The sequence below is a fragment of the Pseudomonas sp. D4002 genome (assembly GCF_013385665.1).
Taxonomy (GTDB): domain Bacteria; phylum Pseudomonadota; class Gammaproteobacteria; order Pseudomonadales; family Pseudomonadaceae; genus Aquipseudomonas.
Map to the genome: position 1 here is coordinate 1 of NZ_JACAPN010000005.1, position 41432 is coordinate 41432.

The 41432-nt window shown below is 63.1% G+C and carries 42 protein-coding genes; 22 read left to right on the forward strand and 20 right to left on the reverse strand.

Features of this window, described 5'->3' with window-relative positions; translation table 11 throughout:
• Positions 1-78: 78 nt before the first annotated feature.
• Positions 79-843 (reverse strand): tetratricopeptide repeat protein, encoded by a 765-nt coding sequence (locus HX824_RS02130; protein WP_134326973.1) that lies wholly within the window; start codon positions 841-843, stop codon positions 79-81.
• Positions 844-891: 48 nt separating this feature from the next.
• On the opposite strand from HX824_RS02130, the gene HX824_RS02135 reads away from it, so the two are divergent.
• From HX824_RS02135 to HX824_RS02195, 13 genes are all read left to right on the forward strand, one after another.
• The gene (locus tag HX824_RS02135; RefSeq protein WP_177049808.1) at positions 892-1458 is read left to right on the forward strand and encodes a type III secretion protein; all 567 of its coding nucleotides are present in this window, start codon (positions 892-894) and stop codon (positions 1456-1458) included.
• A gap of 31 nt (positions 1459-1489) precedes the next feature.
• Entirely contained in the window at positions 1490-1720 is a 231-nt protein-coding gene (locus HX824_RS02140; protein ID WP_003208330.1) for a hypothetical protein, read from the forward strand.
• Positions 1721-1729: 9 nt separating this feature from the next.
• Entirely contained in the window at positions 1730-2167 is a 438-nt protein-coding gene (locus tag HX824_RS02145; RefSeq protein WP_003208328.1) for a hypothetical protein, read from the forward strand.
• 4 nt (positions 2168-2171) lie between these two features.
• On the forward strand, positions 2172-2954 hold the full coding sequence (gene sctJ / locus HX824_RS02150; protein WP_003208326.1) for a type III secretion system inner membrane ring lipoprotein SctJ: 783 nt from the start codon (positions 2172-2174) through the stop codon (positions 2952-2954).
• Positions 2951-3568, forward strand: coding sequence for a hypothetical protein (locus HX824_RS02155; protein ID WP_003208324.1), 618 nt, complete (start codon positions 2951-2953; stop codon positions 3566-3568). Before sctJ ends, HX824_RS02155 begins: the two co-directional genes overlap by 4 nt.
• Complete coding sequence (locus HX824_RS02160; RefSeq protein WP_177009714.1) at positions 3561-4139, forward strand: FliH/SctL family protein; 579 nt, start codon at positions 3561-3563, stop codon at positions 4137-4139. Before HX824_RS02155 ends, HX824_RS02160 begins: the two co-directional genes overlap by 8 nt.
• The gene (locus HX824_RS02165; protein ID WP_134326971.1) at positions 4136-5458 is read left to right on the forward strand and encodes a FliI/YscN family ATPase; all 1323 of its coding nucleotides are present in this window, start codon (positions 4136-4138) and stop codon (positions 5456-5458) included. The genes HX824_RS02160 and HX824_RS02165 overlap by 4 nt, the downstream gene beginning before the upstream one ends.
• Positions 5459-6016: 558 nt before the next feature.
• On the forward strand, positions 6017-6466 hold the full coding sequence (locus tag HX824_RS02170; RefSeq protein WP_102606212.1) for a hypothetical protein: 450 nt from the start codon (positions 6017-6019) through the stop codon (positions 6464-6466).
• Complete coding sequence (sctQ, locus tag HX824_RS02175) at positions 6463-7464, forward strand: type III secretion system cytoplasmic ring protein SctQ (protein WP_008433160.1); 1002 nt, start codon at positions 6463-6465, stop codon at positions 7462-7464. The genes HX824_RS02170 and sctQ overlap by 4 nt, the downstream gene beginning before the upstream one ends.
• Positions 7461-8114: a type III secretion system export apparatus subunit SctR gene (gene sctR / locus HX824_RS02180; RefSeq protein WP_003208316.1), complete on the forward strand. Its 654-nt coding sequence runs from the start codon at positions 7461-7463 to the stop codon at positions 8112-8114. The genes sctQ and sctR overlap by 4 nt, the downstream gene beginning before the upstream one ends.
• Before the next feature lie 10 nt (positions 8115-8124).
• Positions 8125-8394, forward strand: a complete 270-nt coding sequence (gene sctS / locus HX824_RS02185; RefSeq protein ID WP_003208314.1) for a type III secretion system export apparatus subunit SctS — start codon at positions 8125-8127, stop codon at positions 8392-8394.
• 6 nt (positions 8395-8400) lie between these two features.
• Positions 8401-9213, forward strand: coding sequence for a type III secretion system export apparatus subunit SctT (sctT, locus tag HX824_RS02190; protein WP_003208312.1), 813 nt, complete (start codon positions 8401-8403; stop codon positions 9211-9213).
• Between the two features lie 3 nt (positions 9214-9216).
• Entirely contained in the window at positions 9217-10263 is a 1047-nt protein-coding gene (locus tag HX824_RS02195) for an EscU/YscU/HrcU family type III secretion system export apparatus switch protein (RefSeq protein ID WP_177054079.1), read from the forward strand.
• A gap of 146 nt (positions 10264-10409) precedes the next feature.
• Here the strand turns inward: HX824_RS02195 and HX824_RS02200 are convergent, their stop codons facing one another.
• The 17 genes from HX824_RS02200 to HX824_RS02280 form a co-directional block, all read right to left on the reverse strand.
• Positions 10410-13880, reverse strand: a complete 3471-nt coding sequence (locus tag HX824_RS02200; RefSeq protein ID WP_134326969.1) for a hypothetical protein — start codon at positions 13878-13880, stop codon at positions 10410-10412.
• 106 nt (positions 13881-13986) lie between these two features.
• On the reverse strand, positions 13987-14718 hold the full coding sequence (locus HX824_RS02205; protein WP_177009717.1) for a UTRA domain-containing protein: 732 nt from the start codon (positions 14716-14718) through the stop codon (positions 13987-13989).
• Between the two features lie 82 nt (positions 14719-14800).
• Positions 14801-16174, reverse strand: a complete 1374-nt coding sequence (locus HX824_RS02210) for an LLM class flavin-dependent oxidoreductase (RefSeq protein ID WP_008433157.1) — start codon at positions 16172-16174, stop codon at positions 14801-14803.
• A 25-nt stretch (positions 16175-16199) separates the two neighbouring features.
• Positions 16200-17030: an amino acid ABC transporter permease gene (locus HX824_RS02215; RefSeq protein ID WP_177054080.1), complete on the reverse strand. Its 831-nt coding sequence runs from the start codon at positions 17028-17030 to the stop codon at positions 16200-16202.
• Positions 17027-17845: an ABC transporter substrate-binding protein gene (locus HX824_RS02220; protein ID WP_008433155.1), complete on the reverse strand. Its 819-nt coding sequence runs from the start codon at positions 17843-17845 to the stop codon at positions 17027-17029. Before HX824_RS02220 ends, HX824_RS02215 begins: the two co-directional genes overlap by 4 nt.
• Before the next feature lie 139 nt (positions 17846-17984).
• A complete protein-coding gene (gene pnuC, locus HX824_RS02225) occupies positions 17985-18566 on the reverse strand; it encodes a nicotinamide riboside transporter PnuC (RefSeq protein ID WP_008433153.1) in 582 nt (193 codons plus the stop codon).
• 15 nt (positions 18567-18581) lie between these two features.
• Positions 18582-19418: a 5'-nucleotidase, lipoprotein e(P4) family gene (locus HX824_RS02230; protein ID WP_003208300.1), complete on the reverse strand. Its 837-nt coding sequence runs from the start codon at positions 19416-19418 to the stop codon at positions 18582-18584.
• Positions 19419-19430: 12 nt separating this feature from the next.
• The gene (locus HX824_RS02235) at positions 19431-21578 is read right to left on the reverse strand and encodes a TonB-dependent siderophore receptor (RefSeq protein ID WP_177054081.1); all 2148 of its coding nucleotides are present in this window, start codon (positions 21576-21578) and stop codon (positions 19431-19433) included.
• A 126-nt stretch (positions 21579-21704) separates the two neighbouring features.
• A complete protein-coding gene (locus HX824_RS02240) occupies positions 21705-22577 on the reverse strand; it encodes a sulfurtransferase (RefSeq protein WP_177054082.1) in 873 nt (290 codons plus the stop codon).
• A complete protein-coding gene (locus HX824_RS02245) occupies positions 22574-23692 on the reverse strand; it encodes a phosphotransferase (protein ID WP_177054083.1) in 1119 nt (372 codons plus the stop codon). Before HX824_RS02245 ends, HX824_RS02240 begins: the two co-directional genes overlap by 4 nt.
• The gene (locus tag HX824_RS02250) at positions 23689-24609 is read right to left on the reverse strand and encodes an ABC transporter substrate-binding protein (RefSeq protein ID WP_177009725.1); all 921 of its coding nucleotides are present in this window, start codon (positions 24607-24609) and stop codon (positions 23689-23691) included. The genes HX824_RS02245 and HX824_RS02250 overlap by 4 nt, the downstream gene beginning before the upstream one ends.
• 147 nt (positions 24610-24756) lie before the next feature.
• The gene (locus tag HX824_RS02255) at positions 24757-25149 is read right to left on the reverse strand and encodes a Rid family hydrolase (protein ID WP_003208292.1); all 393 of its coding nucleotides are present in this window, start codon (positions 25147-25149) and stop codon (positions 24757-24759) included.
• A gap of 8 nt (positions 25150-25157) precedes the next feature.
• Positions 25158-26507 carry an MFS transporter gene (locus HX824_RS02260; RefSeq protein WP_008433139.1) on the reverse strand — a complete coding sequence of 450 codons (1350 nt, stop codon included), beginning with the start codon at positions 26505-26507 and terminating at the stop codon, positions 25158-25160.
• 91 nt (positions 26508-26598) lie between these two features.
• Positions 26599-27312 carry an SDR family NAD(P)-dependent oxidoreductase gene (locus HX824_RS02265; RefSeq protein ID WP_032899103.1) on the reverse strand — a complete coding sequence of 238 codons (714 nt, stop codon included), beginning with the start codon at positions 27310-27312 and terminating at the stop codon, positions 26599-26601.
• A 13-nt stretch (positions 27313-27325) separates the two neighbouring features.
• Positions 27326-28609, reverse strand: a complete 1284-nt coding sequence (locus HX824_RS02270) for an NAD(P)/FAD-dependent oxidoreductase (RefSeq protein ID WP_102369480.1) — start codon at positions 28607-28609, stop codon at positions 27326-27328.
• A gap of 111 nt (positions 28610-28720) precedes the next feature.
• Entirely contained in the window at positions 28721-29647 is a 927-nt protein-coding gene (locus HX824_RS02275; protein WP_003208286.1) for a LysR family transcriptional regulator, read from the reverse strand.
• A gap of 59 nt (positions 29648-29706) precedes the next feature.
• Complete coding sequence (locus tag HX824_RS02280; protein ID WP_087692545.1) at positions 29707-30912, reverse strand: DUF1835 domain-containing protein; 1206 nt, start codon at positions 30910-30912, stop codon at positions 29707-29709.
• Positions 30913-31105: 193 nt separating this feature from the next.
• Between HX824_RS02280 and HX824_RS02285 the strand changes: the two genes are divergently transcribed.
• The 3 genes from HX824_RS02285 (at position 31106) to fetB (ending at position 33253) form a co-directional block, all read left to right on the forward strand.
• The gene (locus HX824_RS02285) at positions 31106-31570 is read left to right on the forward strand and encodes a metallophosphoesterase family protein (RefSeq protein ID WP_003208282.1); all 465 of its coding nucleotides are present in this window, start codon (positions 31106-31108) and stop codon (positions 31568-31570) included.
• Positions 31571-31784: 214 nt separating this feature from the next.
• Positions 31785-32462 (forward strand): ATP-binding cassette domain-containing protein, encoded by a 678-nt coding sequence (locus tag HX824_RS02290; protein ID WP_003208280.1) that lies wholly within the window; start codon positions 31785-31787, stop codon positions 32460-32462.
• Positions 32459-33253 carry an iron export ABC transporter permease subunit FetB gene (fetB, locus tag HX824_RS02295; RefSeq protein ID WP_003208279.1) on the forward strand — a complete coding sequence of 265 codons (795 nt, stop codon included), beginning with the start codon at positions 32459-32461 and terminating at the stop codon, positions 33251-33253. The genes HX824_RS02290 and fetB overlap by 4 nt, the downstream gene beginning before the upstream one ends.
• Before the next feature lie 61 nt (positions 33254-33314).
• On the opposite strand, the gene HX824_RS02300 is transcribed toward fetB, so the two are convergent.
• Both HX824_RS02300 and HX824_RS02305 read right to left on the reverse strand, forming a co-directional pair.
• Positions 33315-34361: an L-idonate 5-dehydrogenase gene (locus HX824_RS02300; protein WP_177054084.1), complete on the reverse strand. Its 1047-nt coding sequence runs from the start codon at positions 34359-34361 to the stop codon at positions 33315-33317.
• A gap of 13 nt (positions 34362-34374) precedes the next feature.
• A complete protein-coding gene (locus HX824_RS02305) occupies positions 34375-35148 on the reverse strand; it encodes a glucose 1-dehydrogenase (RefSeq protein WP_087692542.1) in 774 nt (257 codons plus the stop codon).
• 191 nt (positions 35149-35339) lie between these two features.
• Here HX824_RS02305 and HX824_RS02310 point away from each other — a divergent pair, with 191 nt between their 5' ends.
• The 6 genes from HX824_RS02310 to HX824_RS02335 all read left to right on the forward strand — a co-directional run bounded on the left by HX824_RS02310 (position 35340) and on the right by HX824_RS02335 (position 41384).
• A complete protein-coding gene (locus HX824_RS02310; RefSeq protein ID WP_003208273.1) occupies positions 35340-36212 on the forward strand; it encodes a LysR family transcriptional regulator in 873 nt (290 codons plus the stop codon).
• Between the two features lie 125 nt (positions 36213-36337).
• The gene (locus HX824_RS02315) at positions 36338-36958 is read left to right on the forward strand and encodes a glutathione S-transferase family protein (RefSeq protein ID WP_003208271.1); all 621 of its coding nucleotides are present in this window, start codon (positions 36338-36340) and stop codon (positions 36956-36958) included.
• 167 nt (positions 36959-37125) lie between these two features.
• Positions 37126-38043: a LysR family transcriptional regulator gene (locus HX824_RS02320; RefSeq protein WP_003208270.1), complete on the forward strand. Its 918-nt coding sequence runs from the start codon at positions 37126-37128 to the stop codon at positions 38041-38043.
• Complete coding sequence (locus HX824_RS02325; RefSeq protein WP_177054085.1) at positions 38043-38942, forward strand: LysR family transcriptional regulator; 900 nt, start codon at positions 38043-38045, stop codon at positions 38940-38942. The genes HX824_RS02320 and HX824_RS02325 overlap by 1 nt, the downstream gene beginning before the upstream one ends.
• A 2-nt stretch (positions 38943-38944) precedes the next feature.
• Positions 38945-39910, forward strand: coding sequence for a pyridoxamine 5'-phosphate oxidase family protein (locus HX824_RS02330; protein WP_102605959.1), 966 nt, complete (start codon positions 38945-38947; stop codon positions 39908-39910).
• Positions 39911-40043: 133 nt separating this feature from the next.
• Complete coding sequence (locus tag HX824_RS02335) at positions 40044-41384, forward strand: sorbosone dehydrogenase family protein (protein WP_177054086.1); 1341 nt, start codon at positions 40044-40046, stop codon at positions 41382-41384.
• Positions 41385-41432 lie beyond the last annotated feature (48 nt).

The window sequence follows — 41432 nt, forward strand, 5'->3', positions numbered from 1 at the left end:
CCATCGTGGTTGACGGGGCCTGATAGATCAAAATCAAAAGCAGTGCAACAGCAACAGCAAGATCAAAAGCAGTTGGATTTAGTGCGTATCCACCAGCCCCAATTCCCGCGCTTGCGCAATCGGATCGCTGATGGCTTTGATGCGGTTGGCTTCCGTGATCAGGCGTGCGCGCTCAGCGGCCGGAATATCGTCCAGCGGCAAGCTGGCCACCCGTTGTTCGTAACCCGCCAACACCAGCACCAACAACTCATTACGCTGATGCCGTGGCAACGCGCGGGGCGATTGGGTGACGGGGGCGATGGTGTCCAAGGCCTGCTGCGCCTGGCCGCCAAGGGCGTAGGCCAGGGCCAGGTTGCAGCGGCTGTCGAGGTCGTCGGGTTGCAGGCTCAGGCTTTTGGCGAACGCGGTTTGTGCCGCGACGGCCTGGCCGTTCAACACCTGGGCAATGCCCAGTCGGGTGTAGGCGACCGGCGATTGGCTGGCCTCGGCGGCCTGGCCCAGGGCGGTCACGGCGCGTTGGCTTTTGCCAAGGCGCAGTTGCGCGGTGCCCAGTCCCAGCAGGGCGTCGGCGTTGTGGGCTTGAAGGCCGAGGGCCTGTTGGAAGGCGCGCTCGGCACCGACCGCGTCGTTGCCGTCGAGCCGTGCCTGGCCGAGTTTGAGCCACAAGTCGATGCTTGCGCCCGGTTGCTGGGCCGCACGTTCGTACAGCGCCGCCGCGCTGGCGTAGTCGCCGCGTTTGTTCAGGTCGTCGGCCAGCTTCAGCGAGCGGTCGGAATCGCTCGGCGCAGTATTGGAACAGGCAGCCAGCAACAGGCTGCCGGCAAGCAAAAAGTGTTTGGTCATCGTCACAACTCGTTGGGCGAAGGCGGACGTCATGTAAGCATATTTTCCATGGCGCTCCTATGTCTGTCGGTGCTGTTGGGTGCCTCGATCGCCCACGCCGACGAAGAGCCCGAATGGTTCGCCAAACCCTACGCCTATGTGCTGGTGGACCAGGACGTGCGCGCCGCCCTCGAAGAGTTCGGCCACAACCTCGATATCCCGCTGGTGCTCTCCGACAAGGTCCGCGGCAAGGCCCGCAGCACCGTGCGTGCAGCCACCGCCGGGGAGTTTTTGCAGACGCTGTGCAGCACCAATGGCCTGACCTGGTATTTCGACGGCAACCTGCTGTACCTCAATGCCAGCGATGAAATCACCACCAGGCTGTTCAAGGCCAACGCCCTGAACCTGGATCAGTTGCAGGCCTATCTGAACAACCTCGATGTGTTCGGCCAGCAGTTGTCGATGCGTAACGGCCCCGAGGGCGATGAAGTCTTCGTCTCCGGGCCGCCGCCGTACCTGGCGCTGGTCCAGCAGCATGTGGATCACCTGCAGCCCAAGGCCGCCGCGCCTATTGTGGCGCGCGAGCACGGCGTGCGGGTGTTTCGCGGCGCCCAGGTGAGCACTGAAACCCCTTGATTCACCCCAACCCCAGTAAAGGAGCATGACCATGTCCGTAACCGCCGTAGACAGCAACCTCGCCCCCGGTGGCGCCAGCCCTGAAGCCAAGTTCAACGCCGCGGTGGACAACGCCAAGAGCGCCGATAAACCGGAGATGACCGACGCCGAATTCACCGATGCCCTGATCACTCAGGCAGTCACCATCGGCGGCCAATTCATCATCATGCCCAAGGCGCAGGAAATGCTGAATGACGCCATGTCCGATGACGACGAAGAGTAGGGCGTACCCATGACCATCAGTCTCGCTGCCAGCGCCACGGCCTTGCCGCCGTCCGCCGGCGCGGGGCCCGCCGGGGCCTCGCAGAATCTGTTCGAGCACATGGCCAATACGGCCAAGGGCATGCCCGAGGGCGCCAGCCCCCATCAGATCGGCTCGGGGCTGATGGAGCGCCTGAACAGTTTTATCGACCGCTCCCGGACTTTTTCCGAGCGGGCCGATTTGCTCACCAATAACCCCTCGGCGCCGCCGCAAGTGGCCGCTGCGGATATCCGCACCTCGGGTGCCTCGCCCACCGCAGAACCGGGCAAGAAAGTCGCCGAGCAGCAGGTCGACCAGATCGTCCATTCACTGGGCAAGATGTTCGACTACTCCATCGAAACCCAGATGGTGGTGCGCGGTGCGACGCAGATTTCCGGTTCCGCCAACACGCTGCTCAAGGGTCAATAACGCCATGCCAAGCCCGAATCGTGCCCTGCGCCTGCTGCTGATCGGCGTGCTCGCCAGCCTCTTGCAGGCCTGCGACATGGACCTCTACACCAACCTCAGCGAGCGCGACGCCAACGCCATGGTCGCGGTGCTGCTGCGCGACGGCATCCCGGCGACGCGCAAGGTGCAGGACAACGGCCAGTTGAAAGTGGTGGTCGACGAACAGCGCTTCGCCGAGGCCATGACCCTGCTGGACAACGCCGGCCTGCCGCAGCAGAGCTTTTCCAACATGGGCGAGGTGTTCAAGGGCAATGGCCTGGTGTCGTCGCCGGTGCAGGAGCGGGCGCAGATGATCTATGCCTTGAGCGAAGAACTGTCCCACTCGGTGTCGCAGATCGACGGCATCGTCTCGGCGCGGGTGCACGTGGTGCTGCCGGACAATGACCTGCTCAAGCGGGTGATTTCGCCGTCGTCGGCCTCGGTGCTGGTGCGCTACGACCCGGGCACCGACATCAACACGCTGATTCCGCAGATCAAGACCCTGGTTGCCAACGGCATTTCCGGCCTGAGCTATGACGGTGTGTCGGTGACCGCGATCAAGGCCGCGGTGTCCATCAGCCAGAACCCGGCGCAACCGCGACTCGCGCGTTTCATGGGCCTGTGGCTGTTGGAAGACAACCTCAACCAGGCGCGGTTGCTGTTCGGTGGCTTGCTGCTGCTCGCCCTCGGCGCGGGTGGTGTGTTGGCCCGCCAGCAATGGGCGCGGCGCCAGGCCCAGGCGTTGTATGTGCTCAAGGAGGGTGAATGAGCCTGGTTGAGCGTTGGCAGGGGCTGATCGCCCAGCCGTTGCAGTTTGTGCGCGAGCAAAGCCTTGGCGAGTGTTTTGGCGAAGGCCTGCCGGTCGAGGTGCTGCAAGCCCTGCATGGGCAGCCGCGTTTTCGCTCGCGGCTGGAGCAACTGCTGGCCAGCCATTATCAGCTGGCGCCGCTGGCGCATCTGGTCACGCCGCCCGCCGCTGATTTGCCGGTGCTGCTGCTGAGCCCGGCGCAATTTGCGCGTCTGCCCAGGCTGTGTGGTGCGATCTGGCATGGCTCGACCCTGAGCCGGGAGATCCGCCGCGAAGTGGTCAATGAATTGCGCGAGGGCCTTGGCCAGGAAGCCTTTGCCCTTGCCCTCGCGCACCGGCAGTTGGGCGGCGCGGCCGACCTGCTGCGCGAGCCCGCCGAGTTGATCGACGCCATCGACCGCGATGGCCTCACCTGTGTCGCCGCCTGGCTGCAAGCCCAGCCTGCCGAGTTGCAAGGCTGGCTGCCCCTGCGGTTTGTCGCACCCAAGGGCTACAGCGGACGCTTGCCCCGCGACCTGGAGATCGTCCAGACCGTCGCCGCCCGGTTACTCGCCGAGGAGCTTGCCCATGAGTGAATTACCCAGCCGTCCGGCCGCGCGGATTTTGCGCGCCGATGAAGCGGCGTTATGGACCGATGGCTTTGCCTTTGTGCAAGCCGCCAGGGCGCACGCCGAGCAGATCAAGGCCGACAGCGACCAATGGCTGCACACCGCCCGCGCCGAAGGTTTTGAAAGTGCGCGCCGCGAAGGCGCCGAACAGGTTGCACAGTTGCTGCTGGAGACCCAGGCCCAGGTCCAGCATTACCTGGCCGGGCTTGAGGCGTCGCTGGCGGACCTGGCCCTGGGCATCGTGCGTGAAGTACTCGGCGAACTGGACGACACCGACCGCGTGGTGCGTTGTACACGCCAGGCCCTGAGCGCGTTTCGCCAGGGCCAGGCCTTGACGTTGTGGGTGCCGCCCGCCGACGTGAATGCCCTGCGCCCACAGTTGCTCAAGGACGGCATCGCCGTGGAGGCCGATGCGCAACTGGGCGCCGGCCAGGCCCGCCTGAGCAGCCCGGCGGGTTCGGTTGAGCTGGGGCTGGAGGCGCAACTGCAAAGCCTGCGCCGCAGCCTGTTGCCCTTTGCCGAAGAGGGCGTGGCATGAACCTCGATCAACTGCTGCCGCGCCTGACCGAGCGGCTGTCCCAGGCCCGCTTGCGTCCGATGCAGGGCACGGTGCTGAGCATTCGCGGGGTGTTGCTGCGGGCCAGCGTGGCGGGCGCGAGCATCGGTGAGCTATGCCACCTGCGCGACCCGGTCAGTGGTCGCAGCCTCAGCGCCGAAGTGATCGGTTTTGATGGCGACGAAGCGATCCTGTCGCCCATCGGTTCCATGGAAGGCCTGTCGACCCGCACGCAAATCACTGCCACCGGCGAAAGCCTGGGTGTGGCCGTGGGCGATGCGCAATTGGGGCGAGTGATCAGCCCCATGGGCGAGTTTCTCGACGGTGACGGTGTACCGCCAACCCTGAACCTGCAGACCTACCCCTTGCATGCCGAGCCACCGGCCCCGTTCTCCCGGCAATTGATCGTGCGCTCCATGGCGTTGGGCATCCGCTCCATCGACGGCTTGCTGACCCTCGCCCAGGGCCAGCGCATGGGCATCTTCGGCGAGCCCGGTGTGGGCAAATCCTCCTTGTTGGCGAGCATCATCCGCAACAGCGAGGCCGATGTGATTGTCATCGGTTTGATCGGCGAGCGGGGCAGGGAAGTGCGCGAACTGCTGGACGTGCAACTGGACGCCACGGCCCGCGCACGCACCGTTGCTGTCGTCGCCACCTCCGACCGCCCGGCCGCCGAGCGGGTGCGCGCGGCATTTGTCGCCACCACCCTGGCCGAGTACCACCGCGACCAGGGCCGCAATGTACTGCTGTTGATGGACAGCCTCACGCGGTTCGCCCGCGCCCAGCGCGAAATCGGCCTGGCCGTGGGTGAACCGCCGACCCGCCGCGGTTATCCGCCGTCGTTTTTTGCCACCTTGCCCAAGTTGCTCGAGCGCGCCGGCCCGGGCCCTGCCGGCAGCATCACCGCGCTGTACACCGTGCTCACCGAAGGCGACGCCGCCAGCGATCCGGTGGCGGAGGAAGCGCGTTCGATCCTCGACGGGCATATCGCCCTCAGCGCTGAACTGGCGCAGCGCAACTATTTCCCGGCGGTGGACGTGCTGCGCAGCCGCAGCCGCTTGATGGAGCAGGTCGCCGGTGATGAACACAAGCGCCTGGCGATGCGCATCCGTGAATTGATGGCGCGCTACGGCGAGATCGAAATGCTGATCCGCGTCGGCGAGTACTCCGCCGGCAGCGACCCCCTGGCCGACGAAGCGATCACCCGCCATGGGGCAATCGAAGCCTTCCTGCGCCAGAGCGCCGACGAACCCAGCAGCCCCGAACACACCTTGATCCGCATGCGCCAGGTGCTGGCATGAGCCCGAAAGCGCAGCAAGCTCCAGTGTGGGAGCTGTCGAGCTTCAGCGAGGCTGCGATGGCGTCAGCACAGCCAACATCAATGTTGCCTGACCCACCGCTATCGCAGCCTCGCCGGGGCTCGACAGCTCCCACACTTGATCTTCATGCACACCTTGATCCGCATGCGCCAGGTGCTGGCATGAGTCCGAAAGCGCAGCAAGCTCCAGTGTGGGAGCTGTCGAGCTTCAGCGAGGCTGCGATGGCGTCAGCACAGCCAACATCAATGTTGCCTGACCCACCGCTTTCGCAGCCTCGCCGGGGCTCGACAGCTCCCACATTTGATCTTCATGCACACCTTGATCCGCATGCGCCAGGTGCTGGCATGAGCCCGAAAACGCAGCAAGCTCCAGTGTGGGCGCTGTCGAGCTTCAGCGAGGCTGCGATGGCGTCAGCACAGCCGACATTGATGTTGCCTGACCCACCGCTATCGCAGCCTCGCCGGAGCTCGACAGCTCCCACATTCGATCTTCATGCACTCAGTGAGTGCGCTGTTGGTATGACGATGGAGAAAAGAACCGATGAAGACTGAACAACTGCGCACCCTGCAAACCCTGCGGGTGCTGCGCGAACAGCGGGCGGCGAGCCAGTTGGCGGCGCAACAGCAACGCTGCGCGCAAACCCGCGGCGCCTTGACCGACGCCAAGGAACAACTGCGCCTGCACCGTGAGGCCGTTGCCCATGAAGCCGGCGAGATTTACGCCTCCCTCACCGAAGGCCTGTCGGTGGCCAGTTGGCAGGCCGCCCAGGATCGCCTGCGGGGCTTGGCCGACGATGAGCAGGTGCTTGAAGGCGACGTCAGCCACGTGTCCAGTACCCTGCAAACCCAGGAGCGTGAGCGTGAGCTGTTTCGCCAGGAGCGCCTGAGCCGCCAGCGCCAGTCCGATGCCTGGCAAAGCCTGCTGGACGGGCGTGAAAGCAGCGAACGGGTGGCCGGCGAGCTGCGTGAAGAACAAGGACTCGGCACATGATCGTGGCCCTTGCCGACCCGTTGGCGCCCTGGCTTGAGCACTACGACCCGGCGCTGCTCACGCTGCATAACCAATTGCACCGCCGGCGGCATGCGTGGCAGGGCCGCTGCGCCGGGCAGGATCTGAGCGTCGCCTGGGCCGCCGATCCCCAGCCGCTGAAAACACCCCGGGATGTGTTGCTGTTGCTCGGCCAGTCACCGGTGCGCTTGCGACTCTCGGCTGCCGCCCTGGAACAAGTACTGGTGCCGCTGGCGTTGCAGTTCGACGCGCAAGTGCTGCCGGCATTGCCGCGTTCGCTGCTGCTGGAACTGGCCGTGCTGGACCTGATCGAGCGCCTCGAACCGTTGCTCGGCCACCCCGTGCAACTGCTCGAAACCAGTGACGACCTGCGGCCTTATGCAGTGCATCTGGCACTGACATTGACCTTCGGCAACAACCCGCCAATGGCCGCCCAACTGGACTTGAGTGAAAGCGCTGCAGTGCTGGTGGGCCAGTTGCTGGACCAGCACGGCCAGATCGACGCCGACCCGTTGCCGGCGTTGCGCCACACGCTGTCAGTAGTGGCCGGGCGGCAATGGTTGAGCCTCGGCGAGCTGCGCAGCCTGCAGCCCGGCGATGTGCTGATGCTCGAACCCGGCAGCGGCTGGCTGCTGGACCTTGAGGGCCGCCTGCAAGCCCGCTGCCAGCGCGACGGCTCGTCGCTGCAGGTGCAGGAACCTCTGAACACGCCCCTTTTGGACATGGAGAACACAATGACTGACGTCGATGCCGCCGCGGCCCTGGACGATTTGCCCCTCAAGCTGGTGTGCCAGGTCGGCAGCCTGGAACTGACCCTGGCGCAACTGCGGGAACTGGGGGCGGGCAGCCTGCTGCAACTGAATACGCCGACCGTGGATGGCGTCGACCTGATGGTCAACGGCCGTCGCGTCGGCCAGGGCCAACTGGTGAAAATCGGTGACGGCCTGGGCGTGCGCCTGCTGAGTTTCGCCACCCCATGACCGGTTATCAGCCGAACCTGATCGAGATCATCCTGGTGGTTGCCACCATCGGGTTGATCCCGTTGGCGGTGGTGACCCTCACCGGCTTCATGAAAATCTCGGTGGTGCTGTTCCTGATCCGCAACGCCCTGGGCGTGCAGCAGACGCCGCCGAACCTGGTGCTGTACGGCATCGCGCTGATTCTCTCGGTGTACGTCACCACGCCGTTGATTGGCGACATGTACCGCCAGGTAGAGGGCCGCGACCTGAATATCGAGCACGTCGAGCAACTCAAGGACCTCGGCGACGCCCTGCGCCCGCCGCTACAGGCGCACCTGGCACGGTTTGCCAACGAGTCCGAGCGCGGCTTTTTTGTGCAGGCCACCGAGACCATCTGGTCGCCGGAAGCCCGTGCCGACCTGCGGGATGACGACCTGGTGGTGCTGATCCCGGCGTTTGTCAGTTCGGAGCTGACCCGGGCCTTCGAGATCGGGTTCCTGCTGTACATCCCGTTCCTGGTGGTGGACTTGCTGGTGTCCAACGTGTTGATGGCGATGGGCATGTCGATGGTCTCGCCGAACCTGATCTCGATCCCGCTGAAAATCTTCCTGTTCGTGTCATTGAGCGGCTGGTCGCGCCTGATGCACGGTTTGATTCTGAGTTACGGCTGAGGCACGACCCATGGGCCAGGACGTTTTCCTGTCATTGATGAAACAGGCACTGATGACCGTGCTGATGCTCTCCGCGCCTGCGCTGGGGGTGGCGATCATCGTGGGTTTGAGCGTGGGCCTGTTCCAGGCGCTGACCCAGATCCAGGACCAGACCTTGCCCCAGGTAGTGAAGCTGGTGGCGGTGCTGCTGACCATCGTGTTCCTGGGGCCGGTGCTGGCGGGGCAAGTGGCGGAACTCGGCAGCCAGGTGCTGGATAACTTCCCGCTGTGGACGCGCTGACCGTCCATGGATGCCAGCCTTACCGCACAGTTTCTCGAAGTCGCCTACCCGGTGATCAGCTCGGCCTCGCTGGCGGCCTGCCGGGCCATGGGCGTGGTGGTGATCACCCCGGCGTTCAACCGCCTCGGGCTCACCGGGATGATTCGCGGCTGCGTGGCCGTGGCGATTTCGATCCCGATGTTCATGCCGGTGTTCGACGCCATGACCTCGATGCCCAACCACGGCAGCCTGTTTATCGCCGGGTTGCTGATCAAGGAATTCCTGATCGGCATCCTGATCGGCCTGTTGTTCGGCATTCCGTTCTGGGCGGCGGAAGTGGCGGGGGAGTTGATCGACCTGCAGCGCGGTTCGACCATGGCGCAACTGGTGGACCCGTTGTCCACCGGGGAGTCGAGTGTGATGTCCACCTTGCTGACGGTGATGTTGATCACGCTGTTCTTCATGTCCGGCGGTTTTATCCTGATGGTCGACGGTTATTACCACAGCTACCAGCTGTGGCCGGTGACCGCGTTTACCCCTGTGTTTGCCAGCTCGGCGTTGCTGGCGGTGCTGTCGATTCTCGACCAGATCATGCGCGTCGGAGTGCTGATGGTGTCGCCGCTGATCATCTCGCTGCTGGTCACTGATTTGATGCTGGCGTACCTGTCGCGGATGGCGCCGAACCTGCATATTTTCGACCTGTCGTTACCGGTGAAAAACCTGTTTTTCTCGATCCTGATGGTGATCTATATCGGCTTCCTGATTCCGTTGATGCTGGACCAGTTGGCGGAATTTCGCGGCACGGTGGAGCTGCTGAAAACCCTCGCGGGCATGGAGTAGCGCATGGGCGATACCAGCGAAGAGAAGTCCCAGCCGGCCACGGATAAAAAACTCAAGGACGCGCGAAAGAAAGGCCAGGTCGCCAAGAGCCAGGACTTGGTCTCGGGCATGGTCATCCTGTTCTGCACCCTGTGCATTTCCATCCTCGCGCCCCGGGCCCAGGCCCAGGTCACGGCGCTGATCGACCTGACTACGCAGATCTACATCGAACCCTTCGCCACGGTTTGGCCACGGGTGCTGGACCATGCCGAGCAACTGGTGATCGGCATTACCCTGCCGGTGATGGCGGTGACCACCGGGGTGGTGATCCTGACCAATATCATCACCATGCGTGGCTTTGTGTTTTCCGTGGAGCCGATCAAGCCGGAGTTCAAGCGTATCAACCCGGCGGAAGGCTTCAAGAGGCTGTTTGCCCTGCGCAACTTTGTGGAGTTCATCAAGGGCCTGATCAAGGTGCATGTGCTGGCTGTGGCGTTCTACGTGGTGGGGCGGCATGCGTTGCAGGCGTTGATGGAGTCGTCGCGGTGTGGCGCGGGGTGTATCGAGTCGACGTTTTTCCTGGTGCTCAAGCCGCTGGTGTTTACCGTACTCGCGGCCTTCATCCTGGTGGGCGGGGTGGATGTGTTGATGCAACGCTGGCTGTTCGGCCGCGACATGAAAATGACCCGCAGCGAGACCAAGCGCGAGCGCAAGGACATTGACGGCGACCCGTTGATCAAGAGCGAACGGCGACGCCAGCGCCAGGAGATGCAGGCGCTGGCCACCAAGCTGGGGTTGGGCCGGGCGTCGATGATGATCGGCACCACCGATGGCTGGGTGATAGGCGTGCGTTATGTGCGTGGTGAAACGCCGGTGCCGGTGGTGGTGTGCCGCGCTTCGCCGGAGGAAGCGTTGGGGATGTTGCAGGAGGCGTTTGATTTAGGGATACCGCAAGCGCCGGACAAGGGCTTGGCGGAAGCGATTGCGCGCAAGACGGTGCCGGGGGATCCGGTGCCGGATGCTTCGTTCCAGGCGGTGGCGGACTGGTTGGTGGCGGCGCGGTTGATCTGACGATCTTGAGCCGAACACCGATCAAAATGTGGGAGCGGGCTTGCTCGCGAAGGCGGTGTGTCAGTCACTGAAAATGTTGACTGACCCACCGCCTTCGCGAGCAAGCCCGCTCCCACATGGGTTCTGCCGGGTGTCAGGAAGTTCAGTTATGGCTTGTCCACATCATGGTACTCACCCCCATACCCATCCCCCACCCGCCAGATAATGTCGTGGTTCTCATTGGTCCATTCCGACGGTTTCAGCGAGTACTTGTAGTCCTCTGAGTTACGGTTATTCCCGTCCCCGATAAAGTCCGGGTGGTCCCGCCGATGGTCGCCCCCGCGGATACTCGACCGCGCATCCCACTCTTCCTTGCGGAAATCAAAAATGCTCTGGTCCTGCGGCGCATCCCGCTGGCCCCAGTCGGACAGGTAGGTCTGCAACCACACGTACGCTTCATCCCCGTTGGGCTTGAGCAGCCCGTCCTGCTTGAAGTCCTGGATCTGGTCCCAGTTCTGCATCGAGATCTTGTGCAGCTTGTGGGACTGCACCGTGCTCAAGATCGCCCCGACAAACGACAACGCGCCGGAGATCAAGAAACCCACCGGTCCCAGGAACGGAATGATCCGCCCGGTCACCCCCAGCGTGCCCAGCACGCCGCCGGCCGCGCCCACCAGGCTGCTGACACCACCGGCCATCGACAGTGAGCCCGAGGCGATTTTCACCGGGTCTTTCTCGCGCACACCATCACGCAAGGTAAACGCCGCCTGCACCACACTGATCACGCCGCCTGCCACGTCGGTGGCCATACCGATCACCTTGATCGCGCTGCTGGCGAACTTCGCGCCAAACCCGGCCCCGGCCACGCCGCCGCGGCTGGCGATGCCTTTTTCAATGCCCTCCTGGATCTTCGCCGCACCTTCGTCGCTCCAGCCGCCGCTGTTGAGGGCCTTGCCCACGTCCTTGCCGTCGTCCATGGCCTGGTCGACGATCTCGAAGTACTTTTTCTGCACCGCCTCGGCGTCCTTGGGCAGCGCGTGGTACCCCTCGCCAGGCTTGGCCCACAGGTCGGGCAGGGAACGGTCGAAGCCCATCAGCTTGTAGGCGTTGGTGCCGCGCAATTTGTCGTAGACCTTCAGGCCCAGCGTGGCGAAGTGCGAGCCGGTGCCGAGGAAACCGAGGAAGTCGTTGGCGATGCCCAGGCGCTTCATCGGCGTATCCGCCAGCTTGCCGCCTTGCCCGGCGAGTTGGTAGACGATACGGCCCATGCCGATTGCGCCGCCCACCGAGCCGAGTACGCCGTTGTCCTTGAGGAAGTTGAGGTTCTTCACGAACGAACTGCGGTTCTCTTCGCTGAGGCCCGGCATGATCTCCTTGCTCACGGCCTTGTCGATGTCGCTGAAGCTGATCACGCCGTTTTTCTGCCAGGTGTCGCCGAGGGAAATCATCGCCTTGCCGAAATCGGCGGCGGCGTTTTTGTCCTTGAGCAGTTGGTCGACGAACTTCGAATACACACCCAGCGCCTGGCGCGGCAGGCCGTCGGCACTGCCCTTGAGCATCGACAGGATTGCCATGGTGTTGTCGGTGGTGGCCAGGGCGGTGTTGTCGTCGGAGATCTTGGTGGGATCGTCCATCAGCTTTTCAACGGCATCGGTGTAGCCGTCGATCTGCAGGTTTTGCAGGAAGTTGTCGGCCTTGGCCGGGTCGATATCGGCCAGGGCGGTGTAGGCGGTCTGGATTTCCTGGGTGGCCAGTTCGGTCTTGCCGCTGTCCTGCAGGGACTTGATGTACTGGGTGAAGTTCTCCGAGGAGGTGCTGTCGATCAGGCGCTGCCTGGTCTCATCGACCTTCGCCTGGCCGCCGTCGACCTTGCCCAGGGCTGCGTCGTGGTTGGCCTTGATGTCGTGCTGGATGGTCGAGTCGCCGAGCAGGTCGTTGATGGTCTGGTCGATGGCCTTGGTGTCGAAGATGTTGTCGCGTACATCCCGCGAGGTCACGTCGATGGGCGTGGTGGCGATGCCCTGGTTGCCGAAGCCGTGCTCGGGAATGATCGACATGCCGTTGTCGGCCATGCTCCTGGCTTCCACCGCCCGCAGGAACTTGGCGCGCGGGTCGTCCTTGCCGATGCTGCCGTCCTTGACCCCGGCGCGGTAGCTGTCCACCAGGGTCTTCATCGACAGGTCCTGCACCGACAGCGGGTTGCCGCTGTCATCTTTCTCGGTGGTGGTCAGGTTGTCGACGGAGACGTCCTTGAGGGGCGGCAGGCCGTTGTCGGTGCGCAGCTTGTCGACGTCGGTGGTTTGCGCGGCGATGTCGCTGCGGTAGCTGGAAATCTGCTCGAACATCTGTGGATTGCTGTCTTCCGACACCACGATTTTCTCTTCGCTGCCCCCCGGCTTGTGCTGGGTGAAGGCGATCAGGCCCGGGCCATAATCACCGGCGCCGCCGACGCTCATGATGTCTTCGGTGGAGGCCAGGTAAGCGTCCGGTGCGGCGAGGGTGTAGCCGTCGCCCTTGGCCTTTTCGATGCCGGCCAGGGTTTGGCCCTTGCTGGTGTAGGCGGCGAAGGCTTCGGGGGTGATGTCCTTGGACACCACCAGCAGTTTACCGTCGGCCTGGTTGACCACCAGGATGCCGTCCATGGGCGCGTCGACCTTGCTGATGTCGCCCAGCTTCAGGCTGGCCTCGTCCTTGCGCAGCAGTTCCTGGCCGGGCAGGGACTGGGCGTTCTTGATGTAGTCGAAGGCCTGCGAGCCTTCGCTGGCATGCACGGCGTGGAGGAAGTTGTAGAAGGTGCCGCCCGCGTTGGGGTTGGGGTTGCTGAGGTCGGCGCCGGGCTGCGGCAGGTCGGCTTCGGACTTGCTGATCGCGTACTTGTGGCCCTGGTGTTCGAACAGGATCACTCCGGCGCTGCTGTCTTCGGACACCACTTTCAACTGGCTGAAATCGAGGTCGCCCGGCAGGCTGGTGACTTCTTCATAACCTTTGGATTTGCCGTCATTGAGGGCTTCCTTGGTCACCCCGGCCTGGGTGTAGGTGCTGAACGCCTGGGGCGTGAGCAATTCGGAAATGACCAGAGTCTTGCCGTTTTCAAGGCTGACCTTGAGGATGCCGTCTTCAGCCTTGCCCACGGATTTGATGTTGGCCAGGCGCACGCCGTCGCCGTCTTCGCGCAGCAGTTGCTGGTCGGGGTTCTTCAGGCTTTCGACGATGGCCTTGCCGGCCGGGGTGCCCTGGGTTTCGGCCAGGGTCTGGAGGAAGGTGTACAGCGGGGTACCTTCGTCGGGCCCGCCCTGGTTGACCGGGGCTACGGCATGGCCGAAGCGCAGGTTCTTCAATACGTCGAAGCCGTCCTGGGCGTTGGCCGCACCCTCGGCGCTGATCTTGTATTTGGCGCCGTCCTGTTCGAAGTAGATCACCCCGGCGTCCTTGTCTTCGGAAATGACCTTGAGCTTGTCGATGTCGAGTTTGGCCGGGAGGGCGGTGACTTCCTTGTAGTCCTCGGGCTTGACGGTTTTGTCGCCCGGCCCGGTGCTGGCAAGGATTTTGGCTTTGTTCAGGACGGCGTCGAAAACCCGCTCGGGAGCGTTGGGTTGATCGACGCGGGGCGACGCGGATTTTTCGGGGCGGGTGATCATCGGTTCAGTCCATGTGAGGGGCGCACGAGGACTCGATAGTAGGGGCTGCAAGCGAGTGAAAACGGGTTCGTTGGCAACAAGTCACAAGCTTTCACGGGTGTGAAATTCACGTCCCGGGGTAGCGCGTCTCCATCACGACGGACAATGCATCCGGACGCCAGAATTCCTGGTCGAACTCCACCGGCTGGTCATCCTCGCCGAAGTTCAAGCGTTCCAGATACACGCTGGTGGAACCGGTGGACAATTGCAGCAACTCCGCCTGCTCTTCATTCACCGTGCCAATGTGCATCTCCAGCTCACACCGCGACAGCACCCGGGAAAACCGCTCCCGCAGCAGTTGGGTCAGCGAGGTATTCAGGTCAGCCTCCAGCAGCCCAGGGCACCAGCTGGCCAGCAGCGCGTTGAACTCCAGCAACACCGGCCGTCGGTCGATCCAGCGCCGCCGTTGCAGGAAAAACATCGGCTCATCCGTCGACGCGAGGCCCATCCGCCTGGCCAGCCAGTCGCCCGCGGGGCGCAGCTCTGCGTGCAGGCATTCGGTGCGCGGCGTACGGCCTTGGGCACTTACGTAATCCATGAAGCCGCTGATGCGCGTCGGGTCATAGCGGATGCGCCGGGGGCTGACAAACCAGCCGCGACGGTTTTCCCGGTACACCAGGCCTTCGGCTTCCAGCTGCTGCAAGGCCTGGCGCAAGGTGACCCGGGTGCAGCCGAAGCGCTCGATCATCTCCCGTTCGGACGGGAATTTCTCATCCGCCTGCGGCACACCCGCCGCGATATCGTGGGCGATCTGTTCGCGAATGCGCTGGTAGTGCGGTGAAATCGGGTCGAAAGGCATCCTGGGGTTCCGTGTGCAGGCCGGGCGTGGGCGTGACTCTACCGTTCCTGTTGGCGCAGGTCACGCAGTGCCCACCAGCACCTTACTCAAAGCGGAACGAAGCCCCATGGGCCGAGGTTGGCAAGCGGTCACTGCCGTCGGCGCTGAGCCGCGAACGCAGGGTGCCGGTCTGCGGTGTGGTGCGATACAACCCACGTTTTTGCAGGGCCGGGATCACCAGTTCGACAAAGTCATTCAGCGAGCCGGGGCTGATCAACGGGTTGAGCATGTAGCCGCTGGTGCCGGAGATTCTGGCGTGTTCCTCGATTTTTTCCGCCACCTGCTCCGGCGTGCCCACCAGGATCAGGTCGCTGCCCCGCGTCACGTTGGCGAAGCGTTGCTTGACCTCGCCGGCGGTCAGCGGTTTACCGCTGCCATCGGGTTTCATCACGTAGGAGGTCATGCCTTCGGTGTGAGTGGACAGTGCTTCGCTGTCGGCGTAGCGGCTGATATCGATACCGGTGTCGCCAGCGTAGCTCACCAACTGCGCCTGCAGGTGATAGTTGCTTTGCAGGGTCTCGTATTTCTTTTGTGCTTCGATGGCGGTGGGGGCCGTGACGATGCGCAACACGGTCAGGGATTTGACGTCTTGCTGACTGCGCCCGCGGGCCTCGGCCTGGCGCCAGATATCTTCCAGCCCCTGGCGTATCTCCAGCGGGTTGGATTTGGCGATAAACACCAGCTCTGCATGTTTGGCCGCGAACTGCCGGCCACGGCCCGACCAACCCGCCTGGATCAGCAGCGGAGTGCGTTGCGGTGAGGGGGACGTGAGGTGCGGGCCGGCCACCCGGTAATGGTCGCCGGCATGCTGGATCGGTCGAACACGCGTGCCATCGGCATAGGTGCGTGCGAGTTTGTCGGCGAGCACCGCGTCATCGGCCCAGCTGCCTTCCCAGAGCTTGTACACCACGTCGAGAAACTCTTCGGCGCGTTCGTAGCGGTCGTCGTGCTTGATCATCTGCTCCAGGCCGAAGTTGCGTGCGGCGCTGGACAGGTAAGAGGTGACGATGTTCCAGCCGATACGCCCATCGGACAAATGGTCCAGGGTGCTGAAGCGCCGGGCGTGGGTGAATGGGTGTTCATAGGTGGTGCTGACCGTGACGCCAAAGGCGAGCTTTTCGGTCAGGGCCACCAGTGCGGGAATGATCGTCAGCGGGTCGTTGGCCGGCGCTTCCACCGCCCATTTCAACGCCGCCGCTTCGGACCCGCCAAACACATCGTAGAAGCCCAGCACATCGCCGAAGAACATCAGGTCGAGGTTGGCTTCATCTGCCGTGCGGGCCAGGTTCGACCAGTACTTGAGGGTGTTGATGCCCAGGCGTTCATCCGCCGGGTGGGTCCACAGGCTGGGCGCGCCGCCGCAGCCGACACTGGCTTGTTCGTACAGGCCGAATAACAACGGGGTTGGATCAGACATTGTGCTTCCTGCAGGTAAAAAGCGGTTATCGCCCGTGAAGGTAGGCCTTGCCGTAGTGCCGCTCCAGGCGTGCCTGGATCAGTTCCAGGCCAATGGAGAGCAGCCAGTAGATGACGGCAGCGGTGGTGAGCATTTCGATATAGCGGTATGAGGAGCGCCCGTAGGACTGCGCGAGGAACATCACTTCCCAGACGCCCATGACCGAGACCAGCGATGAGTCCTTGAGCATCGAAATGAACTGGCTGGTGGTCGGTGGAATGATGGTGCGCATCGCCTGGGGCAGCACGATCTGCCAGAACGTCACCGCCGGGCCCATACCCAGCGCCGCCGCTGCATTCCGCTGGCCCTGGGACACTCCGATGATGCCGGCGCGAAAGATCTCGCTCAGGTATGCCCCGTAGTTCAACGACAGTGCAATGATCCCGGCGCTGATGGCGCCCGGCACTACGCCCAACTGGGGCAGGCCGAGGTAGATCAGCAAAATCTGGATCAGCAGCGGCGTGCCGCGAAAGAACGAGGCGTAAAAACTGGCAATCCCGAACGCCACCGCGCTGTTCGACAAGCGCGCCAGGGCCGTCGCAAACCCCAGGGCCAGGGACAGCCAGATCGAGCAGAAACACAGGAACAGCGTCAGCGCCGCACCCTGCAGAAAGCCGTTGGGCGACAGGTGCAGGCCCACCAGGTTTTGCCACTTGGCCGCGACGATCGCAAACTTCAGGTCGAAGCTCATGAACAGCCCGGCGAACAGGCACAGCATCACGCCCCAGGTCAGCCACAGGCGCACCTGGAAGGGCAACCACTGGCGTTTGACGGGCGGCGGTTTCACCACAGAGGTCGGGGTGGGGAAAACGCTCATTGGGTGATGTCTGCGCCAATCCATTTCTGGGAGATCTTCGTCAGCGTGCCGTCGCTTTTAAGGTCGGCCAGCACTTGGGTCAGCCTCGCGTCCCATTGGGGGTCGCCTTTTTCGGTGGCGACCACGTTGGGCTCGCTGTAAAGCTGTTTGCCGACGACCTTGAAGCGTGGGTCATGCTTGATTCGCTCATTGGCGGTCACCAGGTTGGTGAGCATTGCGTCAAGGCGTTTGCCGGTGCCGAGCGCCAAGTCCTGGAAGGCCACGATTTCATTGTCGTAAGGCACGGCTTGAATCTGGCTGAACGGGTATTCGATTGGCGTGTTGGCGCCTTCGATCACCAGGTCTTTGTTCAGGTAGGCCTCGTAGGTCGAGGCGCTGCCCACGCCGACTTTTTTCCCGGAAAGGTCACTGGCCGAGTGGATGGAAGATTCATCGGCGTTGACCACGATGACCGCCGGTGAGGCGTAATACTCGACAGGAAAATTGAACACTTGCCCACGGGCGGCACTTGGGGTCATGGAGCAGATGCACACGTCATAACGCCCTTGCCAGCGGCCTGCTGCGATTACTTCCCAAGAGGGTGTTTCCAACTTCAGGGTGACGCCAAGTTTGTCGGCCACGGCCTTGGCCACGTCGACGTCGAAGCCATCCAGCTGGTTTTGTTCATTGAGAAAAGAGAAGGGCGGATAGTTCTCCATCAGCACGCCAACCAACTGTTTGGATTGCGTGATGCGATCCAGCGTTGCCCCGGCGAACACCGCCGGGCTGGCCACTAACAGGGCCAGGCCCAAGGTCACGACAGTACGTAAATTCATAAATATACCCATGGGATTTTTTATATTTAAACGCGATAAGGGCTTTATGTTTAATGATTTTATGTACTGTAATGCGTTGTTTTAGTTATATGTTTTCCCAGCTGTTGGCCTGGCAACAGTTGGGAAACAAACATCGTGTTCAAGCAACTGAAAGTTGCTGTTCCTGTTGGCGCAGGTCACGCTGCCACGACACCAACCCATACGCCGCCAGCACCACAAACCCGGCATACAGCGCAGCGGTCAGTTGCAGGTCCTTGTACACAAACAGGCCCACGTAGACCGTATCCAGCACGATCCACAGCCACCAGCTCACCACATACTTGCGCGCCGCCCACAGGCTGGCCACCAGGCTGAAAGCGGTGAGCAGCGAGTCCAGCCACGGCAGTGCGGCATCGGTGAAGTGGTGCATGGCGGCGCCCAGCAGCAGCGCACCGATCACCCCGGCGAGCAGGTGCCGCCATGCTTCCTGGACCGGCAGCCGTTCCACCCGCACCTTGCCCGCGTCGATGCGCCCGGTGCTCCAGCGCCACCAGCCGTAGCCCTGCAACACAGCGAAGACCAGTTGCAGGAGCATGTCGGAATACAGCTTCACGTCGAAGAAGATCCAGCCGTACAGCAACACCGCGACCACGCTGACCGGCCAGCACCAGCGCACCCGTCGGGCGGTGAGCCACACCCCGGCGATATTGAAGATCACAGCGACTATTTCCAGCGGCGTCATACGGTCCCCTCAGGGTCAGTTTTGCAGGTGCAGCGCTTGTTGCTTGAGCTGGCGCTTGCGTTCAAAGGGCAGTTTTTCCTGGTCGCCATACGGCGCGCTGTACCAGTTGCCGTAAGTCGGGTTGGGCAGCACGAACCAGCGCTGGCCGAGCCAGCCCAGGTAGGGTTCGGCGGCCTTGCGCTGGGCGTCCAGGGTGTTGTGTTCGGCCTGCACGAAATCCCCCAGGGAATCACCCGCCAGGATCAGCACGCGGGCGTGTTGGGCGACCCATTGGCGTCGGCAGTTCTTGCCGTAGCCGGCGTGTTCGCAGCCGCCAATGGGCGTGCCGGCAGCCAGTACCTGCTGCTCGCTGTCCACCGGAAAGCCCCGCAGGCGCAGGTTGTTGACGGTGGCCTGGACCTGGCTTTGCTCGCGGTTGGTGATGTAGTACACCGTGATGCCTTTGTGTTTGGCGGCCTGCAGGAACGTCACGGCGCCCGGCAGCGCCTGGGCCTTGGCCTGGTCGACCCAGGTGTTCCAGCGGTCGTAGGAGTAGACCTGGTTGTTGACGACGTCCCGGGCATTCAGCGGGATGTTGTCGAGCACGGTCTCGTCGATGTCGACGATCACCGCCGGCGGCAGCCCGGCCAGATTGCGCGGTGGCAAGGGCAGGGCGTCCCAGTCCGGGGTCTTGAGGGCCACGTCCAGTTGGCGAGTGGCGTTGGCGAACACCTGGCGGTAGATCAGCTCGTGCTCGATGGAGGTCTGGGTCCACAGCACCGCATCCAGCTGGTCGTTGGCGGGCGGTTGCTGCTGGCAGCCGACGAGGGCGGTGGAGAGCAGGCACACACTGGCAAAAATCAGATTACGCATGAACAGTCAGCCTCAAAAATTGACGGTGGCGGATAACCGCGCGGTGCGTGGCGCGCCCAGGAACAGGTAGCCATCGCCCGCCGATTCACCCACATCGCGCCAGTAGCGTTTGTCGAACAGGTTGTCGACGGTCAGGCGCAGCACAGTATCGTAATCACCGACTTTGGTGCTGTAGCGTCCGCCGACATCGAACACCGCATAGTCGTCGACCTTCACGCTGGCCTCGCGGTTCGCGTACTTGCTGCCGCTGTATTGCACGCCGCCGAGCAGGGCCAGGCCCTTGATCCCGGGAATGCTGTAGTCGCCGTGCAGGCTGGCGCGCAGCTTGGGTACGTTGATCGCCTGGTGGCCGTCGTAGTCGTCGGTGCCGCTGCCGCTCACCCGGGCGCGAATCGCCGCCACGCTGGCGGACACTTGCAGGTTGTCGGTCACCCGACCATTGGCCGAAAGCTCCAGGCCGACGTTCTTCTGCTGGCCCTGCTGTACGAAGGTGATGCTGCCGTCATCGCTGGGCCGGTTGTATTGCAGGTCCTGGGTGATCTGGAACAGCGCGGCGGTCAGGCTCAGGCGCTGGAAGTCACGCTTGATCCCCACTTCCAGCTGGCGCGAGGTGGTCGGCGGCAATACCTCATCGGCGTTGCTGCTGAACCATGCCGCGGTGCCGCCCAGGGACAGGCCCTTGCTGTAGCTGGCGTACAGGGTGGTGTCCGGGCGCGGCTTATAGATCAGCGCCACCTGGGGCAGGAATACGCTGCGCTGGGTATGGCGGGTGGTGTCGCCGGCCTGGTCGTAGGTTTCTTCGTCGAGGCGCACCTGGCGCCCGCCGAGAATGGTTTGCCACTGCTCGTTGAAGCTGATGCGGTCGCTGGCGAACAGCCCGTATTGGCGGCTGTCCAGGCGCCGGTAGGTATGGCCCAGCGGCCCCTCGTAGGGGTCAAGCACCGGCGGCTTTTCGTAGATATTGCCCTCGCCGATGTATTCGTTGACTGATTCACGCCGGTCCACCAGGCGGCGGAAGGCAGTGGTGCCGAAGGTCAGGTCATGCTTGAGAAAACCGGTGTCGAACTGGCCGTTGAGGGCGGCCTGGGCTTCTTCGTTGCTGCGGGTGTCGTCGGGGCTGCGGTAGTCCGAGATGTCGTAGTCACCCTCGGCGCTGAAGTGGTTGGGCACTGCGGTGTTGGCGCAACTGGCGGCGCCGTAGCAACCCCAGGCGAAGGTGCTGTAGTCGTCGATCACCACGCGGCTGCGGGAGGCGCTGAAGCTGGCTTTCCAGGCCTCGTTGAAGCGGTATTCGAACAGGCCGTCGAGGTTCAGCGACTTGATGCCCACCGGGTTCGACCAGCTCTGGTAGCCCAGCAGATCCCGTGGCGACACGTTGTGGGGCACGGTGGTGCCGCCGAGCAATTGGTATCCGGGCACCGAGCGTTGCTCGCGGTTCTGGTATTCGGCGTTCAGTTGCAGCAGGGCGTTGGGGCTGATGTTCCAGTCGAGGGCCAGGGAGGCAAAATCCCGCTGGCCGTCGGCGTGGTCGACGTAGGAACGGATGTCTTCGTGGGCCAGGTTGACCCGCACCCCCACCTGCTGCTCGGCACCGAGCCAGCCGCCGACGTCGGTGGCCAGGTAGCGCTCGCCGTGTTCGTTGGTGGAGACAGTCACCGAGCGCACGTTCTCCGGGCGCTTGCTTACGTAGTTGATCAAGCCGCCGGGTTCGGACACGCCGCTTTGCAGCCCGGACAAGCCCTTGAGCACTTCCACTTGCTGCTTGTTTTCCAGTGCGACGTTCTGTTCGCCGGTGATGGTGCGACCGTTGATCTTGTAGCTGCTGGCCGGGTTCAACGAGAAACCGCGCACCACGAAATTCTCGTAGTAACCCACCGGCGCATAGCTGTCGCCGACCGAGGCGTCGTTCTTCAATACTTCACTGAGCAGGCGGGCTTGCTGGTCTTTCAGGCGAGCCTCGGTGATCACCGCCACCGAGGCCGGGGTGTCCAGCAGCGGGGCGTTATCGAAGCCGGCGACAGCGGCCTTTTTCGCCTGGTAGTCGGTGGCCTGTTCACCGACTACGGTGACGGTGTCCAGGGTCGCGTCCTGGGCGTGGGCGGCCGTGGCGGCGAGGGTGATGCTCAGGGCGAGCAGGGTGTGACGGTACGGTGTTGCCATAAAAGGAGCGCTCCAAGGGCCTGCCCGCTGGCGCCTCGCGCTTTATTGGGCGCAAAGGGGCCCAGCGCTGCGCAACGGACGGGTTGCCAGTACGAAATTAAAAAGCCGGGGTCGCCGCAAAAGGCGTCAGGCCGGAGCTGCTCCGGTAGTCATTGGTAAGCGTGCGTCGGCGGCCCATTCCTGCAGCGAGCCGTCGTAGAGTGCGAGGTCCTGGCGACCCAGCAGGGTCAGGGCCAGGGCGTTGGCCGCCGCGGAAATTCCGCCGCCGCAGTACAGAATCAATGGACCGTCGCTGTGCAGCAGCGTGGGTCCGATAGCCACGGCCAGGGCGTCCTTGGGCAGGTAGCGACCGTGTGCATCAAACAGCGTGCGTGCCGGCAGGTTGTGGCTGCCGGGAATGTACCCGCGCCGGGCGTAGCGGGTGGCTGCGGTGCCGTCGAACAAGGCGCTGCCCAACGCGCAGACGAGTACGCCGGGTGCTTGGCCTGCGGCCACCGCCTCAACGCCTGCGCGGTCGATCCACAGTGGTGCGTAGGTGCTGATCGGCCAGGGTTCGACGACGGGTGTGTTTGCAGGCTGCCCGCTGTGCTGCGGTAACCCCGCCCGTTGCCAGGCGTTGAAACCACCGTCCAGCACGCCGGCGTGAATGCCCAGCCCGCGCAGCATCCACCACAGGCGTGCGGCCCAGAAACCGTCGGCGCGATCGTAGATCACCACGTTGCTGTCGGCGCCTGCACCCAGATTCGCCAGTGCCTGAATCAGGGCTTGTGGTGTTGGCAGGGCGAAGCTGTAGCTCGCTTGAACGTCGGCCAGATCGGTCAGCAAGTCGGCATGCCGTGCGCCGGGGATATGTGCGTGCAGCCAACCGGCATGACCGCTGGCGACCCGGTAATCACCGTCAAAACGCGGGGATGGCAGGACGACGGTGGCGTCCAGTATCACCAGCCCGGGCTCCCCGAGGTGGGCATGCAGCCAATCGGTATCGACCAGGATACTCATACGGATTTTCGCCGCAGGTGGTTGAGCAATCGTTGCCCCTGGGCACCGGCAAACCACTGCAGATGGCCCAGCAGGTAGGCGTGATAGGCCACGTCGGCACTGCGGGTGGAACCCACTACGCCTTGGTAGTACGCGATTTCGGACAGGGCAAAATCCACATGCACCAACGGCAGCAGGGCGCTCAGGGTGTGCAGGTCCTGGGCGCTCAATGGCCGGCCCCGGTGATAGCCGGTGAGCAATGCGTCGACGCTGTCGAGGTCCGCTGCTGCCAGGCCACCGCTGTCCAGGTCCAGCCAGGGCACGGCGTTGCGTTCGATGGCGGTCGCCAGGTCGTAGAGGGCGAAGGTGCGGTCGGCGAGGCCGAAGTCCAGCACGCTGGCGACGTTGCCGTCTGCATGCCACAGCAGGTTCGAGGCGTGCCAGTCGTTATGGGTCCAGAGCGCCGGTTGTTGGTGCAGCAAGGGTTGCAGGGGCGCGTGCCAGGGCAACAGCAGCTCGGTCAGCCGTGTGTGCCAATCCTTGTCGGCGAGGTACTCGGTCAGCGCCGGGGTATTGGCGATCGCGGCCAGTGGCGCGGGTTGTTCGATCACCCGGGCATTGGCCAGCAGCACTTCTGTTTGACGGCGGGGTGCGCTGTAGTGCTCGGCTGCGATGTGCAATCGAGCCAGCGCCACACCCGCCGCCTGCGCATGTTGAGTGCTTTGGAAGGGCGACCACGACAGCGCATCGCGGTACAGGTCAAGGCCCTCGGCGACATGGTGAATCTCGTAGGTCCATTCACCTTGCGTCGTGGCCGTTGCACCGTGGCGGTTCGGCACCACTGCGGCAACCGGTGCGCCGTGGCGATGCAGGTGGGCGATCAGGCGGTGTTCTTCTTCCAGCCATGCGGCTTGGCGCACGTGTCGGTGATGCCGTTTGACGAACAGGGTGGCGCTGCCGGTATTGATCAGCCCGGCAGCGGAGAACGGTCGCGGGCTGTGCCAATGCAAACTGCGCAGTTGACCCAGTTGCGGGTACTCGTGCAGCAACTGTTGGATATCTGCTTCGTGCAGCGCTGGCCAGTCGGCAGCTACCGGATCAAGCCCCAGGCCATGGGCGGTGCGTTGTGGATTCATGCCGTCGCCCCGGGCAGATAGGCGTTGCTGGTTGCCCCTTGCCACACCTGCGGATTGTCGAGCACCGCGTGCTCGTGCAGCCACTCGGCATAAGGTTTCAGCAGCGCCTGGCGTTGCTCGCCCCAACGACCGTCATGCAGCCAGGTCGGAGCGATTTTGTGCAGGGATGCGCTGAGCAATTCCGCCGGGAAATACGGTGTGGTGTGCTCATAGGCCGCCAGCGCGATGGCTGGCTCTTCGGCCACGGCGAGATAGCCACGGGCGGTGGCCGCGAGGAAATCACGCACCAACCCGGGCTGCTCGGCGAGGGTTTGTTCGTGGGCGCCCAACAGGTAGCTGTGATACGCCGGTGCGCCAATCTGATCCACCGGCAACACCACCCGGCGTTCCGCTTCGATGGGGCTGTGCATCAACGCTTCCCAGGCCCAGTAGCCGCCGAAACTGGCATCGGCGATGCCTTCGGCCAACTGTTCGGGCCGCAACTCACGTACGCCGCTGTCCACCAGGATCACGCCATCAGGGTCGCCACCGTCGTTGCTCACAAGGTGACGCACCATCGCCAAACCCCGTGGCGTGGGGTTGAGCGCCAGGCGCTTGCCCACCAGGTCTCGTGGGCGGCGGATGCCGGAGTCGGTCAGGGTTTGAATCGACTCAAGGCCCGCATGATTGATCGCCGCGATGCCTTGCAGGGCTTGCCCCTGGCCGCGCCGGACCAGCAGGCGGTTGCTGGGGAAAATGCCGAAGTCCGCCGCGCCGGTCAGCAGGTGCTCAAGGGTGTCGCCACGGTAGGGGTCGTGCACCACCAACTCCACATCCAGGCCCAGCTCGGCGAACCAGCCGCGTTCCCGCGCCAGGTACAAACCCGCCGAATTCGGCCAGGGATGAAAGTACTCCAGCATTACCTTTACCGACACCATCGCTTGCTTCTCCAGCCTGCAGTCTTTTGATGGGGGCGATTTATAAGGGAGCAATCTGGTATATACCAATATCGTTTATTGCTATGGATATAACCGGGACCAAAAAAAACCGCGGCCCAAGCCGCGGTTTTTTACTCATCGCCTGGGTCAATCGGCAACGATGGCGTACGTTTCGATTTCGACTTTCTGCCAGGGGCGCAGCATCGAATCCACCTGAATCAGGCTGCTGGCCGGGCGAATGGCGTCGAACACCTCGCTGTGTGCCTTGGCGACGGAGGCGGCATCGTTGATATCCCGCAGGTAGACCACGGTGCGCACTACGTCTTCAGGGCCCATGCCCGCCTCGGCCAACACCTTGTTGACGGTGACGAGAATGGCCTGGGCCTGTTCGTAAGCATTGCTGTGTTCGTAATCGGGTGAGGCGCAGGTGCCGGAGATGTGCAGGTGGTTGCCAACGCGAACGGCGCGGGAATAACCGAACACGTTTTCGTACTGACCGCCCGAGGAAATAGTTTGCCGCGCTGTGGTTTTACTGGTCATGGTGGTTCTCATGTTGGGAGGGGTTTACCGGTGGAGTCCTTGACGAACAGGATCGAAATCAGGCCGACCACGGCACCGCCGATCAGGTACCAGGCGGGAATCATCTGGTTGCCGGTGATCGATATCAGCCAGGTATTGATCAGCGGGGCCGTGCCTCCGAACAGCGAGACCGCGACGTTGTAGCTCAAGGCGAGGGCGCTGTAGCGCACGCGGGCCTTGAACAGCGAAGTCATGGTGGCCGGCATCGCTCCTTCAAAAAACAACTGGGCGAGGGTCAGGATCAGCAGGGCGGCCAGCAGCAACCCGACACTCTGGGTATGCAGCAGCATGAAGCAGGGGAACGCCATGACGATCAGCAGCACGCAGCCGGTAATGATCATCCGGTTCCGGCCCAGTCGGTCGGCCAGCAAGCCTGAAACCGGGATCAACACCAGCATGAACAGCGTCGCGGCCATCCCCAGGTTCCTGGCGAACGTATTGCTGTACCCGAGTACGTTTTCCAGATAACCCGGGATGTACCCGAGGATGATGTAGTAGGTCACGTTGAACACGGTGACCAGGCCCATGCATTGCAGGATTTTCGGCCATTCGTTGACCAGTAAGCTGAACAGGCTGGGTTCGGCGCCCGTCGCCTTTCGCAGTTTTTCGTTGGCCTGGATTTCCTTGAACACTGGTGTTTCTTCCAGGCCAAGGCGCAAGTAGAGGGCGATCAGGCCGAGCAGGCCGCCAATCGCAAAGGGCACGCGCCAGCCCCAATCCTGCATGGCTTGTTCGCCCAGGCCCAGGGTAAACAGGCTGACCACTGCACCGCCCAGCAGGAACCCGGAGATATTGCCGAATTCCAGCCAACTGGTGAAAAAGCTGCGTCGCTCGTCCGGCGAATGCTCGGCGATGAACGTGCAGGAACCGCCGTACTCGCCACCCGCCGACAGGCCCTGGAGCAGACGCATGAGAATCAACAGGACGGGCGCAAACAGGCCGATGCTCGCGTAACTCGGGATCAAGGCAATGGCGAAGGTTGCGACGGCCATCAGCGTGATGCTCAGCGACAGCGCCGTGCGCCGGCCAAACTTGTCGCCAATGGGACCGAACACCAGGCTGCCCAGTGGCCGAATCAGGAAGCCCGCCGCGAAGGTGGCGTAGATCGCCATCAACTGGGTGGTCGGGTTGTCGTTGTGGAAGAACGTCTTGCCGATGATGCCGGCGAGAGAGGAGTAGAGCGCAAAGTCGAACCATTCGACCATATTTCCCAGTGTCACGCCGACGACCGCTTTGGTCAGCCGTTTGCGTGAGGGTTCAGCCGATGCACGGTCGGCGGGAAACCCTTGATGAATCGAGGAAGCGTGAACTTCGCCCATGATATTGCCCTCTGGAATAATTGTAGTGAGGCAGCAGTCAATTGGGAGTGGCAGGCCCACGTCTGATGCGCGGGGCCTGCGGAGGCTGGGGTCATCGCATATACACGCCCCCGGCGATGCACAATGATTCGCCTGTTATGTAGGAGGGTTTGGCGCTCAGTTGCCAGACCCATTCGGCGATTTCTTCGACCCGCGCGGCGCGTTTCAAGGGGATCGATTCGATGGCGGCCTCGATGCGCCCGCCGGCACGGGTGCCTTCGGTATCCACCCAGCCCGGGGCCAGTGCGTTGACCACAATATTGTCGCCGGCCAGTTCGATGGCCAGGGAGCGGGTCATCGACACCACAGCAGCCTTGGAGGCGCTGTAGAGCAACTGGTTTTTCGACACGGTGAACGCATCCACCGAGGCGAAGAACACGATAGCGCCTCCGCCGGCGGCTTTCAGGTGACGGGTGCCGATACGTGCGATGTTCAGTGAGCCCAGCACGTTGATGTCGAATATCTTGCGGTACAGCGCTTCGCTGAAGCTATCCAGGGATGACGTGGGAAAGACCCCCGCCGCATTCACTACGGCTCGCAGCGGTGCCTTGCCGTCCAGGGCGGCATCGAGGGTACGGGCCAGTGTGGCTTCCTGGGTGATGTCGCCGACCACTGGCGAAAAAAAGGGGCTCGCCGGCTGTGTGCTGGGTGTTACGTCCACAGCGACGACGTGCCAGCCTTCAGCCTGAAAGCGCTGTGCGACGGCCTGGCCCATGCCCGAGGAAGTCCCGGTGACGATAACGCTGGAGTGCGGTGCAGTGTTCATAAGGGCTATCCGATCAGGCGTATTGAGGAAGAGGGGTGCCGGGTTGCAGAGCCAGTTCCAGCACATCCAGTTGGCGCTGGGTGTCCTGGTAGTTGCTCAGCCATTCGCGCTTGACGATATCGATGCGTGAGTCGGCCGGCTGCAACTGGGCAAACTTCGCCGCCAGGCCTTGCATGCCACGCTCGCGCAGGGTGAGAAAGCGCATCACTAGCCGGGTCTGCTCGCAATACACCGGCCATTGCGGGCCACGTGGGGCGCCCAGGCCGATGTAGAACAGGCCTTCCAGGTTGGTCGGCAAGGTCATCGCGGCGGTACGCAGCGGAACACCGTCGCGCCATTGCAGCAGGCGTTCATCGAGGAACGGCAGGCGCGTGTTGAAACCGGTAGCCCAGACGATGGTGTCGTAATCGACCTGGCTGCCATCGGTGAACGTGACAGTCTTGCCCTGGATGCTCTCGATACCCGGTGCGACCTTGATTCGGCCGTGCTGGATCCAGTACAGCAGCAAGGTGTTGACCACCGGCGGTTGCGCATCCAGGTCGTAGGTATCCGGTGCCGGTAGCCCGGGGTAATTCTTGTGGGTGCCGACGCTGGCCATGATCAGCATGTTCATGAGCATGTTCTGCTGTTCTGGCGGCAATTGCCCCAGCAGCGGCAGCTCGCCCCGGGGCAGGCCGAACAGGGTCTTGGGCTGGAACAGCTGGCCGCGTCGGATCGCAATGGTGGTGTCCAGGCGAGCCTGGGCGGCATCCACTGCGAGGTCGCATCCGGAGTTGCCAAACCCCACCACCAGCACCTTGCCTTGCACCTGCTGCACGTTGCGGTATTCGCCGGAGTGAATCGACACGCCGGTGAACCCCTTGCTTACTTGCGGGATCTTGCAATCCCACAGGTGACCGTTGGCCACCAGCACGCCGCTGTAGTGTTTGTGGGTGCCGTCTGCCAGGGTCACCTGCCAGCCCGCTTCGCCGTTCTCGTCCAGGGGCTTCAGGCTGCGCACTTCGGTGTTGAAGGTGATCTTTTCGCGCAGCCCGAAGGTGTCGGTGTAGGCGTTCATGTACGCCTTGACCTGATCGCGGCTCGGGTACACCGGATAGTCAGCGGGCATCGGGAACCCGTCAAAGAAGGAACTGCTCTTGGGGGTGATCAGGTGCAAGGCATCGTAGTCGCTGTTCCAGTGACCGCCGATGTTCGCGGACTTTTCGAAGCAGTCCACCTCGAAACCGGCGTCGGTCATGGTCTTCAGCGCCGCCAGCCCTGCGGCCCCGGCACCAATGATGCAGTAGTGATTGGACATGCTGGCTCCCCATTCAAGCGCCTGTTGTGGCGTCGCTGGCTGGAGTATCCCGCTCGGCAAGAGGTGGATGAATGGGCTAAGTCATGTGTTTCCTATAGGTGATCCCTATGGCTAGAGCGTCTCCAGGTGCGCATACAGGTTCTGGATGCGGCTCAAGTGGCTGCGCATCAGGTTGATCAGCACCCGGGTGGGCGGCGAAATAGGCGTGTCGTGGCGATGGATAAAGCCGAATACCTCGAAGATCGCCGGGCTGATCGGCACCCAGCCCAAGCGATCATTGAAGCCCAGCTGATGCAGGATCGGGCGCGTGGCAATCACATCGCCGAGCCCGCGCGCAGCCAGCTCGAAGCCGGTGATCTGGTGCTCCACTTCGATGATCGGGTCCAGCACCTCGCCGCCCTTGGACGCCAATTGCCCCAACAACCGGCGAATCGGATCGGCGGTGCGCCAGCGCGCCTCGGTGAGAATCAACGGTGCCACCGCCAGGTCGCTGATGGTTTTCGGGCCCTTGAGTCGCTCCGGGTCGGCACTGATATAGCCGACCTGGGCCGACCAGACCGGCTCGCTGACGGTCAGGTTCTGCTGCTTGATCGGCAGCATCACCAGCCCCGCTTCAATTTCGCCCTGGCTCACCAGCTCGGCGATTTCCGAGGAGTTGTAGCCGACGATCTTGATCCGCATATCCGGGTGCTGGGTGCGGAACTGCTCGATCAGGTCTGTGAGGAAATAGTGGTGGGCGGTGCCGAAGGTGCCAAAACTGGCCACGCCACCGGACAGTTCACGCACAGCCTGCACCGCTTCATAGCCCTGGCGTGCTGACGTCACCATGCCTTGTGCAAACGGCTGCAGGCGGCGTCCGGCTTCGGTGAGCATCAGTCGGCGATTGGTGCGGATGAACACGTGGGTACCCAGGTGCTCCTCCAGCCGCAGGATCTGCTCGGACAATGAGGGTTGGGAAATATGCAGGCTTTCCGCCGCCTTGGAGAACGTACCGTGCTCGATGGCGGCGAGAAAGTAGTTGAGCTGTTGTAAGGTCATCGCGCTGAACCGTTACCTGTTTGGCTCAACATGACACAGATCAAAGCTGTCGCGAAGAATCAATCACGCCACACGGGCATGCCATGTTCGTCAATTGTCCAGTGCGGGTGGCGCGGTCGCAGGCAGACGCCACCTACCCAGCGTTCTTCCGTTGCATGATCCGGCCAGTAGGCTGCGCCGTTCAGAACCTGGCGACCCAGCGCAGTCAGCGCCAACACCCGCTGCGGCCATTGCAATTGGGCCCCGGACTCGATCAACAGCGGATTCTCGCCATCGATCAACGGCCGCATCAGCGCATGAAACATCATGTCTCCCAGGTACGGCAGCGGTTCACGCTTGCCCATCAGCTCGGCGAACACCCGGCCAAACGGCACCGGCCCGGCTTCATCCACGTATTGCAGGGACAGGCGCTCGGTCAGGGACAAACCGTCCTGCACACCTGGTAACTCCTGCAACTGTCGGCGCAATGCCGGGGCCAGGAAGGGCAGGGAGGTGGAGCTACTCCGGGCCAGTTCCGCCAGCTTGATCGGCGAGCTGGCGCAATACGCCAGCCAGGCCTGTCGCGCCAGTTGCAGCATGTCCTCGTCGACCTGTCGGCGCTGCGGCCACAGCCACGCCAATACTTCAGGCGCCAGTTGGCCGATGCCGATAAAACGCTGCACGCCGGGGATACGATCGACTTCGATCAACTCCAGTTTTTCAGGCAGATGCTCAAGCCCAGCCAGCGCGCGAATCAGGAACAACTGATCGTACGCATCCGCCTCACACCACAACACGCTGTGGCCGGCGCTGCCCAGTTGTTCAAGATGGTGATATTCGTCCGCATGCCGGCGCGCCACTTCGGCCTCATCCATGGCAAACACCTGGCTGATATAGCGGCTGCGAACGGCCTGGTATTGCTCGGCAGGCAAGTCCTGCACCGGGCCCATGCACAATGGGTCAATCAGCATCCGGAAGCGGCCCTTGAACCCCGCCACGCCCAGGCTGTGGGCGATATCGTTGCCGCAGCGCCAGTGGGTGGTGCGGGCTTCATCGCTGGCGTCGAAACCTGGATGGCGGGCGGCAAAATCCACCGCATCGACGTGGGCCTTGAGCTTGGGCCAGCTGGGAAAACCGAGTTCCTTGGCGATCGACCATTGGGCATCGGATAAGGTCGGGGTTGCGGCGGCATCGGCGCTTTTCAGGCGCTGCAAAAGTTCCTTGGCGCGCTTGCGCTGCTGCTCAAGGTTGATACGGCCGTTAGTGGACGAGAATGATTGCGACATACGATCTCCTTGTACAAACCTTGTCCGCTTTAAGGTTGGGAGTCGTAGAAATGTGATATTCAGTCAAGGTCTTGGGCGCAGCCCTTTCCGCGGATGGTGGCGTAGATGGCGCCAGGCGGGAAATATAGGCAGTGCAATGATTGATTGCAAGCCGCCCGGTGGATCGCGCCGGGGTTTTGCACAGGAGACGTTCATGAAAGTTGGTGTGATTTCCGATACCCACGGCTTGCTCCGCGCCGAGGCCCTGGCGGCCCTGGAAGGGTGCGAGCAGATTGTTCACGCCGGGGACATCGGTAGCCCGGAGATCCTTGAGTTGCTGGCCTCGATTGCGCCATTGCATGTGGTGCGCGGCAATAACGACCTCGATGCCGCGTGGGCAGAGCATTTGGCTGACCGGCTGGATTTTGACTTGAACGGCTGGCGGGCGTTGCTGGTGCATGACATTGCCGATGTGCCGAAGGAGCTTGATCCGGGCATCCGGCTGGTGATCACTGGCCACTCTCACAAACCATTGATCGAGTGGCACGGCGAGCGGCTGTTTCTCAACCCTGGCAGTGCAGGGCGGCGACGTTTCAAGTTGCCGGTGACCCTGGCGTTGCTTGAGGTGCGCGAGAAATCCATCAAGCCGCGCCTGGTGTCGCTGGAGCCCAAGCGCTGAAGAACGCTGAGGCGAGGGGGCTTGCTGTGGCGAGGGAGCTTGCTCCCGCTGGGCTGCGCAGCAGCCCCAAGAAATTAACGGTGTTTTTTCAGGTGTATCGCAGTGGCTTTATTGGGGCCGCTTCGCCGCCCAGCGGGAGCAAGCTCCCTCGCCACGGGGGACGTGCCCTGTCTTACCATTTGCGTCTGAATCAGGAACAAGGATCATCAACGCCATGAGCGTATTAGTCGAAACCCGGGCGCTCACGCGGATGGACGAGCGCCGCCAGCTGCAACTGCTGCAGCCCACGAACTTCCAGCTGCACCGCGCCGACCGCCTATCCATCACCGGTTCATCCGGCTCCGGCAAAAGTGTATTCCTTCGGGCACTCGCCTTGCTCGACGCGCCGACCTCAGGGGATATCCTCTGGAACGGGCAGCCCATCGCCAACGCGCAAGTCCCGCAGTATCGCAGCCGCATCAGCTACCTTTCCCAACGCCCGGCGCTGATCGAAGGCACGGTGGAAGACAACTTGCGTTTCCCCTACAGCCTCAAGGCCTTGCATCACCTGAGTTTCGACCCGCAGGCGGTCAAGGCGCTGCTGGCCCACGCGGGCAAGGAATCGGGTTTTCTGGCAAAAAATGCCGGGGATTTATCCGGTGGTGAGTCCCAGGTGGTGTCACTGATCCGTACCCTGCAACTCAATCCCGATGTGCTGTTGCTGGACGAACCTACCGCCGCTCTCGACCCGGCATCGTCCGGGGAGGTCGAGGCGTTGATCAGTGCCTGGGCCGAAGCGGATAGCGCTCACGCTTATATCTGGGTGTCCCACGACCTTGAGCAGGCGCAACGCATGAGCACCACCCATTTGCATATGGACGCCGGCGTGCTGACGGGGGCCGTGCAGCCATGAATTATCACGACCTCACAGCACTGGACATGGCCATCGCCGCCTCGCTGATCCTGATCAACGGTGCGCTGTCGCTGTTGTTGCGGCTGGGGCTGGAGCGTCAGCTGTTCTGGGCGGCTGTGCGCACGGTGGTGCAGTTGTTGGCGATCGGTTACCTGCTGGGCTGGGTCTTTGAATTTGCCTACTGGTATGTGGTGCTGCCGCTGATGTGCCTGATGACTCTGATCGCCGGGCTCTCGGCTGCCGGGCGTGGGAAGCGGACCTATGCGGGGCAGCGGGCCGACAGTATTGTGTCGGTGTGGGGCAGTTCCTGGTTGGTGACGGCTGTTGGCCTGTTCGCGATTATCCGGATTCACCCGTGGTACGAGCCGCAGTATGCGATTCCGATCCTTGGGATGATTCTGGGTAATACGCTTACCGGGGTGTCTCTGGGGATTGAGCGTATGACTCAGGAGCTGACCTCCGGTCGCAATACCATCGAGATGATTCTGGCCCTCGGTGGTTCACGCTGGGAGGCGGCGCAGGATGCGATTCGCCAGGCTGTGCGGGCCGGGATGATTCCGACGCTGAACCAGATGACGGTGGTGGGGATTGTGAGCTTGCCGGGGATGATGACTGGCCAGGTGCTGGCCGGGGAAAGTCCGGTGGACGCGGTGCGTTATCAGATTGTGATTATGTTTTTGATCGCTGCGTCGTCGGCGTTGGGCACGGTAGGTGCGGTGTTGCTGACCTACCGTCGACTGTTTTCAGCCAGCCATCGTTTCCTGCGGTTCAGGCTCGAAGAGCGGGTGTAGCGCAGGCGCTATCGGATCCCCAAAATGCACCGCAACCCTGTGGGAGCTGTCGAGATCCGGTTCAATCACCCACACCAAAATCCAGCAACACCTTCATCGCCTGGCTCTTGTCCGCCGCCAGTTCAAACGCCTGCACCGCCTCGCTGAACGGCACGGTGTGGGAGATCACCGGACGCACATCAATCACCTGGCGATTGAGCAAATCCACCGCCTGGGCAAACTCCGAATGGAAGCGGAAGGTGCCCCGCAAGTCGATCTCCCTGCTCACCAGCATATTCAACGGCAGCGAGACCTCGCCACCCAGACCGACCGTCACCAGCACGCTGCGCGGGGTCATGCACTCCAGGCCGTTGCGCAGGGCCTGGACGCTGCCGGAGACTTCGAACATCACGTCGAAGTAGCCTTTTTCGGCGGTATACCGCTTCAACGCGTCGGCGTCTTCCGCCAGGTTATGAGTACGGCTGGCGCCCATTTTTTCGGCGCAGGCCAAGGGCCCGGCGGACAGGTCCACCGCAACAATTTCCCCCGCGCCCGCTGCCCGCAGGCTGCCGATCAACAGGTTGCCGATGGGCCCGCACCCGGTGACCAATACCCGTTTGCCGAACACCACCCCGGCACGCTGGATGGCATGCAAACCCACAGACAACGGTTCAGCCATTGCACCCTCGGCAAGGCTCACATGATCGGCCAGCAGATGCGCCTGGTGCGTTTCGATCACCAGGCTTTGTTGAAACGCACCCTGCACGTGAGGGAAGGGCATCGCGCTGCCGTAGAAACGCATGTTCAGGCAATGGTTCGGCAGCCCTTGATGGCAATAATGGCAACCCCCGCAAGGCCGCGACGGCGAGACCGACAAGCGTTGGCCAATCTTGAACGGCCCGTCTTCACGGCCTACCGCCTCGATCACCGCCGATACTTCGTGGCCGAGCACCATCGGCTCGCGCAACCGCACGGTGCCGAAGCCGCCGTGCTGGTAGTAATGCAGGTCCGAGCCGCAGATCCCGCCCCGGGCAATGCGCACCCGCAGTTGGTCGGGCGTCAGTGCCTGGGGTTCGGTTTGCGGTTCTACCCGCAGGTCTTTCGAGGCATGGCAGACAATCGCGTGCATGAAATTCTCCAGGTTACAGCGAGGCGGTGATGCCACCGTCCACGTACAGGATATGACCGTTGACGAAACTTGCCGCGTCGCTGGCAAGGAAAACCGCAGCGCCCGCCAGTTCGGCGACGTCACCCCAGCGCCGGCTCGGTGTGCGCTGCACCAGCCAGTCGCTGAATTCGGGGTTGGCCACCAGGTTGGCGTTCAGTTCGGTCTTGAAATAGCCGGGGCCGATGCCATTGACCGTCAGCCCGTGGGGGCCCCAGTCGATGGCCATGCCTTTGGTGAGCATTTTCAGCGCACCTTTGCTGGCGGCATACGGGGCGATGCCCGGGCGCCCCAGTTCGCTTTGCACCGAGCAGATATTGATGATGCGCCCCCGCTTGCGCGGGATCATCGCCCGGGCCACGGCCTGGCCGACCAGGAAGGCGCTGTCCAGGTTGGTGCTCATCAACTCGCGCCAGTGGGTTTCGCTGTAGTCCTCCAGCGGCCCGCGACGTTGCATGCCCGCGTTGTTGACGAGGATGTCCAGCGGGCCCAGGCGCTCTTCGATCTCCGCCACGGCGGCCAACACCGCCGCGCCGTCGGTGACATCGAACGCCTGGGTGTGCACCTCCAGGCCTTCCGCCGCCAGCAACGCGGCACTGTCACGCAAGGTGCTGCGGTTGCGCCCGTTGAGCACTACCCGTGCGCCAGCCTGGGCCAGGCCACGGGCGATGGCCAGGCCGATGCCGGCGCTGGAGCCGGTGATCAAGGCCAGGCGGCCATCGAGGCGGAAACTGTCTAAAACACGCTGCATGGGGCGATCTCCGAAGACTGAGACAGGTGATCAACACTATCAATCCGAGTGCGGGGCGCCGCTCTCATTGTTATACGTCAAACCCTGTCATATCGTGCATCACGGGCTTTACTTCAGCGCAGCCCGGGCCCGGCGTCCAATTTTCATTTGTGATGGGGTGATCAATAATCGTGATAACCGGAGCCAACCTGATGGAACTCAAGCACCTGCGCGCCTTTGTCGTGCTCGCCCAGGAACTGCATTTCGGCCGGGCGGCCGCGCAGTTGTCGATCGTGCAACCGGCGCTGAGCATGCAGATCAAACTGCTCGAAAGCGGCCTGGGCGTGCGCCTGCTCGACCGCAACCGGCACTCGGTCACACTGACGGAAGCCGGGCGGGTGTTTCTGCCGGAAGCCCTCGCCACCCTGCACCAGGCTGCCCGCGCCGCCGATGCCGCCCGGGCTTCGAACCGCGGGGAGATCGGCCGGGTGCGCCTGGGATTTGTCTCGTCGGTATTGCCGCAATTGCTGCCCGGGTTGATTCGTGCGGTGCACCAGCGCTACCCGCGAATTGAACTGGAGCTCAAGGACATGCCCGGCCCGGATCAGGCGGCTGCGTTGAAAAACGGCCAGCTGGATTTCGGCCTGATGCGTTTGCCGGCGGCCTATCCCGGCGTGCAGACCCTTGAGGTGCTGCAGGAAAGCTTCGTGGTCGCCTTGCCCGGCGAGCATCCGTTGGCGACCCAGGAAACCATTCAGCCGACGGACTTGCTCAAGGTGCCGGTGTTCATCCTGGCCCGGCGTTATGCACCGGGTTTCTACGATGAATTCGTGCAGGCGATGGGCGTGCCGCTGGAGATCGCCTCCGAACTCGGCGAGTTCACCACCATGCTGGCGCTGGTCTCGGCCGGGCTGGGTGTGGGTGTGTTGCCGCTGCAGGCGGCCCGGGCGCTGCCGGCCAATTGCGTGTCCAGGCACCTGGCGTTGGGGGCGTTCCGGGCCAGGACCGGCCTGGCGTGGACCGAGCTCGACAGCCCGGTGAAAACCACCCTGTTCAACCTGATCGACGAGTTGTTTGGCGATTGATTGTTTCATCCGGTGAAATGCTGGATTGTAAAAACTGGCTATTCTGCTGCGTGCCGTAGCGGTGGAACATAAGCGTTATCGACCCGATCACCGGGTCGAGTCCCTGGCACATCGCGGAGCCCGTCATGATCAAACTGTACCGTTACCCCTTGTCTGGCCATTCCCACCGGGTTGAGTTGATGCTGTCGCTGCTGGGCGTGCCCGCTGAGCGGGTGCACGTCGATCTGAAGCAAGGCGCGCACAAAACCCCTGAGTTCCTGGCCACCCTCAACAGCTTCGGCCAGGTGCCGGTGATCGATGATAACGGCGTGGTGCTGGCGGACTCCAACGCGATCCTGGTGTACCTCGCCGGCCAATATGGCACCGCCCAGTGGCTGCCGACCGAGCCTTTGGCCCAGGCCCGTGTGCAGCGTTGGCTCTCGGCTGCGGCAGGACCACTGCACACCGGGCCGGCTGCGGCGCGATTGATCACTGTGTTCGGTGCCGCGCTGGATGCCGAGGCGACCATCAGCCGCTCCCACGCATTCCTCAAAGTGGTAGAGCACCAGTTGGAGCAGAGCCGTTTTCTCACCGGTGACCTGCCGACAATTGCCGATATCGCGCACTACACCTACATCGCCCATGCGCCGGAGGGGAATGTCGCGCTGGACGACTATCCGCAGGTTCGCGCCTGGCTGGGCAGTATCGAGGCGCTGCCGGGTTTTATCGGTATGCAACGCACGGCTGTGGGCTTGGCCAAGGCTTGAAGATTTTTGTGGCGAGGGAGCTTGCTCCCGCTGGACCGGGTTGGCGCGCCAGTGCGCAGCGCTCCCAGGATTTTGGGGCCGCTACGCAGCCCGGCGGGAGCAAGCTCCCTCGCCACCACAGCTGCGAAGCCACTGGGCTGGTGTACTCCATTCGATTAAGGGGACTCATGGACCGTTTCCAGGAAATGCAGATTTTCCTCGCCGTCGCCGAAGAACAGGGCTTTGCCGCGGCGGCCCGGCGCCTGAATATCTCGCCCCCCAGCGTGACCCGCGCGATTGCCGCGATGGAGGCGCGTATTGGCACCCAGTTGCTTTCGCGCACCACCCGCAGCCTGCACCTGAGCGAGGCCGGCCAGCGTTACCTGGACGATTGCCGGCGCATCCTCGCGGAGTTGACTGAGGCCGAAGAAGCGGCAGCAGGCAGCTTCTCGATCCCGTGGGGGCACCTGACGGTCACCGCGCCGGTGTTGTTCGGCGAGTTGTTCGTCGCGCCAATCCTGGGGGAGTACCTGGACCTGTTTGCCCAGGTCAGCATCAACGCCTTGCTGGTGGACCGTGTGGTCAACATGACCGATGAAGGCGTCGATGTGGCCGTGCGCATCGGGCATTTGCAGGAACCCGGCCAGCAGGCGATCAAGGTCGGCGAGGTGCGTCGCGTAGTGTGCGCGGCGCCGGCTTACCTTGAGCGGCACCGGCCACTGCACCCCGGGCAACTGCGTGAGGCGAAGATTGTCACGTCGTCTTCCAGCCAGTTGGTCAGCGAATGGCAGTTCAGGGAAGGCGGCCAGCCGTTGAGCGTGGCCGTTGAGCCGCGCCTGGTAGTCACCGCCAACAACGCGGCGATCAACCTCGCGCGCCTGGGCTGGGGCGTCACACGGGTGTTGTCTTATCAGGTGGCCAGCGATGTGCGTGCAGGCGCACTGGAGATCATCCTGCAAGACTTCGAACCGCCGGCCTTGCCGATCCATGTGGTGTTCCAGAACAACGCCCGGGTACCGGCGAAGGTCAACACGTTCGTGGATTTTCTGGTCAGCCGGCTGGGGCAGGATGCTGCGCTCAACCCATCGATGCAGCGGCCGGCCTGATGGACCGTTATCGCGACATGCAGATCTTCCAGGCGCTGTCCCGGCAGCCGAGCCTGTCCGCGGCTGCCCGTTGCCTGGGCATCTCGGGGCCCACTGTGATCCGCGCGATTGACCGGCTGGAGACGCGCTTGCGGGTGCCATTGGTACAGCGCAGCACCCGGGGCATTCGCCTCACCGAAGCCGGGGCGACGTTCATGGCCGACTGTTCGCGGATCCTTGACGGCGTGAGCGCCGCCGAAGCATCTGCCCAGGGTGCGCACGCGCAGGCCGAGGGAAACCTGCGGGTGTTTTTTCCGTTGCTGTTCAGCCGTTATGTGATGGCGCCGCTGTTGGCCGGCTACCTGGAGCGCTATCCCGGAGTCCGCCTGTTTGCCCATTACCACGATCATTATCCGAACCTGAATGAAGACGGCCTGGACGTGGCAGTCCTGGTGGGGGAACTGCCCGGTTCATCCCTGATTGCCCGGCCCGTGGGCCATGTGCGCAACATCGTCTGCGCCAGCCCCGGCTATCTGCAAAGCCATGGCGAACCGATGCAACCGGAGGCGCTCAAGGAGCATCGGCTGGTCGCCAGCCAGGCGTATTCGAATTGGGTGCAGTGGGATTTCCAGGGCGCCAGCATCAAGGCCCGGGCGCGTCTCGGTTGCTCCACGGTGCAGGGCGCGATCAATGCGGCGGTGCAGGGCGCAGGGTTGATCCGGTGCTTGAGCTACCCGGTGCACGAGCACCTGGCGAGCGGGCAACTGTGTCGAGTATTGCAGGCCCATGAACCGCCGCCGCTGCCGGTGCATGTGGTCTACCGCGAAGGGCGCAACGCTTCGATGCGGGTGCGCAGTTTTGTCGATTTCAGCGTGGCGGCATTGCGTGAACATCCGGCGTTTCATTCACCGAGGGCTTGATCATGAATCACCAGGACGCGTCCCCCGTTTCGCCATGGCATGCCGGCGAGCGGCAGTTGCAGCAAAGTGCCGGCGTGGCCGAGCGCATGGAGGTGATCGGCGCAAAGGTGATACGGGATCACTTGCCGGAGCAGCATCGAGCGTTTTATGAGTTGTTGCCCTATCTGGTCGTGGGGGCCGTGGATGAGCAGGGGCTGCCCTGGGCCACGCTGCTGGAGGGCACGCCGGGGTTTGCGTATTCGCCGGACCCCTACAGCTTGCGTATCGACAGCCTGCCTGCGGAGAGTGACCCCGCCGGGAGCGGGCTGAAACAAGGCGCGTCGGTCGGGCTGTTGGGCATTGACCTGAATACGCGGCGGCGTAATCGCATGAACGGGGTTATCGGGGCTGCCGGCGTCGACGGATTTACCGTGGCGGTGGTGCACACGTTTGGAAATTGCCCGAAGTACATCCAGTTGCGTGCGGTGGATCCGGGTGCCCGGGGGCAGCGCGCTGCGGGAGGAATTGTGCGGCGCGCGAACTCGCTCGATGACGCTGACCGGGCGCTGATTCGCAGCGCTGATACGTTTTTCGTCGCCAGCTATGTGGACCTGGAAGGAGATGCGGCCAAGCGTTCGGTGGACGTTTCACATCGAGGCGGCAACAGTGGGTTTGTGCGGTTGGAGGGAGAGGTGCTGACGATTCCCGATTTTACCGGCAACTCGTTTTTCAACACCTTGGGCAATGTGCAGGTCAACCCGGTTGCGGGCTTGCTGTTTGTGGATTTTGCTACGGGTGATGTGTTGCAGGTGGCCGGGCGGGCCGAGGTGATTCTTGAAGGAGATGAAGTGGCCACGTTCGAGGGGGCTGAGCGGTTGTGGAAGGTGACCGTGGAACACGTGGTCCGAAGGGATGCGGCGCTGGCGCTGCGTTGGCAGTTCGAGGGGTTTTCTCCCTACAGCCTGGCGTTGGGGCCGTGGAAAGCCTGAGAGTGCTGCCGAGCCACTCGTGCGACTGAGTTAAAACTCAATTGCGCGGTAGGCGGTGTTTGGTGTCGGGGAATGACGCGATACTCCGTCGGGTTTTTGCCTGCCCAATAAAGGGCTGTCCCGAGGTTTCCCAATGAATGCACCAAGCCGCCTTGCGCTGCTGATCACCGCCACGGCTGCCCTCAGCGCCTGTGGCGATTCCTCCAAACTGCCGTTTCAGGCCGGTGTGGGGCCAAGCCCGCAACTGCCCGAACCCACTGCATCACTGATCCCGACACTCAAGGTTTCCAAGGCTGTCGGCTGGCCCGGTAATGCCCAGCCAACGGCGCCCGATGGGTTCACGGTAACGGCGTTGGCCGCGGACCTTGACCATCCGCGCTGGGTGTACACCTTGCCCAATGGCGACGTGCTGGTAGCCGAGAGTAACCATCCGCCCATGCCTGAAGGTGCCACGGACGGCGGCACGGGTTTGCTCGCCTGGGCGCGTCGTACCGCGATGGGGTTTGTGATGGGGCGGGTCGGTGCCGATACGCCGAGCGCCGACCGGATCACGCTGCTGCGGGACGCCGACGGTGATGGGCGTGCCGAGGTGAAGAGTGAGTTTCTCGGTGGGCTGACGTCGCCGTTTGGCATGGCGTTGGTGGGGGATGAGTTGTATATCGGCAATGCCGATGCGGTGGTCAAGGTGCCTTATGTTCGGGGCCAGACTCACATCGATGCCGTGCCGGTGAAGGTCACTGATCTGCCGGCCGGGATCAATCATCACTGGACCAAAAACGTCCTGGCCAATCCTGAGGGTACCAAGCTTTATGTGACCGTCGGGTCCAACAGCAATGTGGGTGAGAATGGGCTTGAGGCCGAGGAAGGGCGTGCTGCGATCTGGGAGTTGGATCTTGCCAGTGGGCAGAAGCGTCTGTTCGCCAGTGGGTTGCGCAATCCCAATGGGCTGGCGTGGAAACCCGGCTCTACGCAGTTGTGGACGGTGGTCAACGAGCGCGACGAGATCGGCAGCGATCTGGTGCCGGATTACCTGACGTCGGTGCGGGACGGCGCGTTCTACGGTTGGCCGTGGAGTTATTACGGGGCTCACGTTGACAGCCGGGTGCAGCCGCCGCGTCCGGACAAGGTCGCCCAGGCGATTGCACCGGACTACGCGCTGGGGACTCACGTTGCGCCGTTGGGCCTGACTTTTTCCGATGCGCGGGGGATGCCAGCGGTGTTTGCCGATGGGGTATTTGTGGGGGAGCATGGATCCTGGAACCGTAATCCGCAGGCGGGGTACAAGGTGGTGTTTATTCCGTTCCGGGACGGAAAGCCGTCGGGTGTGCCTGTTGATTTCCTGACTGGGTTTTTAAATGGTGATGGAGAGGCTCAGGGGCGTCCGGTGGGTGTAGCGTTGGACGGCCAGGGCGCGTTGCTGGTGGCGGATGATGTGGGGAACAAGGTATGGCGGGTGGCACGGGTAAGGCCTTAGGGTTTTGCTCTTACAGCGGCTCACGGTCCAAAGCCTGCGTTCGGCCAG

Excerpts from the sequence above, each read along its gene's own strand:
- HX824_RS02130 (WP_134326973.1), bottom strand. The coding sequence starts at position 843 with ATGACCAAACACTTTTTGCTTGCCGGCAGCCTGTTGCTGGCTGCCTGT.
- HX824_RS02135 (WP_177049808.1), top strand. The coding sequence starts at position 892 with ATGGCGCTCCTATGTCTGTCGGTGCTGTTGGGTGCCTCGATCGCCCAC.
- HX824_RS02140 (WP_003208330.1), top strand. The coding sequence starts at position 1,490 with ATGTCCGTAACCGCCGTAGACAGCAACCTCGCCCCCGGTGGCGCCAGC.
- HX824_RS02145 (WP_003208328.1), top strand. The coding sequence starts at position 1,730 with ATGACCATCAGTCTCGCTGCCAGCGCCACGGCCTTGCCGCCGTCCGCC.
- sctJ (WP_003208326.1), top strand. The coding sequence starts at position 2,172 with ATGCCAAGCCCGAATCGTGCCCTGCGCCTGCTGCTGATCGGCGTGCTC.
- HX824_RS02155 (WP_003208324.1), top strand. The coding sequence starts at position 2,951 with ATGAGCCTGGTTGAGCGTTGGCAGGGGCTGATCGCCCAGCCGTTGCAG.
- HX824_RS02160 (WP_177009714.1), top strand. The coding sequence starts at position 3,561 with ATGAGTGAATTACCCAGCCGTCCGGCCGCGCGGATTTTGCGCGCCGAT.
- HX824_RS02165 (WP_134326971.1), top strand. The coding sequence starts at position 4,136 with ATGAACCTCGATCAACTGCTGCCGCGCCTGACCGAGCGGCTGTCCCAG.
- HX824_RS02170 (WP_102606212.1), top strand. The coding sequence starts at position 6,017 with ATGAAGACTGAACAACTGCGCACCCTGCAAACCCTGCGGGTGCTGCGC.
- sctQ (WP_008433160.1), top strand. The coding sequence starts at position 6,463 with ATGATCGTGGCCCTTGCCGACCCGTTGGCGCCCTGGCTTGAGCACTAC.
- sctR (WP_003208316.1), top strand. The coding sequence starts at position 7,461 with ATGACCGGTTATCAGCCGAACCTGATCGAGATCATCCTGGTGGTTGCC.
- sctS (WP_003208314.1), top strand. The coding sequence starts at position 8,125 with ATGGGCCAGGACGTTTTCCTGTCATTGATGAAACAGGCACTGATGACC.
- sctT (WP_003208312.1), top strand. The coding sequence starts at position 8,401 with ATGGATGCCAGCCTTACCGCACAGTTTCTCGAAGTCGCCTACCCGGTG.
- HX824_RS02195 (WP_177054079.1), top strand. The coding sequence starts at position 9,217 with ATGGGCGATACCAGCGAAGAGAAGTCCCAGCCGGCCACGGATAAAAAA.
- HX824_RS02200 (WP_134326969.1), bottom strand. The coding sequence starts at position 13,880 with ATGATCACCCGCCCCGAAAAATCCGCGTCGCCCCGCGTCGATCAACCC.
- HX824_RS02205 (WP_177009717.1), bottom strand. The coding sequence starts at position 14,718 with ATGCCTTTCGACCCGATTTCACCGCACTACCAGCGCATTCGCGAACAG.
- HX824_RS02210 (WP_008433157.1), bottom strand. The coding sequence starts at position 16,174 with ATGTCTGATCCAACCCCGTTGTTATTCGGCCTGTACGAACAAGCCAGT.
- HX824_RS02215 (WP_177054080.1), bottom strand. The coding sequence starts at position 17,030 with ATGAGCGTTTTCCCCACCCCGACCTCTGTGGTGAAACCGCCGCCCGTC.
- HX824_RS02220 (WP_008433155.1), bottom strand. The coding sequence starts at position 17,845 with ATGAATTTACGTACTGTCGTGACCTTGGGCCTGGCCCTGTTAGTGGCC.
- pnuC (WP_008433153.1), bottom strand. The coding sequence starts at position 18,566 with ATGACGCCGCTGGAAATAGTCGCTGTGATCTTCAATATCGCCGGGGTG.
- HX824_RS02230 (WP_003208300.1), bottom strand. The coding sequence starts at position 19,418 with ATGCGTAATCTGATTTTTGCCAGTGTGTGCCTGCTCTCCACCGCCCTC.
- HX824_RS02235 (WP_177054081.1), bottom strand. The coding sequence starts at position 21,578 with ATGGCAACACCGTACCGTCACACCCTGCTCGCCCTGAGCATCACCCTC.
- HX824_RS02240 (WP_177054082.1), bottom strand. The coding sequence starts at position 22,577 with ATGAGTATCCTGGTCGATACCGATTGGCTGCATGCCCACCTCGGGGAG.
- HX824_RS02245 (WP_177054083.1), bottom strand. The coding sequence starts at position 23,692 with ATGAATCCACAACGCACCGCCCATGGCCTGGGGCTTGATCCGGTAGCT.
- HX824_RS02250 (WP_177009725.1), bottom strand. The coding sequence starts at position 24,609 with ATGGTGTCGGTAAAGGTAATGCTGGAGTACTTTCATCCCTGGCCGAAT.
- HX824_RS02255 (WP_003208292.1), bottom strand. The coding sequence starts at position 25,149 with ATGACCAGTAAAACCACAGCGCGGCAAACTATTTCCTCGGGCGGTCAG.
- HX824_RS02260 (WP_008433139.1), bottom strand. The coding sequence starts at position 26,507 with ATGGGCGAAGTTCACGCTTCCTCGATTCATCAAGGGTTTCCCGCCGAC.
- HX824_RS02265 (WP_032899103.1), bottom strand. The coding sequence starts at position 27,312 with ATGAACACTGCACCGCACTCCAGCGTTATCGTCACCGGGACTTCCTCG.
- HX824_RS02270 (WP_102369480.1), bottom strand. The coding sequence starts at position 28,609 with ATGTCCAATCACTACTGCATCATTGGTGCCGGGGCCGCAGGGCTGGCG.
- HX824_RS02275 (WP_003208286.1), bottom strand. The coding sequence starts at position 29,647 with ATGACCTTACAACAGCTCAACTACTTTCTCGCCGCCATCGAGCACGGT.
- HX824_RS02280 (WP_087692545.1), bottom strand. The coding sequence starts at position 30,912 with ATGTCGCAATCATTCTCGTCCACTAACGGCCGTATCAACCTTGAGCAG.
- HX824_RS02285 (WP_003208282.1), top strand. The coding sequence starts at position 31,106 with ATGAAAGTTGGTGTGATTTCCGATACCCACGGCTTGCTCCGCGCCGAG.
- HX824_RS02290 (WP_003208280.1), top strand. The coding sequence starts at position 31,785 with ATGAGCGTATTAGTCGAAACCCGGGCGCTCACGCGGATGGACGAGCGC.
- fetB (WP_003208279.1), top strand. The coding sequence starts at position 32,459 with ATGAATTATCACGACCTCACAGCACTGGACATGGCCATCGCCGCCTCG.
- HX824_RS02300 (WP_177054084.1), bottom strand. The coding sequence starts at position 34,361 with ATGCACGCGATTGTCTGCCATGCCTCGAAAGACCTGCGGGTAGAACCG.
- HX824_RS02305 (WP_087692542.1), bottom strand. The coding sequence starts at position 35,148 with ATGCAGCGTGTTTTAGACAGTTTCCGCCTCGATGGCCGCCTGGCCTTG.
- HX824_RS02310 (WP_003208273.1), top strand. The coding sequence starts at position 35,340 with ATGGAACTCAAGCACCTGCGCGCCTTTGTCGTGCTCGCCCAGGAACTG.
- HX824_RS02315 (WP_003208271.1), top strand. The coding sequence starts at position 36,338 with ATGATCAAACTGTACCGTTACCCCTTGTCTGGCCATTCCCACCGGGTT.
- HX824_RS02320 (WP_003208270.1), top strand. The coding sequence starts at position 37,126 with ATGGACCGTTTCCAGGAAATGCAGATTTTCCTCGCCGTCGCCGAAGAA.
- HX824_RS02325 (WP_177054085.1), top strand. The coding sequence starts at position 38,043 with ATGGACCGTTATCGCGACATGCAGATCTTCCAGGCGCTGTCCCGGCAG.
- HX824_RS02330 (WP_102605959.1), top strand. The coding sequence starts at position 38,945 with ATGAATCACCAGGACGCGTCCCCCGTTTCGCCATGGCATGCCGGCGAG.
- HX824_RS02335 (WP_177054086.1), top strand. The coding sequence starts at position 40,044 with ATGAATGCACCAAGCCGCCTTGCGCTGCTGATCACCGCCACGGCTGCC.